A 57671-nucleotide genomic window follows, 5' to 3' on the forward strand; every position below is an offset into this window, starting at 1 on the left:
CTGGATGTCGCGCTCCTCCATCACGTTGAGCATCGCGACCTGGATCCGCTCGGCGAGGTCGGGCAGCTCGTTGATGGCCACGATCCCCCGGTGGCTCCTGGGGATCAGGCCGAAGTGGATCGTCTCCGGGTCTCCGAGCGAGCGACCCTCGGCGACCTTCATCGGGTCGACGTCGCCGATCAGGTCGGCCACCGACGTGTCGGGGGTGGCGAGCTTCTCGGCGTACCGGTCGCTGCGGTGGCGCCACTCGACGGGCAACCGGTCGCCCTCCTCGGCCGCGCGGCGTCGCGACTCGACGGTGATGGGGTCGAAGGGGTGCTCACCGAGGTCGGAGCCGGCGATGACCGGTGTCCACTCGTCGAGCAGACCGACCATGGTGCGCAGCAGCCGGGTCTTGCCCTGACCGCGCTCGCCCAGCAGGACGACGTCGTGCCCGGCGATCAGAGCCCGCTCGAGCTGCGGGATGACGGTGGTCTCGAAGCCGTGCAGGCCGGGCCAGGGGTCGCGGCCTTCGGCGAGCGCGGCCAGGAGGTTGTCCCGGATCTCGATCCGCAGGGGCTTCTCGACGTGCCCCGACTCGCGGAGCTGGCCGACGGTCGCAATGGTGGGTGCAGGAGCGGATGCCGGCGGGGTGGGTGCGGGAGAGGTCACGAATTCACGCTACCCGCCTCGGCAACCGGGTGCGGACGGTCGGATGGCGACATCTCGACGCGGGACGTGACGTGGGCCACTACTGTGGAGTAACCGCGCGTCCGCTGGGCACCGCGACGACACACACCGCTGGACATGGGGGACGCACGTGGCTCGCAAGCTGCTGAAGGTCAACGACTCGTCGTGGCTGTTCGCCGAGACCTACCGCACCCCGATGCAGGTCGGAATGCTCGCGACGTTCGCAGTCCCCGAGGACCGCCCCACGTTCGTGGCCGACCTGGTCGAGCGGTGGCGCGCCGTGCACCAGTTCGAGGCGCCGTTCAACTACCAGTTCAAGAAGTCCCCGATCCCCAGCTGGGTCGAGGTCAAGGACGACCACATCGACCTGGACTACCACCTGCGCCACTCCGCCCTGCCCTCGCCGGGCTCCCAGCGCGAGCTCGGCGTGCTCATCTCCCGGCTCCACTCGACCAAGATGGACCGGCGCTACCCCCTGTGGGAGTGCCACGTCATCGAGGGTCTCGAGGGCGGCAAGTGGGCGCTGTACATGAAGGCCCACCACTCCCAGGTCGACGGCGTGGGCGGCATCCGTCTCCTGAGGCGGATGCTCTCGATCGACCCCGACAAGCGCGGCATGCTGCCGCCGTGGGCCGTGGGCACCCACGGCCCCGACCAGTCCGGGCTGCCCCCGCGGGAGAAGCCGAGCACGGCGCTCGAGTCCCTCCCCGCCGTCGGCCTCGCCGGGACGCTCGCCGGCGGGGTGCGGGCAGGTGCCAGCGTCGCGGGGTCCCTGAGCCGCACGTACGCCGAGACGCTCATCGGGGGCGGCGACACGGAGCGGGCCGCACCGTTCCGAGCACCGAAGTCGATCTTCAACGGCCGGATCCACACACCCCGCCGCTTCGCCACCCAGCGCTACTCGATCGACCGGATGAAGCAGGTCGCCAAGGCGGCCGACGGCAGCCTGAACGACGTCTTCCTCGCCGTCTGCGGCGGAGCTCTTCGCCGCTACCTGCGCGAGCTCGAGCAGCTCCCCAAGGACTCCCTGACCGCCAACGTGCCGGTCTCGGTGCGCGCGCACGAAGGCGCCAAGGTCGGCAACGCGGTCACGTTCCTCTACGCCCAGCTCGGCACCGACATCGCCGACCCCGTCAAGCGGATCGAACGGATCAAGGCCTCGACCAGGTTGGGCAAGGACCGTCTGCCCCAGGTCGGCCAGGGCGCGATGGACGCCTACACCGCCGTGCTGATGCTGCCGTTCCTCAGCCAGGCGATGCTCGGCTTCGGCGGCCACGGCCGACCCGCCTCCAACCTCGTGATCTCCAACGTCCCGGGCCCCGCGGAGATCCGCTACCTCGACGGCTCGCAGATGGAGGAGATCTTCCCGGTCAGCCTCCTGTTCAACGGCCAGGCGCTCAACATCACGGGGGTCAGCTACGCCGGCGAGTTCAACATCGGCTACACCGGTGACCGCGACTCCCTGCCCAGCCTGCAGCGCATCGCGGTCTACTCCGGCGAGGAGCTCGACGCCCTGCAGAGCACCCTGGGAGTCTGACGTCCTCGAGCCGTGCGCCGACGCTCCACTAGGCTCGTCCCGTGGTGATCGCGCTCTGGGTGCTGGCAGCGCTGCTGGCCGGCGCGCTGCTCACCGCCGTGCTCGCCGTACGGCGGCAGCAGGGCGACCTGACGCGGGCCCAGGCCCGGATCGAGCAGCTCGAGGCCGACCTCACGACCGCGTTGCGTCCCCGGCCGGCGGCCACGGCCACCGAGCGCGCGGTGGCCCGGGTGGTGCGCGGCGTGAGCAAGGTTCGCGAGCGTGGACTGTCGGGACTGCTGCAGTCCTCGATCGAGGACCTGCAGGCCTGGGCGGCCTCGGAGGAGCAGGAGATCCGGTCGATGGCCGACTCCGACGGCCGGGTGACGCTGCTGTTCTCCGACATCGAGGACTCCACCCCGCTCAACGAACGTCTCGGCGACGACACGTGGGTGCGGGTGCTCGCCGCGCACGACTCGCTGGTGCGAGCCCGCGTCGACAAGTACCGCGGCCAGGTCGTCAAGACCTCCGGGGACGGCTTCATGGTCGCCTTCCGAGACGCCGAGGCGGCATGCCGCGCCGCCGTGGGCATCCAGAGGGACCTGCGGCGCACCCTGGACCCGATGCTGCGGGTGGTCGCGCCGGTCAAGGTCCGCATCGGCATCCACACCGGCACCGTGATCAGTCGCGACGGGGACTACTTCGGACGCAACGTCGCGATGGCCGCCCGCGTGGGCGCCCTGGCCACCGGAGGAGAGGTGCTCGTGACCAACGCCGTCCACGAGTCGCTCGACGACGACGCCACCGTGACCCTGGTCGAGATGGGCGAGGTCGAGCTCAAGGGCCTGCCCGGCGAGCACCTCGTGTGGCGGGTGCTGACCCAGTGACCTCGACGAGCAACCTGCAGGCCGCGTGCCCGTGCGGCACGGGCGCGACCTACGACGCCTGCTGCGGGCGGCTGCACCGCGGCGCAGAGCGGGCCTCGACGCCGGAGGAGCTGATGCGCTCGCGCTACGCGGCGTACGCCGTGGGCGGTCAGGTCGGCGACGACTACGTCTTCCGCACCTGGCACCCCCGCACCCGCCCCGCCGACATCACGACCGATCCCGGCCTGGAGTGGACGGGTCTGCGGATCCTGAGGGCCGAGGACGACGTCGTGGAGTTCGCCGCCCGCTACTCCTACGGCGGTGTCGACCGGGTGCTCCACGAGACGAGTCGCTTCGAGCAGCGCGCGGGCCGGTGGGTCTACGTCGAGGCGATCACGCCGAGCAGCGGCGCGTAGGCCGCAGCGTCGAACGGCTGGTCGGCGAAGGCGCGGAAGACGGTCGCCCGCAGCAGCGCCTGCCGCTGCGGGCCGGTGCTCCACCCACCCAGGGCCGACAGCGGCGTCCCGAACCAGACCACCGAGTCGACGACAGCGATCGCCTCGGCCCAGGCGACCGGGCGCCACGACGGCGAGACGTCGATCACCACGGGAGCCCCGAGGCCATCGAGCAGCACGTTGCCGGCCAGGTCGGCGTGCACCAGCTGGTCCGGTCCGAGCAGCACGTCGGTCAGGTGCGGCTCGACCCGCCGTACGGCACCGGCCGCGGGCGTCCCGGCAGCCGCCGCCAGCATCGCGTGTCCGGGGCCGAACGCCAGCGCCTCCGCGCGCGACCACTGGTCGTCACGCGCGTCGAGGCCGGGAGGACGCGACCGCACAGCTGCCGCGAGCTGGGCGTGCAGCACTCGGCCGGCAGCCAGGGTCACCTCCAGGTCTCGACAGGTGACCGTCTCGGGCTCGTAGCGCGAGGCCGCCCACCCGCCGACCACCCACGAGCCGTCGCGCGCCGGCACGGGCATCGCGACGCGCAGGTCACGCGGGCGGCGGGCGGGGTTCTCGTCCAGGCGGACTGCCAGGTGTGCCAGGACGGGGCTCAGCCACGCCTGCACCAGCTCGTCGCGACCGGGGGTCAGCACCAGGTCGCCGGCGCGATGGCTCCCGCCGCTGCCTCCGGGCAGCGGCACGGGCGCTCCCGGGACGGCGAACAGGTCGAGGACCTCGGGTGTGGGCCCGATCACCGGGTCGAGGCTACCGGACCACCGGTCAGCGACGGTCGCGGAAGGTCGGCTCGCGTCCCTCCCTGCGCGCCAGGGTCGCCTCCTCGAAGTTGTCGGTGAGCAGGCGGACGTAGAGCTGGCCGAGGCCCTCGGAGGTCACGTGCGCCTCGAGCGAGCTCGCAGCCAGCCCGGCCTGGATCGACTTCTTGGTGAGCTCGATGCCCGGCTGCGAGAGCGCCGCCACCCGTCGCCCCGCCGCGATCGCGGTCGCCAGCACGTCGTCCTCGACCGAGGACACCAAGCCGACCCGGGCCGCCTCCTCGGCACCCACGTCGGAGCCGGTGAGCATCATCTCGGCGGCGCGCGTCGAGCCGATCGCGCGTGGCAGCAGGAAGCTGAGTCCCAGCTCGCTGGCCGTGAGACCGTTGTTGATGCCCGCGGCGCGGAAGTACGCCGTGGGCGCGGCGTAGCGCAGGTCGCACGCGAGCGCGAGGCAGAGACCACCGCCGATGGCGGGGCCGTTGACCGCCGCGATCACCGGCTGCGGCATCCGACGGATGGTCAGCACGACGTCCTCGAGCAGCCCCATCGCCCGCAACGCGTACGACGCGGGCGGCAGCCCCTCGACGCCGGGCGGCACGCCCGCGGACTCCTGGTCGGCGCCGGAGCAGAAGCCGCGGCCGGCACCGGTGACCACCACCGCCCGGATCGACGGGTCGTCGCCCGCCTCCCGCAGCGCGGCACGGAAGGGGACCATCGCGTCGAAGGCCATCGCGTTCATCCGCTCGGGACGGTTGAGCGTGATCACCACGACGCCCGGGTCCGGCTGGTCGACCAGGACGTAGGTCATCGGCTCGTCATCGCGAGAGCAGCACCGAGGACCCGTGACCGAACAGGCCCTGGTTGGCGGTGATGCCGACCCGGGCACCCTCGACCTGGCGCTCCCCTGCCTGGCCACGCAGCTGCCACGTGAGCTCGCAGACCTGGGCCAGCGCCTGGGCAGGCACGGCCTCCCCGAAGCAGGCCAGCCCACCGCTCGGGTTGACCGGGATCCGCCCGCCGACGGTGGTGTCCCCGGCACGCAGCAGCGTCTCGGCCTCGCCACGCTTGCAGAGCCCGAGGTCCTCGATCCAGTCGAGCTCGAGGGCGGTCGAGAGGTCGTAGACCTCGGCGACGTCGACGTCCTCGGGAGAGATCCCCGCCTCCTCGTAGGCGGCGAGCCCGATGGACTCCTTGAAGGTGTGCTCGGGCTCCCCCGTGGCAGCGCTCGGGTCGGTGGAGAGCATCGGCATGTCCATCACGGTGTTGGGGAAGGTCGGCGTGACGGTCGAGACTGCTGCGACCCGCACCGCATCGTCGAGGCCGAGACGCGCGGCGTACTCCGCGCTGCACAGCACGACTGCCGCGGCCCCGTCTGAGGTGGCGCAGATGTCGAGCAGGTGCAGCGGGTCGCACACGACCGCGCTGGCGAGCACGTCGGCAGCCGCGACCTCCTTGCGGTAGCGGGCGTTGGGATTGCTCAGGCCGTGCTTGGCGTTCTTGACCTTCACCTGGGCGAAGTCCTCGCTGGTGGCGCCGTACAGGTCCATCCGGCGACGCGCGTAGAGCGCGAAGTAGGCGGGGTTGGTCATCCCGAGCAGGCGGAAGCGCAGCCAGTCGGGGTCGTCCCACCGCTCCCCCGCGTTGGGCGCGAGGAAGCCCTTGGGGGTCGTGTCGGCGCCCACGACGAGCGCGACCTCGCAGAGTCCGGCGAGGATCCGTGAGCGCGCGGTGTCGATGGCCTGCGCCCCCGTGGCGCAGGCAGCGTACGACGTCGCGACGCGCGCGCCGTTCCAGCCCAGGGCCTGGGCGAACGTCGCGCCGGCGACGTAGCCGCCGTACCCGTTGCGCACCGTCTCACCGCCGACGACGTAGTCGACGTCGCCCCACGGGATGCCGGCGTCGGCCAGCGCGGCGCGCGCGGCGTGCACGCCGTACGTGACGAAGTTCCTGCCCCACTTGCCCCAGGGGTGCATCCCCACCCCGGCGACGGCTACCTGCTGGCTGCTCACTGGTCGGCCTCCTCGCCCAGCTCGGTGACGGGCTTCCAGCGCCAGATGGTGCGGTCCTGGCTCGACCCGTCCTCCGTCGTGTCGCCGTAGAGCCTCTCGACGACCAGCTCGACCTCCGCACCGACCTTCAGGTCGTCGACGCCGTACCCGTCGGCGACCTGGCCGAGGACGACGAGCCCCTCGGCGAGCTCGACCGCGGCGAGGGCGAAGGGCACGTAGGCCTCACCCTCCGGCTGCGGCGCCACGTAGGGCGCCGGTGGCTGGTACTGCGCGTCGGTGTAGCTCCAGATCCTCCCGCGCCGGGACAGCTCGACCTCGTCGAAGGTCTCCCCGTCACACGCGGGGTTGCGGCAGAAGCCGGCGTTGCCCGGGATCGGCGGGAAGTACGTCGAGGTGCACACGCTGCAGCGCGAGCCGATCAGTGCCGGTGCCGGGCCGGAGGTGGTGAACCAGCCGTCGACGGCGGGTAGGGAGGTGTGGGTCACGTGCGACACCCTAGCGCGAAACTAGAACGTGTTCTCGCTGGCGGTCACTCGACCAAGCCCTCGCTCCGCAGCCAGTCGAGGGCGACGTCCTCGGGCTCACGCCCGTCGACGTCGATCTCGGCGTTGAGCTCCAGCATGACCTCGTCGGTGAGCTTCTCGGTGACCGGTCCCATCACGTCCTGGATCTCCGGGTACTCCGACTCCGTCTCCTCGCGCACCACGAGGGAGACGTTGTAGTTGGGGAAGTACGCGCGGTCGTCCTCGAGGACCTCGAGGTCGAGCGCGACGATCCGGCCGTCGGTGGTGAAGACCTCACCGAAGACACACTCCCCCGAGGCCGTGGCGTCGTAGATCGCGCCGGTCTGGTAGATCTGCACGTTGGCGCGAGGCACTCCGCCGTCCGCGAGGTCGTAGGTCCTCAAGGCTCCCGGGAAGCCGTCGGCCCGGTTGGCGAACTCCGACTCGAGGCAGAAGGTGCGCTCGGCGCGCGGCACCTTCTTGATCTCCGACATCTTCGAGATCCCGTACTTCTTCTTGCTCTCCTGGGTGATCGCGAAGGCGTAGGTGTTGTTCATCGGGGCCGGCGGCAGCCAGACGAGGTCGTTGGCCTCGAGGTCGGCCTCGCGCACGGCCTCGTACTGCTCCTCCTTGCCCTGGACGGGCTTCTCGTTGCCCAGGTAGACGAGCCAGCCCGTGCCGGTGTACTCCCACATGGCGTCGATGTCGCCTTGCAGGTGCGCCTGCCGGGCCGCGGCACTGCCCGGGATGTTGGTCAGGTCCTGGACGTCGGCGCCGGCCGCCTTGAGCACGATCAGTGCCATCTTGCCGAGCAGGACGTTCTCCGAGAAGTTCTTCGACCCGATCGCGATCGGCGCTCCCTCGAGGCTGGGGGCGTCGGCCAGGTCGCCGGCCAAGGTCGCCTCGGGCACCGGTCCCCCGGCGGTTCCGAGGCCGCACGCGGTCAGGGCGGGCGCGAGCATGAGGGCGATCCCGGCCGATGCCAGGACCCCGCGGGGGCGTTGCATTCAGACTCCCTTCGGCCGGGCGACGAGCTCGAGCACCCGTCCGAGCCACTCGATGAGCAGCGCGAGGAGAGCCACGAGCACCGCCCCGGCGACGATGAGCGAGGGCAGGAAGAGCGAGATCCCGGTCTGGATGATCGCCCCGAGGCCCCCGCCGTTGATGAACGTGGCCAGCGTCGCCGTGCCGACGACCAGGACGAGCGCGGTCCGGACGCCGGCCATGATCACCGGCAGGGCGAGCGGCAGCTCCACGCGCAGCAGCACGGCCGCCGACGACATGCCGAGCCCGCGCCCGGCCTCGACCAGGGTGGGATCGACGCCTTGGAGGCCGGTGACGGTGTTGCGCAGCACGGGCAGAATCCCGTAGAGGGTCAGCGAGATGACCGCGGTCCAGAAGCCGTAGCCCAGCCAGATGGCCAGCAGCACGATCAGGCCGATCGATGGCGCGCCCTGCCCGGCGTTGGCGACGCCGACGACGAGCGGGGAGATCCGTCGCAGGGGACCTCGGGTCAGCCCGATGCCGAGCGGTACGGCGATCAGCACCACCAGCGCCGACGACACGAGCGTCAGGCTGACGTGGCGCTGGATCAGGTCGACGACCAGCGGCCAGGCCAGCTGTTCGAGCTCGGCACCGGTGAGATCAGCTGTCTGGCGCCACACGACGTACCCGGCGAAGGTGAGCAGCACCAGCACTGGCGGCACCACCAGCATGAGCACGGTCTCGCCGTCGAGGCGCCGTCCGGACTTCTTCGGGGCACCAGGCGCGTCCGCGGCGTCCGGGGCCGGGTCGACGTTGGCGACGGTGTCACTCATCAGCCTGCTCCTCGAGCGAGCGGATGTGATCGGTGACCGCGTCGAAGACGACGACGCCGAGGTACTGGTCGCGGTCGCCGGTCACCACGGCCCCGCCGTGGCTCGAGCTCAGCATCGTGTCGAGAGCGTCGTTGAGGGTGGCGCGCTGATCGATGGTGATCAGCTCGTCGGCGGGCTCGACGACGCTGTCGCCCTTGAGCTGGCGCAGCCACGGCCAGCTGACCGGACGACCGCGACTGTCCAGCACGACGACCGATCGCTCACCGGCCGCCTCCGCGCGACGACGTACGTCTCCCACCTTCTCGCCGACCGTGGCCGTGACGGGCCTGTGCAGCTCGACCTCGGAGACCCGGACCAGGCTGAGCTGCTTGAGCGAGGAGCCCGAGCCGACGAAGTCCTCGACGAACTCGTCCGCCGGCGCGCCCAGGACCGCTTCGGGGGAGTCGTACTGGGCGATCCGCGCACCCTCCTTGAGGATCAGGATGCGATCGCCGAGCTTGATGGCCTCGTCGATGTCATGGGTGACGCACACGATGGTCTTGCGCAGCTCGCGCTGGATCGAGAGGAGCTCGTCCTGCAGCCGCTGCCGGGTGATCGGGTCGACGGCACCGAACGGCTCGTCCATCAGCAGGACCGGCGGATCGGCGGCCAACCCGCGAGCGACGCCGACGCGCTGCTGCTGACCGCCGGAGAGCTCGCGCGGGTAGCGGTCGCGGTACTTCGCCGGCTCGAGGCCGACGAGGTCGAGCAGCTCGTCGATGCGCTCCTGCACACGTCGCGTGTCCCACCCCAGGAGCTTGGGCACGATCGCGATGTTCTTGGCCACCGTGAGGTGCGGGAACAGGCTTCCGCCCTGGATGACGTAGCCGATCTTGCGGCGCAGGGCGTTCTCGCTCTGGCCGCGCGCGTCCTCCCCGTCGATACGAATCGTGCCGGACGTCGGCTCGATGAGCCGGTTGATCATCTTCAGCGAGGTCGTCTTGCCGCAGCCCGAGGGGCCGACGAACATCACGATCTCTCCCGCGGGGATCGTCAACGACAACGACTCGACGGCGGGCGAGGCCTGGCCGGGGTACTGCTTGACGACGTCCTCCAGCACGATCTCGGCGCCGCTCACCTGGCTCTGCGCCTCCTCGGCAGGGGGCTCCTCGCTGGTGGGCTCCATGGCGTGCTCGGTGCTCATGCGCGAATTCCTCTCGGGACGGTGACGCGGCCGAGCAGAAGGAGGAGCGCGTCGGCGATCAGCGCGACGACGACCACCCCCAGAGTGCCGACCAGGGCGTAGTTGACGGCATTGGCCCCGCCGATCGAGGCGAGGCCGCGGAAGATGTAGTCGCCGAGGCCGGGGCCCCGCACGTAGGCGGCGATGGCGGCGACCCCCATCGACATCTGCATCGAGATCCGGACTCCGGCCAGGATCACCGGCCAGGCCAGCGGCAGTCGGATGCGCCACAGCACCGCGAGCCGGCTCATCCCCATCCCGCGGGCCGACTCCACCAACGTCGGGTCGACCTGCTGCAGCCCGACCACGGCGTTGCGCAGCACCGGCAGCACCGCGTAGAAGGCGACCGCGAGGAAGGCGGTGAAGGCGCCGATGGAGAAGACGGGCAGGAGCAGGCCGACCAGGGCGAACGACGGGATCGTCAGTCCGATGGCACTGATCGCGTTGGCCACGCCCTGCAACCGCGGAGCACCGACGACCAGTACGGCGAGCACGACCGCGATCAGGGTGGCGACGAGGACGGCCTGCACCACCAGGTTGAAGTGCTGGAAGGTGTTGTAGGCGATCTGCTCACGTCTCTCGACGATGAAGTCCCACACGGATCGAGCCGACCTCCTCAGGTCTCAGGTCAGGTTGCCGGCACGCTCGCGCAGCGCCGACCTACGACCCCATCACGCATGCCGGGAGCCGCCCCCACCCCTGGGGAGGTACCCGCGAGGAGGTCGTGACCGGGTCAGATCGACAGGAAGGCCAGCAGGTCCTGCCGAGTCAGCACCCCGACGGGCTTGCCGTCCTCCTGCACCAGCACCGCGTCGACACCCTCCAGCAGCGAGACCGCGTCGGAGGCGTCCTCGGTGGAGCCGATCGTCGGCAGGGGCGCCGACATGTGCTCGTCGACGGGGTCGGTGAGCTTGGCGCTCCCGGCGAAGAGTGCCTCGAGCAGGCCCCGGTCCGAGACGGAGCCGGCCACCTCGGCCGCCACGATCGGGGGCTCTGCGCGGACCACGGGCATCTGCGAGACTCCGTACTCCTGCAGGATCGCGATCGCCTCGGCGACCGTCTCGCTCGGGTGGGTGTGCACGAGGTCGGGCAGCTGCCCGGACTTGCCGCGCAGCACGTCGCCCACCGTGCGGGTGGAGCCGGCGGTGCCGCTGGCGAAGCCGTACTGACCCAACCAGTCGTCGTTGAAGATCTTGGTCAGGTAGCCCCGGCCGGAGTCGGGAAGCAGCACCACGATCACCGCGTCGCGACCCTCCGGAGTGCCGGCCAGCTCGTGGGCCAGCTGGCGAGCGGCGTACGCCGCCATGCCGCACGAGCCCCCGACGAGCAGTGCTTCCTCGCGGGCCAGTCGCCGGGTGAAGGCGAAGGAGTCGGCGTCGGAGACCTCGATGATCCGGTCCGCGATCGAGCGGTCGTAGGTGTCGGGCCAGAAGTCCTCACCGACGCCCTCGACGAGGTACGGACGACCGGTGCCGCCGGAGTAGACCGAGCCGGCCGGGTCCGCGCCGACGACCTGGATCTCGGGATTCATCTCCTTGAGGTAGCGCCCGGTGCCGCTGATGGTGCCACCGGTGCCGACCCCCGCGACGAAGTGCGTGATGCGCCCCTCGGTCTGCTCCCAGATCTCCGGGCCGGTGGTCTCGTAGTGCGAGCGCGGGTTGTGCGGGTTGGAGTACTGGTCGGGCTTCCACGCCCCCGGCTGGGAGGCGAGGCGGTCCGAGACGTTGTAGTAGGAGTCGGGATGCTCCGGTGCGACGGCGGTGGGGCACACCACGACCTCGGCGCCGTAGGCGCGCAACACGTTGCGCTTGTCCTCGCTCACCTTGTCGGGGCACACGAAGATGCAGTGGTAGCCCTTGGCCTGGGCGACCATCGCCAGGCCGACACCGGTGTTGCCGGAGGTCGGCTCGACGATCGTGCCGCCAGGCTGCAGCTCACCGGACTCCTCCGCCGCCTCGATCATCCGGGTCGCGATCCGGTCCTTCACCGAGCCGCCCGGGTTGAGGTACTCGATCTTCGCGAGCACCAGCGGGCCGGCCTCCTCCGTGTCGGGCACGTCCAGTGTTCTGGAGAGCCGCAGCAGCGGGGTGTTGCCGATCAGGTCGAGGAGCGAGTTCACGTACTGCACGCAGCCAACGTAGCCCGGATCCACCCCGATGCGCCCAACGCCGGACCCGCGACAACGCCCGCGTGACGACTTCGTAGAATCCAGGCATGGGAAAGGCCGCTGCAGCACGCAAGCTCGCAGCCGCCGCCGCCTTCGGAGGCGGGGGCCTCTCGATCCTCGGGGCCGGCATCTACGGCGTCCTGACCGCCGAGGCCAAGCTCGCACGACGCACGATCGGCGAGGTCTCCTCCGACCCGGTGCCCGACTCGACCGGCTGGTACGGACGCGGTCGCCCCGGTCCCGCGCTCAAGATCGCGCTCCTGGGCGACTCCAGCGCGTGCGGGTACGGCGTGGACCGCGTCGAGCAGACGCCCGGCTCGCTGCTCGCCAGTGGCGTCTCCGCCCAGGGCAATCGCCGCATCTACATCCGACAGTTCTGCGTGGTGGGCGCCGTCACCGCCGACCTGGCCTCCCAGATCGACCGGGCCCTCCCGATCGAGCCCGACGTCGCGATGATCCTCATCGGCGCCAACGACGTCACCCACGTGACTCTCCCCTCGGCGTCGGTGCGACACCTCTCCGAGGGCGTCCGGCGCCTGCGCGAGGCCGGCGTCTCCGTCGTGGTCGGCACCTGCCCCGACCTCGGCACCGTCACCCCCATCGCCCAGCCCCTGCGCCAGATCGCCCGGTCCTGGTCCCGACGCCTCGCCGCGGCCCAGACCATCGCGGTCATCGAGGAGGGCGGACGCACCATCTCCCTCGGCTCCATCCTCGGGCCCGAGTTCGCCGCGGCGCCTGCCCTGCTCTTCGGCCCCGACCAGTTCCACCCCTCGCCCGAGGGCTACCGCGCCCTCGTCCGTCTCCTGCTTCCCTCGGTGCTGGCCGCCCTCGGCCTGGGTCCCGACGACGAGACCGACCCGGAGCCCTACCGCGGCGAGGGCGTCCTGCCGGTCACCCGAGCAGCGATCCAGGCGGTCAACGAGGCCGGCACCGAGCTCGACGGCACCGAGGTCGGCGGGAACCGCCTCGGCGTCCGCGGCCGTTGGGTCGAGCTGCGCCACCGCCGCCGTCGCCCTCAGACCGAGGGTTCGGCGCCCGAGTCGAGCGAGCACGACGAGTCGGGCACGTCCGGCGAGCCGAGCGAGACACCCGTCGACCACGACGCCGTCAGCGACACGACCGGAGACTGAGCCCGGACGCACCGCGGGCCCCGAGCAACGCTCGGGGCCCGCGGTCTGCGTGGATCAGGTGGTGATCCGGGAGTGATCGTCCGGGATCAGTCCTGGCTGAAGTAGGCCAGGATGCGCAGCAGGTTGGTGTAGATCCAGACCAGGCTGACGGTCATCGCGAAGGCCGCACGCCACGACTCGCGCTCGGGGAGGCCGTTGGCCACGCCCTGCTCGACGAAGTCGAAGTCCATGATCAGCATGAAGACACCGAGCGCGAGCCCGGCGAAGGCGGTCAGCATGCCGAGGCCACTGACCCCGAAGAGGCCGATCTCGGCGCCGAAGGCACCCAGGACGAGCTCCATCAGGCTGAGGCCGATCATGCCGAAGACACCGGCCATGACCATGCGCTGGAACTTCGCGCCGACCTTGATGTTGAAGAACTTGTAGACGGCCAGGGTGCCGGCGAACGCGGCGAAGGTGCCGATCACGGCGCCCTGCACGACGCCGTCGCCGTACATCACGTTGAAGAGCTTGCTGATGCCGCCGAGCGCGACGCCCTCGACCGCTGCGAAGACGAGCACGAGGGCGGGGCTGATGACCCTCTTGAAGGACAGCACCATCGAGAGCGCGAAGGCTCCGAGCGAGCCGATCGTCGTGGCAGCGATCAGCGGGCCGAGGTCGGAGGCCTGGGAGAACTCGGTGACCTCGGGGGTCAGGATCCAGGTGGCGAGCGCCGCCACGACGACCACGCCGAGCGAGATGGCGGTCTTCTGGACGACGGTGTCGACCGTCATTCGGTCCTCGCGGACCGGGGCCTGCGGGGCGCCGTAGGCGACCTCGGAACCCTGGCCGGCCTGTCCGGTGGACCAGGTGGACGGGTCGCCGTAGCCGGCGTACGTCTGGTTGCCGCCGGCGCGGCTGAACTCCTCCGAGCGACGGAACACCGGGTTGTTGCTCTGCATGGTCTCCTCCTTGGAGGCCGGATGAACTGGTGGGCGGACCGAGTCGGCCCGTCATAGGTTCCAACGTACGGCATCGTCGAGAAAGTTCCGCCACGCCAGGTGAATTCCGAGCGCCACGCGTTGCTAGTGTTCGCCGGTGCTGACGGGGGTGGACCAGACCGGATCCGCACCCCCACGCGGCACGCGCCCCCGTTCGTTCCGAGCGGACATCCAGGGCCTGCGAGCCGTGGCGGTGCTGATCGTGGTCGCGGGCCATGCGGGAGTGCCGTTCCTCACCGGCGGCTTCGTGGGCGTCGACGTCTTCTTCGTCATCTCCGGCTTCCTGATCACGCGCCTGCTGGTCGTCGAGGTTCAGCGTTCCGGGCGAGTGTCCCTGCGCGCGTTCTACGCCCGCCGGGCCCGCCGCATCCTGCCGGCGGCGACCCTGGTCCTGGCGGTGACGGTCGCGGCGTCGGCGATCTGGCTCAGCGCGCTCGATGCGCTCAACGTCGTGACCGACGCCCTCTGGGCCGTCTTCTTCGCCGCCAACCTCCGCTTCGCCGACGTCGGGACCGACTACTTCGCCCAGGAGGAGGCGGCCTCGCCACTGCAGCACTACTGGTCCCTGGCGGTCGAGGAGCAGTTCTACCTCGTGTGGCCGGTGCTCCTGCTCGCCTGCGCGTGGCTGGCCGGTCGCCGAGGCCCCGCGGACGGCGGGTTCCCCCGCCGGGGACTGCTGGGGGTGCTCGCCGCCCTGATCCTGGCCTCCCTCGCCTACGCCCTGCTCCAGACGGGCAGCGACCCGATCGCCGCCTACTTCTCGACCCCCGCGCGTGCCTGGGAGCTGGGCGTGGGCGCGGTGCTGGCCGTCGTCGGCCACCGCGTGGGTGAGCGCCTGCCGACGGCGGCGCGCGGCGTCCTCACTCTCGCGGGCCTCACGGCGATCGGGGTCGCATGCGTCGCCTACGACGCCGGCACGGCGTTCCCCGGTGCTGCCGCGCTGCTCCCGACGCTGGGGGCCGGCGCCGTGCTGCTCAGTGGCATCGGCAGTCCCGACTCCGCCGAGCGCAGTCCCTGGCCGGTCCGGGTGCTCGCCGTGCGACCACTGCGCGTCGTCGGCGACTGGTCCTACTCCTTGTACCTGTGGCACTGGCCCCTCCTCGTGATCCCCGGCCTTGCGCTCGAGAGGTCGCTGACGGCGTACGAGTCGGTCGCGGCCGTGACCGTCGCCCTCCTCCTGGCCGGCCTGACCTTCCACCTCGTCGAGAACCCTGCGCGTTCCGGGGCGAGATCCGGCAAGCGACCCCACCAGCGGCAGCGCACCGTCCGGCGCGGCCTTGCGCTCTACCCCGCCTCGGTCCTCGTGGTCGCGCTGATCTCTCTGGCCGCTCACCAGTACGCCGACTCTCGGCTCACCGGGTCCGGCGAGCCCATCACCGTCGCCAACTCCGGGATCGCGGACGCCCCTGGAGTCATCGTCAGCACCGACGAGACCATCGCCCTCGTGCAGGCGTCGGTCTTCGCGGCGCGGCAGCACCGACCCTTGCCGGGCGAGCTGCGCCCGAGCCTGACAGAGCTGCGCGGCGACGTCCCGGACGTGGGCGAGTGCGACTACGTCGACGACGACGTACGACGCCTGTGCCCCCGGGGCGTCGAGGACACCGGTCCGGACGCGAGGACCATCGTGGTCCTGGGCAACTCGCACGGGCGGATGTGGATCCCCGCCTTCGAGCAGATCGCCGATCAGGGCGGCTACACGACGTACTACCTGGTCAAGCCCAACTGCACCGCGGCGGACCTCCTCGTCAACGAGCTGGACGACAACGAGACCCCCTGGCAGGAGTGCAGCGACTTCCGGGAGTGGGCCCTGGAGCAGATCGAAGCCCTGCAGCCGGACCTGACCGTCGTGTCCACCAGTGGCCCCAACGCGATCGTCTACACCGACGACGGCGACACGGTGAACAAGCGCGACCCCCGCAGGCGCGAGGTCACCGAGGCCGGCTTCGCCGCCCTGTTCGAGCGCCTCCTCCCGCTCACCGAGCGTCTGGTGCTGCTGCGCGACATCCCGAAGTCCGAGCGCGACGCGGCGACGTGCCTGACTCGAGCCGGCGTCGACCTGGGCACCTGCCTGTTCACCCCGGTGATCGACCAGGAGCAGGACTCCGCCGACTCCATGGCCGCCGCACGGCGAGTGGGGATCGAGGCGATCGACCCGACACCCTGGCTCTGCTGGCAGGACCAGTGTCCGCTCGTGATCGGCGACGTCCTGTCCTACCGCGACCGGGGTCACCTCAGCGCGCGGTACGCCGCCATCCTGGCCGACGACCTCGGGCGTCGTCTCGGCCTCTGGTCGCAGCGCGACTGACCGCCACTGCACGGTGGGTCGGCACCGGTCCCGGTCGAGTGGTCTAGACCTCACGAGGTGATCCACTTCACTCATGGCTCATCACTGAGCGGTCAACCGGCCTTGCCCGAAATTCACTCGACCTGACACGCGCACTCCACCGCCATCCTGGAGGAGCCGGGCACGAGCACGGCGCCAGCAGTACTCGGGGGGAACCAGATGATGACACTCACACCAGTCGATTGCAGTGGCGAGTCGATGACGCTTCACCGAGCGGTCAGCGACCTTCCCGAGCACGTCCGCAGCGCCGTCACGCGCTGGCTGGCCGACCACGAGATCGACCCCGACACGGTCGCCCTGGGCCAGCCCATCGAGCGGGACGCGATGCGCGAGATCCTCACCTGGCGAGAGAGCACCGACCACGGCGTCCTGGTCCGCACCCGCCTGCCGGCCGTGGCCGACGGCGCCGTCTGGCCCGCACCCTTCCCGACCCAGCTGCTGCGCCAGTCCGCCTGACCGACAGCCGGCTGCGGCCGAGCGACGACCGGCTCCCACCTGACGTGAGCTGGTGCCCCCGGTGGGGCTCGAACCCACACTGGACCGGGTTTAAGCCGGCTTCCTCTGCCGATTGGGATACGGGGGCGAGGATGTTCCTGCTGCCTCTCTGGGGTCCCTGAGGTCCTACAGATAAGTCTGGCGAGCGTAGACCGCGTGCGCGCCGGCGACGCGGTCCAGGAACAACAGCCCGGCACAGTGGTCGATCTCGTGCTGGAGCGCCCGGGCCTCGAACGCCTCGGCTCGCACCTCGACCTCATCACCGCTCCCCGGAAGCCGACCCCGGACCAGGATCCGTGAGGCGCGCTTCACGTCGCCGGTCAGGTCGGGCACGCTCATGCAGCCTTCCCGGGCCTTCTCGTTGCGCGAGGACTCGATGACCTGGGCATTGCACAGCACGAAGGTGCCGTGGTGCTCGCGGGTCTTGGGGTGCGCGGAGACGTCGACGCAGAAGACCTGCGCGGACACACCCACCTGCGGAGCCGCCAGGCCCACGCAGCCGGGACTGACCCGCATCGTGGCGACCAGGTCGGCAGCCAGCCGCACCACGTCGGGGGCCGTCGGGTCCACCTCCGCGCCGGGCCCGGACAGGACGTCGGCCGGTGCTCGCACCACCTCCAGGACGCGGCCCTGCTGACCGAGCTCGAGCTCGGTCCAGTCACGCAGTCGGCTCACAGGTCGTCGGCCTCGGCCGCCCGCAGGCTCGCCCCGACCCCGAGCTCACGGGCGACCCGCTGGATCGCCGCGTCGAGCGTCGCGGGATCGACGCCGGCAGGCAGGACGATCTCGGCGATGACGACGTAGAGCTCGCCCGAGAGCCGAGTGGTGAGGTCGGTGATGTTGCCATCGATGCGAGCCACCTCTCCGACGATCGAGGACACGATGCCGGGACGGTCACCGCCGTGCACCGACAGGATCCACGGCGTCCCCCCGGACGCCCTGCTGTCGTCGGCGGTCACCGCGCGGACGGTGACCGAGAGGGTGCCGTCGCTGGTCAGGGGCGCCAGGGCGTCCTCGATGGCGGCGCCCGAGGCCACTCCGGAGCCGAGGAGCATCATCGCGAAGTGACCCCGCAGCAGGGTCATCGTGGAGTCCTCGAGGTTCAGGCCCAGGACCGCGAGCCGACTCGTGGTCTCCGCGATGATGCCGGGCCGGTCGTGCCCGAGGACGGTGATGGCGTGCAGCTGTTCGGTCACCACAGCATTGTCGCAGTGCGGGCCCGACGGCGCGGACGGGCGCCACCACTCGGCGAGCGTCACGCCTCGTCGAAGAGGGACGCAGCGATGCCGTCGAGGATGTCGCACTCGGAGACGAGCAGCGACGAGGCCTCGCTGCGCGCGAGCACCCCGGACAGGATCAGCGCGCCCGCCCCGATCACGTCCGCGCGTCCCGGGTGCATCCACGGGAGCCCACGGCGCTCGGCCACCGTCATCGCCACCAACCGCCTGGCGTGCTCGCGGACCTCGGCGGCGACGAGCACCTGACGGTCGATCGCCTCCCGGTCGTACGACGCCAGCCCGAGCACACCCGCGGCGACCGTGGTGATCGTGCCCGCGACACCGATCACCGTGGAGGCTCCGGCGAGGTCGAAGGGACAGTCGTCGAGGGCCTGCTCGATGTCGGCCACCGCAGCCTCGATCTCGTTGCGACCCGGGGGATCGAGCCGCAGGTGGCGTTCGTGCAGTCGCACCGAGCCGATGTCCATCGAGTAGGCCGCCCTGGGGATCGACCGACCGGCCGTCCCCACGATCACCTCCGTCGAGCCGCCGCCGATGTCAACGACCAGGACGTCCCCCTCGGGCGCCCGGTCGGGATCGATCCCGAGGTGCTCGACGGCTCCGGCGAAGGCCAGCGCGGCCTCCTCCTCGCCGGCGAGGACCTCCGGACGCACACCGAGCCGCGTGGCGACACCAGCGGCGAACTCCTCGGCGTTGTCGGCGTCCCTGGTGGCCGAGGTCGCGCAGAAGCGAATCCGATCGACCCCGTACCGGCGCACCAGGACGGCGTACTCGTCGATCGCGGCGAACGTGCGCTGCAGCGCGGCGGGCGAGAGACGACCCGTCGAGTCCACGCCCTCGCCGAGGCGCACCATCCGCGCCTCGCGGGCCAGGGCCTCGCCGGAGGGCCCGGTGACGAGGAGCTTGATGGTGTTGGTGCCGCAGTCGATGGCGGCCGTCGGGGTGCTCACTCCTCGGCGCTCACGCACGGGCCCGAGGCCCACCACTCCCCCAGCAGGTCGAGCACCTCGTCGCCGAGAGGGTTGACCCCTGGGCCTGCAGCCAGGGCATGGCCGGCCAGGACGTGCAGGCACTTGACCCGGTCGGGCATGCCGCCCGCGGTGACCCCGTCGATCTCCGGTACGTCGCCGAGCGTGCGGCGGAAGGCCAGGTAGGACTCGTGCGCGGCCTGATAGCCGGCCGCCAGGTCCGGCTCCTCGCCGAGGCGCGCCTGCATCTCCTTCATCAGGCCCGAGCCCTCGAGGGTGCCGATGAGGGAGGCCGCACGCGGGCACGTGAGGTAGAACGTCGTCGGGAACGGCGTCCCGTCGGGCAGCCGGGGCTCGGTCGTCACCACGTCGGGGTTGCCGCAGGGGCACCGGTGCCCGACGCCAGCGATCGCCCGCGGGGGGCGGCCGAGCTGGGCCCGGATGGTGCCCTCGTCGTGTGGCTCGAGCGGCGTGCAGCTCACTCCTGTGACTCCTCGGACTCCTGGGGGGCACCCTCGGGGTCCTGGATCCGGGTCAGGGGCGGGGGGTCGGCGCGGCGCTGGGGGTCACCGGCGACCAGGACCGTCTCCCAGGCGTCGTCCCAGAACGCCCGCGGCTCGCTCGGCGCGATCGTGTCGGGGTCGGTGAGCTCGCTCTCCGGCTGCAGCGGCGAACCGTCGCGCAGGGCGACGAACGGCGTCTCGCCCGGACGCACGTAGCCGAGCCGCTCGCGTGCCTCCGTCTCGACGTACTCCGGATCGTCCCACCGCGACCGCTCCTGCTCGAGGTCGGCGATCTGTGCCTCCCGCTCGCTGATCGTGGTCTGCAGGCTCTCGATCTGGCCGCGCTGCTGGAGGTAGGCGCGCAACGACGAGGCGTAGGAGACCGCGAGCACCGCGAGCACCAGCACCAGGATCGCGGCGCGACCGGTCAGGCGCGGCTTGGGAGCGGGAGCCGCCACGCGGGCCGGCTGCACCGGCCGCGTCCGACCGCTGGACGACGGCCTCGCGGCCCGGCTCGTCCGCGGTCCGGGCGCCCGACCCGGACCGCTGCTGCCCGAGCGGGCACGCGTCGACGCCGAGCGACGCTGGTCGGTTCGCGCGGGCCTGTCGGGCTTGCGGGGCGGAGCTGGCACGGGGTCATCCTCCCCCGAGCACGGCTCCGATCACGGGACGAAACGCGGGAAGGCGCCTGCTCCTGCGTAGCGAGCGGCCTCGCCGAGCTCCTCCTCGATGCGCAGCAGCTGGTTGTACTTCGCCACGCGCTCCGAGCGAGCCGGTGCGCCGGTCTTGATCTGGCCACAGTTGGTCGCCACGGCGAGATCGGCGATCGTGGTGTCCTCGGTCTCGCCCGAGCGGTGGCTCATCATGCAGGCGTAGCCGTTGCGGTGCGCCAGCTCGACGGAGTCGAGCGTCTCGGTGAGCGAGCCGATCTGGTTGACCTTCACCAGCAGGGCGTTGGCCTGGCCACCGGTGATGCCGCGCTGCAGACGCTCCACGTTGGTCACGAACAGGTCGTCGCCGACCAGCTGGGTGCGGGCACCGAGCTGGTCGGTGATCGCCTTCCACCCGTCCCAGTCGTCCTCGTCGAGCGCGTCCTCGATGCTGACGATGGGGTACGCCGAGACGAGCTCGCCGTAGTAGGCCGCCATCTCGTCGGCCGTCTTCGAGGTGCCCTCGAAGGTGTAGGTGTTGTCGGTGCAGAACTCGCTGGCGGCCACGTCGAGCGCGAGTGCGATGTCCTTGCCCAGGGTGAGGCCCGCTGCGCCGACGGCCTCGGCGATCAGGTCGAGCGCGGCCCGGTTGGAGTCGAGGTCGGGGGCGAAGCCGCCCTCGTCGCCCAGGCCGGTGGCCAGACCCTTCTTCTTCAGCACGGCCTTGAGGGAGTGGTAGACCTCGGCGCCCTGACGCAGCGCCTCGCGGAAGGTGGGCGCGCCGATCGGCGCGATCATGAACTCCTGGATGTCGACGTTGGAGTCGGCGTGTGAGCCTCCGTTGAGGATGTTCATCATCGGCACGGGCAGCACGTGGGCGTTGGGCCCGCCGACGTAGCGGTAGAGCGGCAGGCCGGCCGAGTCGGCGGCAGCCCGCGCCACGGCCAGGGAGGCGCCCAGGATCGCGTTGGCCCCGAGGGTGGCCTTGTTGGGCGTCGCGTCGAGCTCCAGCATCGTCTGGTCGACCAGGCGCTGGTCATCGGCGTCCAGACCCTCCAGGGCCGGCCCGATGGTCTGGATCACGGCGTCCACGGCCTTGCCGACGCCCTTGCCGAGGTAGCGGTCGCCGCCGTCGCGCAGCTCCACGGCCTCGAAGGCGCCGGTCGAGGCGCCGCTGGGCACCATCGCCCGCGCGAAGACTCCGTCGTCGAGGACGACCTCGACCTCGACGGTGGGGTTGCCGCGCGAGTCGAGGATCTCGCGGGCTCCGACTGCTTCGATGGCTGCCACGTGGGTGCTCCTGGGGTGGTCGTCGACTGCGATGGTCTGGTCGGCGTTCAGCGTAGAGGAACGTCCGGCCGCGGCCGCGGGGTGCTCGTCCGCTGACCCGCGTTGCCGGCCCAGGTCCGGTCCGACCTGCCCGACCTGCCCACCCTGCCCGACCCGTTCACCAAGTGCTCACCTGCGCGCCACCCCGTCGCCGCGCAGACCATCCCTGCCGCCGCAAGTGTCGACGGGTCCTACCGCCGGTCCGGCGGTGCTCTCCCGTCTCGGGACCACCCGAAAGGCACGTCTTCATGCCCCTCCGCCGTGGCCTGGCAGCCGCCGCTGTGTGCGCCCTGCCCCTGTCCCTGTCGCTGTCCCTGCTCGCGACGCTCCCGTCGTCGGGAGCCCCCGCCCCGGAGCAACGGGCGGCCGAGCCGAGCTCGTGGTTCGAGCGGGTCGCGACCTATCCCGTCTACCTCAACGTCCCCGCGGGCGTCGACCCGGCCGAGCCGACCGTCGCGGAGATCTCCACGATCACCGAGGACGGCCAGACGGTGATCTACACCGATGCCCTGGGCAAGCGGATCGGGTTCCTCGACATCAGTGACCCGACCGCTCCCGTGGGGGCCGGCACGCTCGACCTGGCGGAGATCGGCAACGCCGACGACCAGCCGACCTCGGTCGCCGCGGTCGGCGACCACGTGCTGGTCGTGATCGACGAGTCGGGGGGCGACTTCGTCAACCCCGCCGGCCGCGTCGACGTCGTGCGTCTCTCTGACCGCACCGTGATCAACTCCATCGACCTCGGCGGCCAGCCCGACTCCATCGCGATCAGCCCGGACGGCACGTTCGCCGCGATCGCGATGGAGAACCAGCGCGACGAGGAGCTCACCCCGCCCGGAGCCGAGGAGGGCGAGCTCCCGCAGCTGCCCGCCGGGTCGGTGCAGGTGCTCGACCTGACGCCGTCCGACGCAACGACGTGGACCGCCACCGAGGTGCCGCTGGTCCTCCCGAACGGCGACCCGCTGCCGATCATCGCCGCAGCAGACCTCTACGCGCCCGAGGACCCGGAGCCGGAGTACGTCGACATCAACGACGACAACACGCTCGCGCTGTCCCTGCAGGAGAACAACGGGCTCATCATCATCGACCTGGCCACCCTGACGGTGACCAACGCCTTCTCTGCCGGCAACGCCAAGGTCTCCGGGGTCGACACCACCGACGACGGGATCTTCAACGCCAACCAGGCGATCGACGTCCCGCGGGAGCCGGACTCCATCGCCTGGGTCGGCGACGGCCTCGTCGCCACCGCCAACGAAGGCGACCTGTTCGGCGGCAGCCGCGGCTGGTCGGTCTTCGACGCCGAGACCGGCGCGGTCCTGTGGGACGCCGGCAACACGTTCGAGCACCTCGCCGTGCAGCACGGCCTCTTCAACGACGGCCGTGCCGACAACAAGGGCGCCGAGCCCGAGGGCATGGCCTTCGACGTCGTCGACGGCGTCCCCACCGTCTTCGTGGGCTCCGAGCGGAGCAACTTCGTGGCCGTCTACGACATGACGGAGCCGACGCGCCCGCAGTTCCAGCAGCTGCTGCCCACCACCAACGGGCCCGAGGGTCTGCTGCCCGTGCCCGACCGCGACCTGCTCGTGGTCTCCTCCGAGGAGGACGAGGCCTCGGCAGGAGTGCGCGCCACCGTCGGGATCTACCAGCTCGGCGACACCCCGGCAGCCTTCCCGCAGGTCATCTCCCGCACGCCGGTCGGCGCGACCGGTCCGATCGGCTGGGGTGCACTCGGCGCCCTGTCCGGTGCTCCTGACGACGCCTCGATGATGTACGCCGCCAGCGACTCGGCGTACGCCACCGGCCGGATCTACTCGGTCGACGTGAGCCGTGCCCCGGCCGTGATCACCCACGCGCTCGACATCCGCGACGAGGACGGTCAGCGACCCGCGATCGACATCGAGGGCCTGGCCGCGCGCGCCGAGGGCGGCTTCTGGCTGGCGCTCGAGGGCACCGACGGTCCGAGCAACGCCCTGGTCCGCACCGACGAGGACGGAGTCATCCAGCAGCGCGTCGCGCTCCCGACCGAGGTCACCGACCACGTCCGCAACTGGGGCCTGGAGGGTGTCGCGGTCAGCGGGACCGGTGCTGACGAGCAGCTGTACGTCGTCATCCAGCGCACCTTGTGGGAGGACCCCGGCGCCGCTGCGGCCGACCTGGTGCCGCTCGAGGGCAACGTCGCTCGCATCGGTCGCTACGACGTCGGGTCGCAGGAGTGGACGTGGTTCACCTACCCGCTGGAGGAGACCTCCGCAGCCGGTGACTGGATCGGGCTCTCCGAGATCTCGGTCGTCGACGCCGACTCGGTGGCCGTCATCGAGCGCGACAAGCTCAACGGACCGCGGGCCGCGCTCAAGCGGGTCTACACCGTGGACCTGCCCGCGGGCTCGCCCTCGGCACCGACCCCGGTCACCAAGACGCTGGCCGTCGACCTGCTGGCGCAGATGCAGGCCCGCAACGGCTGGACGCAGGAGAAGCTCGAGGGCCTCGGCATCAGCAGCGACGGCCGCGTCTTCGCCGTCACCGACAACGACGGTCTGGACGACGCGACGGGCGAGACCCAGCTCTTCCGGCTCGGTGCCGTCAAGCGGGTCTTCGACGACGCCGTCGCGACCACGACCCGGCTCAACGTCAAGAAGTCGAAGGTCAAGGTCGGCCAGAAGGTGCGCTTCACCGCCCGCGTCGCGCCGAGCTTCGCCGACGGCACCGTGCGACTCAAGGACCGCAAGAAGGTCGTGCGCACCCTGAGCCTGGTCGACGGCCGCGTCTCCGGCAAGCTCGAGCTCGCGAAGGGCAAGCACCGGCTGAAGGCGATCTACCTCGGCGCCCAGGACGCCGCGGGATCGCGCTCCGAGACGGTCACGGTGAAGGTGACGAGGAAGGGCAAGAAGAAGGGCTCGACGAACAAGCGCTGATGTCTTGCACCCGGTGCCGGGGCGTTCGCGTCATGCTGGTCGTCCCATGAACCAGCTGGCGCGGCGCCTCGGCACCGGCGACGCGGTCGTCGTCGGCCTGTCGGCGATGATCGGCGCCGGTGTGTTCTCGGTGTTCGCGCCCGCCGCCGCGGCGGCGGGCGGCGGCCTGCTCATCGGGCTCGCCATCGCCGCCCTGGTGGCGTTCTGCAACGCGGTCGCCTCCACCCAGCTGGCCGGCACCTACCCGTCCTCCGGTGGCACCTACCTCTACGGCCGCGAGGTGCTGGGACCCTGGTGGGGCTTCGTCGCGGGCTGGGGCTTCGTGGTGGGCAAGACCGCCTCGTGCGCCGCGATGGCGCTCACCTTCGCGGCCTACGCCGTGCCGGAGCCCGCCTGGGCGGGCCGAGCCGTCGCCGTGGCCGCCGTCGTGTCGCTGACGGTGCTCAACCTGCGCGGTATCACCCGAACCGCGATCGTCGCGCGCCTGCTGCTCGTCCTGACGCTCAGCACCCTCGTCGTGGCGGTGGTCGCCACCGCGACGGGAGCGACCGACGGAGGGACCCGTCAGGCCTTCGCCTTCGACGGCGGCGTTCTCGGGGTGCTGCAGGCCGCCGGACTCCTCTTCTTCGCCTTCGCCGGCTACGCACGGATCGCCACGCTCGCCGAGGAAGTCCGCAGCCCGGCGACCCTGGGCCGCGCCGTCCTGGTCGCTCTGGGCGTCACCGTCGTGCTGTACGCCGTGGTGGCGGTCGTGCTGCTGCGGACGCTCGGCTCGGACCTGGCCGAGACGAGCACCCCCCTGAGCACGGCCGCCGCCGCAGCGGGGGCGGCCTGGGCCGAGCCCGTCCTCCGCCTCGGGGCCGTGGCGGCCTCCTTGGGAGCCCTCCTGGCCCTGCTGGCGGGCGTCGGGCGCACCACCCTCGCCATGGCCCGCGAGCGCGACCTGCCCGGATGGCTGGCGTCCGTCGATCCCCGACACCAGGTGCCCGACCACGCCCAGGTCGTGGTGGGATCGGCGATCGTCCTGCTGGTGCTGGCCGCTGACCTGAGGGATGCGATCGGCTTCTCCTCGTTCGGGGTGCTGGTCTACTACGCCGTCGCCAACGCATCGGCCTACGCCCAGCCGTCCGAGCAACGCCGCTGGCCGCGCGCGCTCAACGTGCTCGGACTCGTCGGCTGCCTCGGGCTCGCCGCCACGCTGCCGGGCGCTTCGGTGATCGGCGGCGTCCTCGTGCTCGCGGTAGGCCTGGCCGGCCGTGCGCTGGCGCTCAGGCGTCGCGCTGGCGCCGCTGGGCCTTCTCGTCCCGCTTGACCTGCTGCCAGATCTCGTTGACCTCGGTGGCGCTCAGTGGCGGCGAGTCGGCGTCGCGGCCCAGGGACGCGGGGTCGAAGACGTGCGGGTTGCGCCGACGCAGCTTGGCGGTGATCCCCGCCGCCACATCGTCCATCGTGAACTCGCCGAGCTCCTCGGCGATCGCGGCGTGGAAGACGACCTGGAGCAGCACGTCGCCGAGCTCCTCACACACGTGGGCGGGGTCGCCGGCATCGATCGCCTCGACGAGCTCCTCGGTCTCCTCGCGGAGGTAGGGCACCAACGAGGTGGGCGTCTGCTCGGCCTTCCAGGCGCACTCCGTACGCAGGCGACGCATCACGTCGACCAGCTCCTGGAACGCCGTCACGAGGTCACCCCTGGTCGGAGGCTCCGCAGAGCTGGCTCGCCGGCAGGGTGGCCGCCGCCGTGGCGACCTGGTCCTCGGTGGCCGTGAGCGGATCGAGCTGACCGAGGGTGGCCTCGTCGCTGACGGCCACGCTCGTGCCGTCGAGCTCGGCGACAACCTGGCCGTTGTCGACCGTGAGCCGGAAGACCGGGTTGATCGCGACGTCGTTGTCGTCGAGCCAGGCGCTGATCACCGAGCGTCCCCGGTCGACGAGGACGGCCGGGTCGGGCGGTACGTCGCCCTCGGCTGCGAAGGCCGCCTCGCCCAGGGACGTTGCCGCGGCCTCGATGTAGCTGGTCGCCTCACCGAGGAGCACGAACGCGTCGCGCTGCTCCTCGGGCACCGCCGCGTTGGCCTCGTCGAGGCCGCCGACGGCCGCGTCGTAGGAGTCGGCCAGAGCCACACCGTCGTCGTCGAGAGCCTGACCTGCCGCCGCACGCTGGATCAGCACGCTCACGAACTGCTGGCGAGCAAGCGAGCGCGGGAAACCCGGCTGGTCCTGGTCGGAGAAGAACGTGCAGGCGTCGTCGATCGCAGCGTCGATCGTGTCGAGCGCGACCTCGGTGTCACCGACCTGGGCAGCCACACCGGGGCGGAGCTGCTCGTCGCTGACGCTGCAGGCGGACAGCCCGCCGGTGAGCAGGAGGCTCAGGACGCCGGCGACCGCAAGGGACCCCGGCCTGGGACGGTTGCTCACGCGGACTCCTTCGGGTCGAGGACGCTGTCGATCACGCCGCGCGCCCATTCAAGCAGGGCGATCCCCTCCAGCGGACGACCGGTCGCACCCGGGGTGCCGGGGCGCGGGACGAGCACGGTGTCGACAGTGGTCTTCACGATCGACTTGGGATAGAGCCGGTTGAGCCGGATGGTGCGCGACTCGGGCAGGGAGACCGGCGCGAAGCGGACGTTCTTGCCCGCGATCGTGACCTCCCCGATGCCCGCCTCCCGGGCTCGTGCGCGGAACCGGGCGACCAGCTGCAGCGAGGTGACCTCCTGCGGAGGCTCGCCGTACCGGTCGATCATCTCCTCGGCCAGCACGTCGACGTCGGCGTCGGAGCGCACCTCGGCCAGGCGTCGGTACATCTCGAGGCGCAGCCGCTCGCTCTCGATGTAGTCGTGCGGCAGGTGAGCGTCGATCGGCAGCTCGATCCGGACCTCGTTGAGGACACCGCCGTCGGCTTCGCCGCCCCCCTTGAACTCGGCCACGGCCTCGCCGACGAGACGCACGTAGAGGTCGAAGCCGACGTCGGCGATGTGGCCCGACTGCTCCCCACCGAGCAGGTTGCCAGCACCGCGGATCTCGAGGTCCTTCATCGCGATCGCCATGCCGCCGCCGAGGTCGGAGTGCTGGGCGAGGGTGGCGAGGCGCTCGTGGGCCGTCTCGGTGAGCGGCTTCTCCGGCGGGTAGAGGAAGTAGGCGTACGCGCGCTCGCGGCTGCGCCCGACCCGGCCGCGCAGCTGGTGGAGCTGGGAGAGGCCGAGGGTGTCGGCGCGCTCGATGATCATCGTGTTGGCGTTGGAGACGTCGAGACCGCTCTCCACGATCGTGGTGCAGACCAGGACGTCGAAGTTCTTCTCCCAGAAGTCGAGCATCACCTGCTCGAGCTGGTGCTCGCCCATCTGGCCGTGCGCCGTGGCCACGCGGGCCTCCGGCACCAGCTCGCGCAGGCGGGCGGCGGCCTTCTCGATGGAGGTGACCCGGTTGTGGATGAAGAAGACCTGACCGTCACGCAGCAGCTCGCGGCGCAGCGCCGCGGTGACCTGACGGTCCTCGTAGGCCCCCACGTAGGTGAGCACCGGGTGCCGCTCCTCCGGCGGCGTGGTGATCGTCGACATCTCACGGATGCCGGTGATCGACATCTCGAGGGTGCGCGGGATCGGCGTGGCGCTCATGCTCAGCACGTCGACCGAGGTGCGCAACCGCTTCATCTGCTCCTTGTGCTCGACGCCGAAGCGCTGCTCCTCGTCGACCACGATCAGGCCGAGGTCCTTCATCTTGATGTCCGGGTTGAGGAGCCGGTGGGTGCCCACCACGATGTCGACCGTGCCGTCGGCCAGGCCGGCGATGACCTCCTTGGCCTCCTTGTCGGTCTGGAAGCGGCTCAGCCCCTTGACCGAGACCGGGAAACCGGCCATCCGCTCCGAGAACGTCGACAGGTGCTGGGTGACGAGCAGCGTCGTCGGCACGAGCACCGCGACCTGCTTGCCGTCCTGCACGGCCTTGAAGGCTGCCCGCACCGCGATCTCGGTCTTGCCGTAGCCGACGTCGCCGCACACGAGGCGGTCCATCGGCACGGTCTGGCGCATGTCGGACTTGACCTCGTCGACGGTGCTCAGCTGGTCGGGGGTCTCGGTGAACGGGAAGGCGTCCTCGAGCTCGCGCTGCCACGGCGTGTCGGGGCCGAACGCGTAGCCCTTGGTGGCCTGACGCGCGGCGTACAGCTTGATCAGCTCGGCGGCGATCTCGCGCACCGCCTTGCGGGCACGGCCCTTGCGCTTGGCCCAGTCGGCCCCGCCGAGCCGGTCGAGGCTCGGCTGCTCCCCACCGACGTAGCGGGTGATCTGGTCCAGGGCGTCGGCCGGGACGTAGAGCCGGTCCGGTGGGGCACCCCGCTTGGTGGAGCCGTACTCCAGCACGAGGTACTCACGCTTGGCACCCTGGACCTCGCGCTGCTTCATCTCCACGAAGCGACCGACGCCGTGCTGCTCGTGGACGACGTAGTCGCCGGCCTTGAGCTCGAGGGGGTCGATCTGCTTCTTGCGCCGCGCCGGCATCTTGCGCATGTCGCGGGTCGAGGCCTTCTGGCCCGAGACGTCCTCCCCGGTGAGCAGCACCACGCGGTTGGTCTCGTCGACGAAGCCCTTGACCACCCCGCCGCAGGTGACGGTGACGGTGCCGACAGGGAGGTCGTCCAGGGTGTCGACGGAGTCGACGAGCCGGGCCGGCACCTCGCGCTCGGTCAGCGCCTCGACCGTGCGCTGGGCGGGGCCGTGGCCGGGGTGGACGACGAGGACCCGGTAGGCGTCGGAGCGCCAGCGCTCGAGGTCGGTCAGCGCCTTCTCGACGTCGCCGCGGTAGCTGTCCATCGGCGCCATCGGCAGGGCCGACGACCGGACGCCCGCGGTGACGTCGGCCGCGTCACCGGCCGGCGCCGCCTGGTCGCCGTCGAGGCCGAACGGACTGAGCGTCCACCACGGCAGGTGGCGCTCGAGGACCGTCTGCCGCACGTCTCCGAGCTCGCGGTACGACGCGGCGCCGAGGTCGATCGGGGAGGTGCCGCCACCCGCGGCGGCCGCCCAGCTCGCGCCGAGGAACTCCTCGCTGGTGGCGACCAGGTCGTGGGCGCGGCTGCGGGCACGCTCGGGGTCGAGGACCAGCACGTGGGTGTCGTCGGGCATGAGGTCGACGAGCAGCTCCATCTCGTCGACGAGGGCCGGCGCCAGGGACTCCATGCCCTCCACGGCGATCCCGGCAGCCATCTTGTCGGTCAGCTCGAGCAGGGCCGGGTGGGCGCGACCCAGCTCGGCGGCGCGCTCGCGGACCGCCTCGGTGAGGAGCAGCTCGCGGCACGGTGGCGCCCAGAGACGCTCGGCCTTCTCGAGCGTGCGCTGGTCGGCGACGGAGAACCAGCGAATCTCCTCGACCTCGTCACCCCACAGCTCAACGCGCAGCGGGTGCTCCTCGGTCGGCGGGAACACGTCGACGATCCCGCCTCGCACGGCGAACTCGCCGCGTCGCTCCACCAGGTCGACGCGCGAGTAGGCGGCGTCGGCGAGCCGGGCGACCAGGTCGTCGAGCGGGATCGTGTCGCCCAGGGCCAGCTCGACCGGCTCGAGGTCGGCGAGCCCCTTGACCTGGGGCTGGAGGACGGAGCGGACCGGTGCGACGACGACCTTGAGCGGCCCGTTGGTCGCGTCGGTGCCGGGGTGTGCCAGGCGGCGCAGCACCGCAAGGCGTCGACCGACCGTGTCGCTGCGCGGGCTGAGGCGTTCGTGGGGCAGCGTCTCCCAGCTCGGGTACGCCGCCACGTGGGCGGGATCGAGCAGGTCGCCGAGCGCGGCGACGAGGTCGTCGGCCTCGCGACTGGTCGCGGTGACTGCCAGGACGGTGCGGCCGGCGCGGACCAGCCCGGCAACCGCGAAGGGCCGCATCGCCTCGGGCGCGGTGAGGTCGAGGGTGCGCACCGCTCCACCGCGCGCGTCCTCCATCGCACTCGCGAGGGTGGCATCGGCCAGGACAGCGTCGGCGAGGCCGGACAGGCTCACAGGACTCCTCGAACCACTTGGTGGACGTGAGGGACAAGCTCACGCACGCGTACTGCTGGGGACAGCCGAACAGGGCACCGGTCCGGTCGGGAACTGGTGCTCTCGGAGTCTACGGTCGGGCGCCGACGGTGATCGAGTCGGTGCGGGTCTGCGTCACCCTCGAGCATTCCGGAGCATTCCGTCCCGATTCGCGGGGCACGGCCCAGCAGGTCGGATTAGAGTCCGACTACCCACCCCGACCAGACCACGTGCCGCGCACCCGCCGGCACGGGTCTCGGCCAGGTTCCAGCGTCACCCCGGAGGACCCCACCGATGAGCCCACGCACGACGTCTCGACGACACCGCTCCGCACTGCTCGGGGTGACCTCGTTGGCGCTGGTCGCAGCCGGGCTCGCCGGGGGCCAGGCCGGCGCCACGACCACGCCCGCCGCCGGCGCCGGCGTGGCGGCGCCCGCATCGACTGCGGCGCCGGGTGCCAAGGCCGCGGCATCGGGTGAGGCGGCGGGCAACTACGACTCCCGATCGGTCAGCAGCCCGGCGCTGGTCCGCCGTACGGCGGAGGTCCAGGAGTCCCGCGGTGCCGCCGCCGGCAAGCTCGCCGACGACATCGGGGGCGACGCCACCGTGTCGCTCGACCCGGTGACCGGAACGCCCCGCGACGTGACGTCGCGTCTGGGCTTCCTCACCGGTCCCAGCACCCGCGCAGCCGCCGACGTCGCCCTCGACTACGTGCGGGGCAACCTCTCCGGCTTCGGCCTGACCAGCGCCGACCTCGCGACCCTGCGTGAGGTCCGCACCTTCACCGACATCAACGACATCACCCACGTCTACTGGACCCAGGAGATCGACGGGATCCCCGTCTTCGGCAACGGTCTGCGTGCAGCGATCGACGGTTCGGGCCGACTGATCACGGTGCAGGGCGCCCCGGTCTCGGGGGTGGGCCGCGAGGTCCGTCGCTCCACCGAGCCGAGCGTGTCGCGCGAGGACGCCCTCGACGCGGCCGTGGCCGACGTACGCCGTGACGCGGCGCGCGCGGGCGCCACTGCCGAGCGCGTGTGGTTCATGACGGCCGACGGGCTGCGCCCGGGCTGGGTGACCTACACCCAGCCGAGCGGGACCGAGGCCTACCAGCACGTGATCGACGCGGCCAGCGGGCGCACGCTCTACCGTCGCAGCACGGTGAACTTCGAGAAGGACCCTGCGACGACGTCTGCCTCCGAGAAGCGTGGTGGCAAGAGGAAGGGCAAGAAGAAGCTGCCCAAGGGCTCGGCTCTGGTCCACGAGAACTACCCCGGTGCCAGCGGCAACAACACCGGTGGCAAGCAGCACGTCGTCAACCTGCACAAGCTCGGCTACCTGCCGCGCCGGGCCACGTGGATGCGCGGACCGTACGCCTCGGTGTGGGCCGACCTCAACGACGACGACCAGGTGCAGGAGCGCGAGAAGTCGAAGGTCCCGCCGCGGCGCAAGAAGGCGAAGTTCGAGCTGAAGCCCTTCGAGACCGCTGCCGGTCAGGCAGGCTGCTCGAAGCGCTACGTGTGCACCTGGGACCCGACGGTCGCGAAGTCCTGGAAGAAGAACAAGAACCAGGACGGCGTCCAGGGCCTGTACTTCACCAGCAAGTTCGCCGAGTGGCTCAAGGCTGCGCCGTTCGGCTTCACCGCCGACCTGGGCAACTTCGAGCGGGCCGGCGGTGACGAGGTCTACGTCAACACCATGGACGGTGCCGACACCGCCGACGGTTTCCCGGACGGCGGCCACGTCAACAACGCCAACTTCAACACCCCGCCCGACGGCTTCTCGCCGACGATGCAGATGTACCTCAACGTCGGGCCGGCCTACCTGGCCGCCAGCTCGACCGAGGCCTTCGACAACATCGGCCACGAGTACACCCACGGCCTGTCCAACCGCCTCGTCGTGGACTCGATGGGCTTCTCGACGCTGAACAGCTATCAGGCCGGCAGCATGGGTGAGGGGTGGAGCGACTTCTACTCCTTCGACTACCTGGAGAAGAACGACCTGGTCCGCAACGACCGTCGCGTCGACGGCGAGCTGCTCTACGACCGCTACCTCACCAAGAACCGGCCCTTCACCCGTAGCGCCGCCATCGACTGCAAGGTCGGCGACTCCCTGGCGCCCCTGTGCCGCCAGCTCGACGGCGAGGGCACCGGCGGCTACACGTTCGGTGACATCCCCGGTCAGCTGACCACCGAAGTCCACGGCGCGGGCGAGGTGTGGGCGCAGACGCTGTGGGACATCCGCGAGGTGCTGGGCCACGCCCGGACGATGCGCTTGGTCACCGCCGCGATGACGCTCTCGCCCGACAACCCGTCGATGCTCGACATGCGCGACGCGATCATCACCGCGGACAAGGTGATCTTCAGCTCGGCCAACACCGACCGCCTGTGGAAGAAGTTCGCCGCACGCGGCTTCGGCTACTTCGCCGCCTCGATCGACGGCAGCGATGCCGAGCCCGTCGAGGACTTCAGCATGCCGCCGTCGGGCAACGAGGCCCCCGGCGCGATCCTCGGCACGGTCACCGACACCAACGGGGACCCGGTGGCCGGCGCGCTGGTGCTGGTGGCCGGACACAGCTCCAGCACCGCCGGCAGCTACTCGGACGTCACCGGCGCCGACGGCACCTACGTGATCGGCGGCGTCTTCCCCGGCACCTACCCGAAGGTCGTCGCGATCGCCGACGGCTTCGGCAGCGGCGTCGCGTCCGCGACGGTGCCCGAGGGCGACGCGGCCGTCGTCGACTTCACGCTGCGTCGTGACTGGGCCGCTGCCTCCGGTGGCGCCTCGATCGCCTCCTTCGACGGCGTCGACTACTCGGTCTACGGCTGTGGCCCCGGCGAGCTCATCGACCTCTCCCTCGGCACCGGGTGGGGCAGCACGACCGGCCCGACAGAGGACCCGGTGACCGCCGCAGACCAGGTCGAGCCGAAGTCGATCGTGATCGCACTCCCCCAGGCCATCGACATCACCACGATCGCCGTCGACCCCGGCAACACCTGCGGCGACCCGGGCAGCTCGTCGACCGCCGACTACGTGCTCGAGGTCGGCGCGACCGCCGACGGCCCCTGGGCCGAGGCCGCCTCGGGCACCTTCACCGAGGGCGACCGCGGCACCCTGGTCGACATCCAGGTCACCGTGCCGCCGGCCATGTCCTTCGTGCGCTACACCATGGTCAGCCCGCAGGTACCCGACTTCGCGGGCTGCCCCGACGCCTTCGGCGGCTGCACCTACATGGACTCCTCGGAGCTCGCCGTCTACGACGACTGAGACCGCAGGCACCCTCCGAGGAACGAGGAGGGTGCCGTGGCGGGCGAAGGTTGAGCGAGCCCGCGAGCGAGGGACGAGCTCGCGCAAGGCGAGACGAAACCCGGCGAGCCGAGAAGCGGCCTCAACCCACCCACCGGCCCCGTAGCCTCGACGCCATGGGGAAGAAGGGGACGGCCGCAGCCTGCCTCGCCGCCCTCACCCTGAGCACGACCGCCTGCGCCGGGCCCGCGACCGAGCAACAGGCGATCCCGGTCTCGCCCGCGCCGGCCCCACGAGCCGAGCCACCCAGCACCGCACCGGCCGACCTCCTCTCCCGCGCGACCAGGGACGGCGTACGACGTCCCCGCACCGCAGCCCAGGCGGCCCGTCAGGTCCTGGCCGCGGAGAACGCCATCCGCCGACCGGGCACGTCCCCGGAGCGCCTCGCGACGGCGGGAGAGCTCGCCCAGGTCGCCTACCGGGTGATCGGCAACCGCACCACGTGGGACGAGCGCGTGCTCGCGGCACTCCCCCGGCGCCTGCACCGCGTGGTCGAGCGCAACGTCGCCTCGCGGCGCGAGTTCCGCTCGATGCACTACACGCTCAGCGACACCCTCCCGGCCTGGCGGATCATCGAGCCGGAGCCGGCCGAGGAGCTGCTGGCCCACTACCGCGAGGCCGAGCAGCGCTTCGGGGTCGACTGGGAGTACCTCGCGGCGATCAACCTGGTGGAGACCGGGATGGGCCGGATCCACGGCCTCTCGGTGGCCGGCGCCCAGGGCCCGATGCAGTTCATCCCGGCCACCTGGGCGCAGTACGGCGCCGGCGACATCAACGACCCCCGCGACGCGATCATGGCGGCGGGGCGCTACCTCGCGGACCGTGGCTTCACCGAACGCGACGGGATCGCCGGCGCGCTCTACAGCTACAACAACCACCCGGCGTACGTCCGTGGGGTCACCAAGCTGGCCCGGGTGATGCAGGCGGACTCCCGCGCGTTCCTCGGCTACTACCACTGGCAGGTCTACTACCTGAGCAGCGCCGGCGACGTCGTGCTGCGACCGGGCTACGAGTCCCGGACCGAGATCCCGGTCGCGCGGTTCCTGCGCAGCAACCCGAGTGCGCTCAGCTCCTGATCGATCCGGTGCCGGTTGGGGCTCGTCCTCACCCGAACCGTCCGTTGACGTAGTCGTTGGTCCGCTGGTCGAGCGGGCTGCTGAACATGGCACCGGTGTCGCCGTGCTCGACGATGATCCCGGGGGTGCCCTGGCTGGCGAGGAAGAACGCGCACTGGTCGGAGACGCGGGCGGCCTGCTGCATGTTGTGGGTGACGATGACGATGGTGACCTCGCGGGCGAGGTCGAGCATGGTCTCCTCGATGACCCGCGTCGAGGTGGGGTCCAGCGCCGAGCACGGCTCGTCCATGAGCAGGACGCGGGGCTTGATGGCGAGCGAGCGGGCGATGCAGAGCCGCTGCTGCTGGCCACCCGAGAGCCCGCCGCCAGGCGCGTCGAGGCGGTCCTTGACCTCGTTCCACAGTCCACCCTTGACCAGGCACGACTCGACGAGCGCGTCCCTCTCGCTCTTCGACGCCTTGGTACCGGTGAGCTTGAGCCCGGCCAGGACGTTCTCCCGGATCGACATCGCGGGGAACGGGTTGGGCTTCTGGAAGACCATCCCGATCGAACGTCGGGCATCGATGAGGCGCTTGGACGGGTCGTAGATGTCCTCGCCGTCCAGCAGGACCTGCCCGGCGAGCTGGGCCGACGGCACCAGCTCGTGCATCCGGTTCAGGATGCGCAGGAAGGTCGACTTGCCGCAGCCCGAGGGGCCGATGAGCGCCGTGATCCCGCCGGCTCGCATCGTGAGCGAGACTCGGTCCAGGACCTTGTGGGTGCCGAACCAGGCGGTGATCTCGCGCGCCTGGATCTCGGCCAACGGGCGGGTCGGGGCCGGGGGGTCGGGAGGACCGACCGGGACGACCGGGAGCGCCGCGGTGGCGTCGTGGCCGGGCTGGGTCAGGCTCATCAGGGTGGTTCCGTTCGTGAGTGGTGCAGGGGCTGGAGCCGACACGCCGACACCGACCGGTGCCGGGCGACCACCACGAGGGTGACCGCCCGGCACCGGGACGGAGCGGTGGTGCGGGAGGTGCGGTCCTACTTGAACTTCACGGTGAAGCTGAGGTCCGAGCCCTCGGCAACGGCGTTGCCGGACCAGGAGGCGGTGAGCTTGCTCTTGCCCTTGCCCAGCTTCTTCTTCTTCAGCTTGATGGTCGCCTCGCCCTTCTTGATCTTGCCCTTGGCGACGACCTTCTTGCCCTCCTTGACCACGATCTTGCCCGAGGCGTCCGAGTTGCTCGCACCCTTCAGGCTGACGCTCACGACGCCGGTGGCCTTCTTGCCCTTGTAGGACTTCTTGAAGCTCTCGGAGAGCTTGGAGGTGGCCAGCTCCGGCTCGGGCTCCGGGTTGTCGGCGACGGTGACCGTGGCCGAGTCGGACGAGGCCACGTAGAGCGAGTCGGCGGTGGGGGTGTAGTCGGCGGTGATGTTGTACGTCCCGGGGTCGGCGTTCGGGAAGTTCAACGTCGCGGTTCCGCCGTTCAGAGCAACGACACCCAGCGGTGCGTCGGAACCGGCCGCCGTGAAGGTGACCGTGCCGGTGGGAGTGCTGGTGCCGGTGACCGTGGCCGTGAGGTTCAGCCTGCGAGGAGCGTTGCTGACGGCGGCCAGATCGGTCGACGTCACGATCGGGTCCTCGTCGACCTCGTTGGTGGTGAAGTTGCTCGACGCGGCCTGGGTGGCCTCGCCGCACACGCCGTCGTTCTCGGGGGTGGCGAGCTGCTTGAAGCCGGCCGCCTCGATGGAGGCCCGGGCCGGCTCGGAGCAGACGAAGCCCTCCTCGCCGAAGAGTCCCTGGATGTCGGCGTTGCCCAGGTCAGCGGCACGCACGACGTTGTACAGCGCACGATCGGCGGAGAAACCACCCTCGAGACGCAGCGCGGTACCGGCCAGACCGGCACGCCCCTCGGAGAACGGAGCCACCGCGTTGGCGTCACCCTGGATCGGAGCGGGGTCGTGCTCCTGGACCTCGCTCACGCTGGCAGCCAGCGTCACCGGGTTGCCACCGTTGGCAGCAGTCAGCTGGGAGACGAAGAACGAACGCGTACCCGAACCGCTCTGCGGGATCATCGGCTTGATCGTGCCCGCGGTCCCTCCGATGGCCGACCAGTCGGTCACCGTGCCGTCATAGATCTGCACCATCTGAGCCGGCGTGATCGTCGTCGGAGCATTCGACGGCACCTGGTTGGAGACCGCAAGCTTCAGCGTGTCCAGAGCGAACGGGAACGCCTGCAGGTTCGCCGCGACCTCGTTGCTGTTCAACGCCGACGACGAACGAGCGAAGTCGACGTCGGTGTTGTTGCCCGCGCCGTACAGCAGCGCCTTGCCCGCACCCGAACCGTTCGGACGGTTGACCGGAGCGCTCGGCAGCGGGATCTGTCCGCCGCCGAGGGCAGCGAACGTCGCCAGCCTGTTGGCCGGAGCCGGGGACTGGGCGTTGTAGGCGTTGGCGAGACGGAAGAGCGCGTTCTGGCTCGTGTCCGAGCCCACGCCGATGACGTCGTTCAGCGCCGGGGTGAAGGTGGTGTCGTCGTCCAGCGCCGGGCCGGTGCTGATCGTGAAGTCGCTCGACGCGGCCTGGGTGGCCTCGCCGCACACGCCGTCGTTCTCGGGGGTGGCGAGCTGCTTGAAGCCGGCCGCCTCGATGGAGGCCCGGGCCGGCTCGGAGCAGACGAAGCCCTCCTCGCCGAAGAGTCCCTGGATGTCGGCGTTGCCCAGGTCAGCGGCACGCACGACGTTGTACAGCGCACGATCGGCGGAGAAACCACCCTCGAGACGCAGCGCGGTACCGGCCAGACCGGCACGCCCCTCGGAGAACGGAGCCACCGCGTTGGCGTCACCCTGGATCGGAGCGGGGTCGTGCTCCTGGACCTCGCTCACGCTGGCAGCCAGCGTCACCGGGTTGCCACCGTTGGCAGCAGTCAGCTGGGAGACGAAGAACGAACGCGTACCCGAACCGCTCTGCGGGATCATCGGCTTGATCGTGCCCGCGGTCCCTCCGATGGCCGACCAGTCGGTCACCGTGCCGTCATAGATCTGCACCATCTGAGCCGGCGTGATCGTCGTCGGAGCATTCGACGGCACCTGGTTGGAGACCGCAAGCTTCAGCGTGTCCAGAGCGAACGGGAACGCCTGCAGGTTCGCCGCGACCTCGTTGCTGTTCAACGCCGACGACGAACGAGCGAAGTCGACGTCGGTGTTGTTGCCCGCGCCGTACAGCAACGCCTTGCCCGCACCCGAACCGTTCGGACGAGCGATGGTCGCGCTCGGGAGGACGATCTCCCCGGCGGAGGTCGCGGCGAAGCTCGCCAGCCTGTTCGCCGGTGCCGGGCTGGTGCCGTTGTAGGCACCCGCCAGGCGGAAGAGCGCGTTCTGGCTCGTGTCCGAGCCCACGCCGATGATGTCGGAGGTGGTGGGGGTGAAGGTCGTGTCGTCGGGGTCGACGGTGACGGCGGCGTGGGCCGCGCCAGCGGAGAGCACCAGCGCCGACACGGCCAGGGAGGCCGTGATGACGCCGGTGAGGGACGTGCGTACGAACATCGGGGTTCGCTCCTTGTGAGAGTGGTCGAGCCTGGATGGGACTGAGTGGACTGGTGCTGCTGGTGGGGCGGTGGAACTGTCGAGCTGTAGAGCACTGGTGTGGTCGTGCCTCAGATGACGTTGGGCAGCAGTCGCATGACCGTGTCCGTGGTCATCCAGGCGAGTGCGATGGCGAGCGGGCTCGCCATCACCCACACCAGGACGGCCGACCAGCGTTGTCGTGCGGCGACGACCCCGAGAGTCAGCGCCAGGAGGAGAGCCAGGCACAGCGCGAGGAGCGGCAGTGCCCCCGGATCCGTGGCCAGGATCTTCTCCGGATCGGGAACCGTCGTGGGGCGTCCGGACGGTGCGGGGAAGGCGTCGACGGCCTCGGCGTCGACGAAGACGGTGGTGTCGGCGCTCAGGGCGGCGAGGCGTCCCTCACCCTCCACGGAGACGAGGACCAGCCGGGCGACGCCCGCCGCCGGCGGTGGCGGCTTGGGGTCACCGTCGCGGCGAACTCCGAGCACCGTGAGGGCGGTGACGCCCTGCGCGGTGGTGGTCTCGACGACGTCGCCGGGCCGGAGGTCGGTGATGTCGCCGAAGGGAGCGCCGTACGTCCCGGCCCTGCCGTAGACGTAGGAGCTGCCGATCTGGCCGGGCAGCACCGAGCTGCGCAGGTGACCCGGTCCGACCAGGGTGTCGCCGGACGCCGTCCCCTCGACGACGACCTCGTCGAGGCCGATCGCGGGGATCGAGAGGATCGCCACCGGGTCGCCGGCCGGAACGACCGGTCCCAGAGGTGCCGTGGTCTCGGCGAGCTGGGTGCGGAAGTCCTGGTAGAGCAGCGCCTGGGCACGGTCGTGCGAGACACCGCTGAACAGCAGTGCTTGAGCGGCGACCCACAGCGAGACGAGGGCGACCATCGTGAAGGCGGTGGTGATCACCGCCGCTGAGCCCTCCTGCGGTGGGCGAGGCCCGGTGACGGGGCGCTGGGCTCGCGCCGTCCTCGTGGCGGGAGCCAGCTGCGCGCCGCCGGTGGCTGCCGCACTCCTGGGACGGCGTCCTGCGCGACGCCCGACGCGCACGCCGGTGGGGCGTTCGGCGGTCGGGGCACTCACGAGGGGACCCTCGGGGGTCGGACGAAGAAGCGGGACCCCGTGGAGAGCATCAGGCCGAGGAAGCCCACCAGCAGCAGCATCGGGAAGAGCCTGCCGGCGATCCCCGAGGTCTCGGCCTGGGTCGCAGCGGTCGGCACCGTGTCCACGACGGGCGCATCGTTCGCGACCGGTACGGCGCCCGGCTCCGGCGCCGTCGCAGGGTCGCTCGTGCCCGGAGGATCGAGGTCGGGGATCACCAGGTCCGCCACGTTCCCGCCTGGCGGTGGAGTCGTCGACGAGGGGGCGTCGGTGGGCTCGTCCACCGGGTCCGTGGGCGGATCGACCGGGGTGGGCGGTTCCGGCGTCCTCGCCGGGGCCTGTGCCTCGACGGCGTGGGCGATCGCACGCGCCGAGTCGTAGAGCTTGCTCGTCGGGCCGGTGGAGCGGATCGGGAGATAGCCGCCGGGCAGCTGGCCGTTGCCGCTGCCGGCCCGCTGCCCCTCGCTGGTGGAGACCCGGATGAACTGGGCCACCTTCTCGGCGTTCTCCTCGTCGAGGCCGCGCACCTTCGCCGCGGTGTAGACCACCATCGTCCCGGGGTAGGCGCTCCCGGCCTTGGACACGGCGGCCTGGTCGAGCACGAAGGGGCCGCGCTTCTCCTCCTGCTCGGTCAGGGCCACGGCCTTCGCCAGACCCTTGTCGGAGGGGGCCACGAAGGTGCCCGGCTTGGTCTCCAGCGCCGCCGAGCGCAAGCCGTAGCGCTCGACGTCGCCGAGGCTCACGATGCCGAGCATGAAGCGCGAGCCGAAGGACTGGCGCTCGATGCGGCCCGTCTTGAACTGCTGGGTCGACAGGTCGAAGTCGCAGCGCGTCTGGACGTTCGGCCAGGCGTCGAGCAGCGACTCGGCGATCTTGCGCATCGTGGTGACCGGCGCCGCGAGCTGGGAGAAGTACACCGACGGGTTCGCCTGGCGACAGGTGTTCTGCGTCTCGGGGACGAAGGTGTCGAGCAGCGGGATCTCCTGCAGGGGCAGCCCGAGCCCCTCGTAGGCAGGGTTGACGACCATCCCGCTCGGGTCCGGCTCACCGTTGACGAAGGCCATCGCGTCGTCGTCGTTGACGATGTACTCGGTGAGCTGCTCGATCACGTCGGAGGCGTTCGAGAGCGAGAGGATCGTCGCGGCGGCCTCCTGGTTGGTGGAGGTGAGGCCGGGATTGAGGGTGACGAACTCCGGATCGGTCACGATCGAGAGCGGGTTGCCGCCCATCCCGGGATGCCCACGCCCGAGGTCGGAGCCGAGGTAGCTCTGGGTCAGCAGCTTGGCGAGGAGCCGGGCGTTGAGCCTGAGATCGGTGTACTCCCCCGCGTTGTCCGGCCGGTCGATGACGTAGCCGATCGAGAAGCCGGTCACCGCCGTCGGTGCGTATCCCACCGGGTCGCCGCCGGTGTTCTCGTGCTTCGACGAGACGACGGCGGCCGGGCCCTCGCCCGACAGCATCAGGTTGAAGCCCGCCACGTCGGAGAGCTGGTTCAGCTGGAACTTGAACCGCGCCTTGTTCAGGCAGTACGCCGGGGACCACTGCAGGGCCGCCTGTGCCAGCAGCTCGGAGCCGTAGAACCCGGTGGGCGCACGCGGGTCGAGGACGTCGCACGTGTCGGGAGGGAGACCGAAGGTGACCGGGATCGTGAAGCGGTTGCGCCAGTTGGACTCCGACCACCACAGCGCCGGGCCGACGGCCACGTCGATCCCGTCGTTCGCGAAGTTGCTCGAGCCCGGCTGGAAGCGGCCCTGCTTGCGGCAGCTGCGGTCGGCCAACGACGGAGACGCCGCGGGCGCGTCGCAGCTGATCCCGGCGATCGGGATCACCACGATGGAGCAGGCCACGGTGTCGTTGCAGCCCAGCGACTCGTTCTCCACGTCGCTGCGCACCTCGAACTGCACCTCGCCCCTTCCGGAGGAGTCGGTGAAGGCGGCGATCTCGGCGGCGGGGAACGCGGCACCCACCGCGGCCTCGGGGGGCATGGAGTCGGAGTCGCAGCCGGGGTAGACGGTTCCGTTGGCGGCGACGAACTCGGTGAGGTGCGTGAAGTAGGGGGCGATGTCCGCGCTGGGGCACTCGTCGGCCGGGATCGGGTCCATGCCCGAGACCCGCTGCTTGTCCGCCTCGGAGTTGTGGACGTCGTGCACCCAGGTGGACTCGCTGCTCGAGCGCAGGGTCTGCGACCGCTGGGCCACCGATGCCGTCCAGCAGGTCTCGGGACGAAGCTGCTCGGACTCGGGCACGCCGGCGTCGTCGGTGCCGCGGCACTGCATGACGACGACCGGGTACTCCTGCTGCAGCCCGTTCTCGCCGAACGGGTTGCTGGCGCGACCGCCACTCGGCTGGGCACCGCTCCACGAGATCAGCACCCGCTCGCGACCGCGCAGGTTCTGGGTGTGGTCGGCCGTGACGGTGATCTCGTGACGCGAGACGGTGGTCGTCGTGCCGTCGGCCTCGACGAAGCTGCGCTCGACGGTCCTGGTGGCGCTGAACGCATCGCCGGACGGGGCCACTACCGCCCCGACCACGCTGGCGGAGCCGGCCTCCATCGGCAGGGCCAGCCCGAGCGCCGTCACGGTGAGGGCGCCGAGGGACGCGAGCGAGCGCCTCATGTCGACGCCCCCTCGCGACGGCGACGGCGCAACGACGCAACGACGATCCCGGGCAGCAGCACCAGGGCCAACAGCTCGATCACCGCGACCCAGCCGAAGGTGCGCGAGTCGAGAGGCCGGTCGGAGACCAGGGTGGGGTTGGCGAAGATGGCGTCCCCGCCGGACGTCGAGTCCGTCGAACCGCTCCCCGCCACGACCTCACCCGTCTCGGGGTCGAAGACCGGCGCACCACCTCCGGGCACGTCCACGGCCCCACCGTCGCCGCCGTTGCCCTCGCCATCCGTGGCGAAGCCAGGATCCGTCGATCCGGGTCCCGTGGTCGGTGAGCCCGGATCCGACGGCGCTCCGGACGTCGGGGTGTCGGTGCCGGGGGTGTCGGTCTCGCCGCCCGGCGACGGGGTCTGGTTGTTCTGACCCGTCGACTCGCCACACGGCCCGGCGCCGGTCTTGTCGCAGGCCGGTGGGTTCGGCGCGACCTCGGCGAGCACGTTCTTGTTGAGGTTCTTGCCGTCGAACGTCGGGTTGTTGCAGGTCGTCACGTCGCGATCGGTGAGGTCGACGTCGGCGTCGGCCTTCTTGAGCAGGGCGATCTGGTTGAACCCCGCCTGGACCAGGTTCAACGGCAGCGGTGAGTAACCGTAGGGGCCGGCCTTGGACTGTCCGGAGCACAGCGAGTAGTAGAGGAAGTCGGCGATCGACTGACGCTTGGCCGTCGTCATCCGCGAGTCGGAGGCCCCGGTGGGGATGATCATGTAGGAGTACGACGAGATCGGGTAGGCCCGTGGGTCCGGGTTGCTGTAGACGTCGTCGAGGATCTGGGTGAGGTACTTCGTCGGGTCCGACTTGTCCTGGTTGATCTTGGCCCGCGTCAGGGCCACCGCGGTCGCGTACTGGGTGGGCTCGACGTAGTAGCCGGACTTGTTGAGCACCTTGACGACGGGGTAGTTCTTGTTGACCGGGTAGGAGTACTCGACGTAGCCGATGGTCCCGTCGCCGGCGAAGCCGGAGATCGTGTTCATCACCTGGTCGGAGCCGGACTGGCCGATGAAGTTGCTGCCGTTCTTGCGCGGGTAGTACGACGTCAGGCCGGAGCGGCCGAAGTAGGGGCGCCAGACCGCCGGGTAGGCCTTGTCCAGCCAGCTCGTGAACTGGGCCGTCGTACCGGAGCCGTCGGAGCGCACGACCGGGATGATCGTCTTGCTCGGGAAGGCGCGACCGTTGTTGTCCTGGGTGATCTGGGCGTCGTTCCAGTTGGTGATCTGCCCGGTGAAGATCTTCGCGATCGTCTCGCCCGACAGCCGCAGGTTGCGCACGAGCTCGTTGCCGACCTTGAGCTGGTAGGTGAACGCGGTACCGCCGGCGACGATCGGCAGGTAGGAGTAGGCCCGACCGTTGCTGGTGTCGGCCTGACCGGTCTCGTCGGTGCCCTGGTAGGGGATCTCGGAGATGGCGAAGTCGACACTGGCCTGGGAGAAGTCCTTGCGCCCCTTGGTCGAGCCGCCCCCGGTGTAGACGACCTTGATCCCGTTGGAGTCGACGTCGGCGATCCACTGGTCGACGATGATCTGCGACCACGTGGAGCCGGTGCCCTCGATGGTGGCGTAGGCCGCCCTGCTGGAGACCGCCGGGTCGGCGGTGGTCGGAGCCGCGAGTGCGGCACCGCTCGAGGCGAGGAGCAGGGCGGTGACGCCCGCGACGAGACGGGAGATCTTCATGAGTCCTTCTTGGTGCGGCGCAGACGTGACGGGGCGTTGGAGCGGGGCCGGGCGAGGAGCCTGGCGACGATGAAGAACACGAGGACCAGCGCGAGGAGCACGAAGGCGGCGCCGTAGGCGCGCTGGATGGCGACCGGGTCGCCGCTGCGCACGTTGGTGTAGATGAACAGGGGAAGCGAGTTCATCGCCCCACCCACCGGGTTGACGACGAGGAAGCCGGCGGCGCCGCTGGTCAGCAGCACCGGACTGGTCTCCCCGATGCCCCGCGCGACGCCGAGGATCAGCGCCGTGGCCAGACCCGGACGCGCGGTGGGGAGCACGACGTGCCACACGGTGCGCCAGCGGCTGGCACCGAGAGCCAGGCTCGCCTCACGCAGCCCGCCCGGGACGACGCGCAGCACGACGTCGGAGGCTCGCGCGATGATCGGCAGCATCATCACCGAGATCGCCAACGCCGCTGCGAGACCGGAGCGGGGCTGGCCGAGCGCCAGGATCCACACGGTGTAGATGAACAGGCCTGCCACGATCGAGGGCAGCGCCGTCATCGCCTCCACGACCGTGCGCACGACCCGGGCGAACTTCCCGCCGACCTCGGTCATGAAGATCGCCGTGCCCACGCCCAGGGGAAGGGTGATCGCGATCGCGATGCTGATCTGGATGATCGAGCCGATGATCGCGTGCTTGACGCCTCCGGCGGTGAACGCATCCCGGGGGCCGACACCCGCCATGTCGCTGGTGATGAAGTTGAGGTTGATGACCGGCTTGTAGCCCTTGACCGCCACGTAGATCACCGTGCTGGCGAGCGCCAGCCCCACGAACGCGGCCGACGCGGTGATGACCGCGGCCGTCACCCGGTCCGTCACGTCCACGCGCGTGCCGGTCATCGCCGTGGTCACCGCGGTCATCACCAGGCCGAGGACGAACCAGGAGATCAGGAACCACGGAAGGCCCGCCAGCGGCAGCAGGCGCTGGGTCACGAGCCAGGCCAGTCCCAGCGCCGCGCCCCAGGAGCCCACCCGCACGAACAGCTCGTCGGGCGAGAGGCGCCCGAGCGACGAGCGCGGCCGCGGCTGCGGTGCGTCGTCGTCGTACGACGGCAGGTGCGTGAGCCCGGGAGCCGCGCCGCCGGTGTCAGCCGGTGAGGGTGTGGGCAGGTCGGGCCGGCCCGGTCCGGCGGTGAGCGTCATCAGTCGGTCTCCGCCCCGGAGCGGCTGCGGTTGACGATGATCGCAGCCAGCGTGTTGATCCCGAGCGTGATGAGGAAGAGCACGAAGCCGGCTGCCAGCAGCGCCGACAGCTGAGACGAGCTGGCTTCGTTGAAGCGGCTGGCGATCAGGGCGCTGATCGTGTTGCCACCCTGCTCGAAGGGCCGGAACTTGAGCAGGAACTCAGGCGACAGGATCAGGACGACGGCGATCGTCTCACCCAGGGCCCGCCCGGTCGCGAGCATGGTCCCGCCGATGATGCCGCCGCGGCCGAAGGGAAGCACGACCGAGCGGATCATCCCCCAGGTGGTGGCACCCAGCGCCAGGGCGGCCTCCTTCTCACCCTGAGGCGTCTGCGAGAAGACCTGGCGCATGACGGCGCAGGCCATCGGCAGCACCATCATCGCCACCGCGATCGCCGCGCAGAAGGAGCTGAAGCCGTAGCGGGCCAAGGTCGGGACCGGGGCCTCCGGGTTGCCGCCGACGACGTCGAAGATCGGGATCCACCCGAAGTAGCGATCCACCCAGATCGCCAGGTCGGCGGCGTGGGGCATGATCAGCAACGCACCCCACAGCCCGTAGATGACCGACGGCACCGCGGCCATCAGGTCGACCAGGGAGATCAAGGTGGGCTTGAGCCTGGCCGGGGCGTACTCGCTGATGTACAGGGCGGTCCCGAGAGCAAGAGGGAACGCCATCACCATGGCGGTGACGCCGACGACGAACGTGCCGACGAGCACCGCCGCGATCCCGATGACGTCGTCGTCGGGCAGCCACTGGGTCTCGGTGAAGAAGTCCAGGCCGTAGCGCTTGAGGGTGGGGTAGCCCTGGTAGCCGAGGAAGATCCCGACGCTGCCGGTGATGACCAGCACCGAGGCGCCGATGGCGCGCGCTCCTCCGGCGAAGACCGCGTCGCTGCCCGTGGAGGTGCGCGAGATCTCGCGCGGCTCGACGTGGTCCGAGGCCTGCGTGCGCTCGGGAAGGGTGGTGGTCACCGGGGTTGCTCTGCCTGACTGTTCGTTCCGTGCCAGAAGGCGGCCCACGCACCGTGGGATCTCCGAAAGTGTCAGGACCCGGCGGGAACGAATGCCCCGCGCAGGATGAACAGGACGAGAACGTCGTCGACGCCTTTCGCCAACAAGTCGGGACCTGTGGACTGGGGTAGTCCGAACGGGCTACTCGAGGCGACGACGGGGTGACCCGATCGGCACTGCGAACCCCAGGGCCCCTCAACCATGGGGTTCTGAGCACCATGTCGCGGCGAGCCCGACTAGACCGGGCGGACCGTGCCGCCCGTTTCGGCCTCACCCACCCCGTAAACGGCGGGGGGGGTTACGGCGCGCTCTCAGCCCACGTCGTGCGACGTCACCCAGGCCACGATCTGCTCGGCGAGCTCGGGCCGGCACACGATCAGGTCGGGGAGGTACACCTCGTCCTGGTTGTAGCGCAGCGCAGTGCCGTCGATCCGGCTGGTGAAGAGACCTGCGGCGCGGGCGACCGCGACCGGGGCGGCGCTGTCCCACTCGTACTGCCCCCCGGCGTGGACGTAGGCGTCGGTGACGTCGCGCGCGACCGAGAGCACCTTGACTCCGGCGGAGCCCATCGGCACCAGCTCCGCGCCGAGCTCGGCGGCCAGGCCGTGCACGAACTCCGGCGGACGGCTGCGCGAGACCGCGATCCGCGGCTTCGGCGCCGTCGAGGGCGGTACGACGGGAGGCCGGCCGGTGTTGAAGGTCTCCCCCAGCACCGGCTGGGCCACGGCACCAGCGGTCAGCTCGCCGCCCTCACCCGCGGAGCGCTCCCACAGCGCCACGTGGACAGCCCAGTCGTCGCGAGGAGGCTCGGAGAACTCCCGGGTGCCGTCGAGCGGGTCGACGATCCACACGCGCTCACTGTTCAGTCGCACCCGATCGTCCTTGCCCTCCTCGGAGAGCACAGCGTCCTGCGGGCGGTGCTCGGCCAGCAGAGCCATCAGCAGCTCGTGGGCCGCCGCGTCACCGGCGTCCTTGAGCGCGCGACCCTCCAGGCCCTCCTCGCGTACGGCGAGCAGCCGGCGGCCGGCCTCCTCGGCCAGCCACGTGGCGAGCACGTGGTCGTCGGTGGCGGCTTCGGCGGGCGGGGCGCTGGGCGTGTAGGTCACGCCCCGCACCTTAGTGGGAACCGAGCGCCCGACGGGACAGCGACTCAGCCGCCCGGGTGCACCGGGCGGCGCGGCCGCGTCTCCTCGGGGGCCGAGGGCCCACCCGGCGCCTCGTCACCCTCGTCGTCCCAGGCCGACGGGTAGGCGTCGTCGGGAGAGCGGGCGTCGAGGTCGTCCTCACGACGCCGACCCCAGGCGATCATCACGGTGAAGCCGACCAGCACCAGCGCCGCGGCGACACCGGCGGCGAAGCCACGCCGTACGGCCACGGAGGCGATGCCCTGCTCCGTGCCGGCCGCGTCGGGCGCCGACTCGTCGACGTAGGAGATGCCGAGGGCGCTGGGGCCGCCGCGGGCCTCGGTGGCCTCGGAGGCACCGAGGCTCTGCAGGGTCTCGGAGGCGCGGTCGCGGGCCGCCTTGAGGAGGTCGAACTGACGGGTCTCGTTGACCAGTCGGGGGAGGTTGCGGCTGAGCCTGGCAGCCAGGGCCTGGTCGTCTGCGGCGTTCGCGGTGTTGATCCGCACGTTGAGACGGCGCAGCTCGTCGGCCGGCGAGCGACCGTCGTTGGCACTCAGCGCGGCGTAGTAGGCGTCGGTGGCCTCCTTCTCCGTGCGCTGGGCCGCGACGAGCTCGGGCGAGGGCGTCTCCGGGGTCAGGAAGTCGGAGGTCGTCGCCAGGAGCACCTTGATCACCGCCCGGCGCGCGTCGGCGTCGAGGTCCGGCGAGGCGAACGTGAGCCGCGCGAACGAGGAGGAGTTGATCCGCTCGAAGCTGAGCCCGGTCCTCAGGTCGGTGACACTGACGTCCTGGCTGGCGGCCACCTCGTCGAGCACCGGCGGCAGCGTGATCGCCGTGGACAGGTCGTTGATCAGGTCGATCCGCTCGTTGGGCAGCGACGAGGCGGGACGCGTGCTGATGACGGCCACGCTCGCTGACTCCTCCGACTGCTCGGTCACCAGTCCGACACCCAGTCCGACGATCAGACCCATGGTGATCGGGATCCCGATCAGCAACGTCAACGGCACTCGTCGGAGCCAGACAGGAAGTCCGGTACTCATGAATCGTCTCCTTCATCTACACTGAGGAGACCGCCCCCCAGCGGCCTTGCAAGTTCCTAGACTATCGGTTCGCGATTCATTCATGGGGGGAAGTGTCAGTGCGCGGTAGTTCCGAGGACTCGCAGGCCCACTCGCAGGACCAGTCGCAGGGCCGGTCAGCGGCCCCCGCACAGCCCACCCGGGTCGTCTACGTCTCCGGCACCGGACGCAGCGGATCGACCCTGCTCGGCAACGCCATCGGCTCGCTTCCCGGGGCCTTGTCCGTCGGGGAGGTCAAGCTCGGCTTCCGGCGCGGCGTCGCCGAGGGAGGCACCTGCGGGTGCCGGCTGCCCGTCGTCGAGTGCCCCGTGTGGCGACCTGCCCTGGAGGCCACCTTCGGGTCCGTGCCGAGCGCGGCCGAGGCGCTCCGGATCGATGCCCAGCTCACCGCGACGACACGGACCCGACGCGTGCCCTGGTGGTTGGCGGGGCGGAGCAGCGACGACGTCGACGAGCTGGTCGACCTCTTCGGACGACTCCTGACCGAGCTGTCCCGGGTCAGTGGCTCCCCCGTGCTGGTCGACTCCTCCAAGCTCCCGTCGTACGGCGCCCTGCTCGCGCGCAGCGAGCGGCTCGACGTCCGCGTCGTGCACCTCGTGCGCGATCCTCGCGCGGTCGCCTACTCGTGGATGCGGGTCTCGGCCTCGCAACAGGTCGCCGGCTTCGAGGAGGACATGGAGCGTTTCTCGCCCACCAAGTCGAGCCTCATGTGGCTGGAGTCCTCCGGCAGCACCGCCGCCCTCGCTCGCCGCAACGGCGCCGCGCTCCACGTCGTGCGCTACGAGGACCTGGTCGCCGACCCGGCCCGCGTCCTCGACGGGATCGCCGAGTTCGCCGGCTTCTCCGACGAGGAGCGCGACCTGTCCTTCATCGGAGCCGCCGGTCTCGAACTGCGGACCTCGCACGCCGTGGCCGGCAACCCCAACCGCGTCCGCTCCGGTCCACTCGTCCTCAAACGGGACGACGAGTGGGTGGCAGCGCTGCCCACGGGACAACGTCGGCTGGTCTCCGGCCTCACCGCTCCCCTGCGGAGGACCCATGGCTACTGACACCCGGGCCCCGCACCTCGACCCGGTGCGTAGGTCCTCGTCCCGACTCAGCGCGGTCGACGGAGCCAGCAGCACCTCACTCGCGCTCGTCGGCTCGCTGCTCCTGGGCCCCGCCGTGCTCCTCGCTGCCCTCTCGCGCAACTTCGGCATCGGGTTGGCGCTGCTGGTCCTGGCGATGCTGGTGGTCGCGGCGTTCCTGAGTGGCTTCAGGTCGTTCGTCCACGTGTTCCTCTTCGCCAGCGTGCTTCGCCCACTGGTCGACCTCTCGGCGGGACCTCGTGACTCCGGCATCGCCCTGACCGAGCTGTTCGGGGTCGGGATCCTGGCGGTGATGGGCGGCTGGTTGCTGCTCAACTGGCGGCTCCTGCTCCCCCGCCTGACGAAGCCGTTGCCTGCGGCCCTGCTCTCCCTGGTCCTGGTCAACGCCCTCGCCACGGTCGGCAGCGTCGGTCTCGGCCCCTCGGACGGCCTGGCCGCGACCCTACGGCTCACGGCGGGCGTGGCGGCGTTCCTCGTCACCGACCTGCTGCTGGCGACGGGGCGACTGTCGTTCCGACAGGTGCTGCAGCTGATCTTCGCCGTCAGCACCGTCCCACTGCTCTACCCGCTGCTGGGGTTGGCCGGGGTCACGGTGACCACGCAGAAGGACGGCATCGAGGCCCTCAAGTCGGTCTTCTTCCTGTCCAACAACTTCGCCTACTTCCTCGTGCCCCTGGCCATCGTCGGCGCCGCGTGCGCCCTGCGCACCCGCGGCGGGGTGCGACTCGCCGCGATCGCCTACCTCGGCGTCGTCCTCACCGAGCTGATCCTCACCGAGACCCGCGGCGCGTGGCTCTGCGCCGCGCTCGGCGTCCTGATCGTCTGCGTGCTCCTCGACCGGCGCGTCGCCGCCCTCGCGGTCATCGTGCTGATCGGGGTCGTGCTGCTCGTGCCGTCGGTCAACTCGCGCATCGCCGACCTCGTGCCCGACCCGGACGCCCCTCGCACCGAGAGCTCGCTGGCCTGGCGCTTCGGGCAGTGGGAGGGCCTGATCCCGAGCGTGCAGGCCTCACCGGTGCTCGGAGGGGGCCCGGGCGAGGCCTACCGCTCGACCGGCAAGGAAGCCCACAACGACTACCTCAAGGCCCTCATCGACACCGGTCTGATCGGGCTGGGGGTCTACCTGTGGTTCATCGCCGCCATGCTCGCCACCGCGTGGCGCGCCTACGCGCGGGTCGGGAGCTCGCGCAGGCGAGCCGACAAGGACCCCCTGCTGGTCGCCGTGGTCGCTGCGGCTGCGGCATACGCCGTTGCCATCGCGGTCGCCTCCTCTGGCGACAACCTGATCGACAACGTCACGTTCCTCTGGAGCACCCTTCCCCTCATGGCCGTCGCCCGGTGGGCGCTGACCGCTCCGGCGTCCCATCTCCGCACCTCACGACCCGACCAGGCGGTCCGCACATGAGCGAGAAGTCCACCCTGCTGCCCCCGGTGAGCCGACGGCTCAAGCACGCCACGTCCCGAAGGCTGCAGAGCCTGCGTCGCGGTGATCGGGAGATGCCCCACTACTTCATCGTCGGTGCCAAGCGGGCAGGCACCACCTCGCTCGACGAGTACATCGTCGACCATCCCCTCGTGCTGCGGGGGCTGGTGGAGAAGGGGTGCCGCTACTACGACGTCAACTACCACCGCGGCCCGGCGTGGTTCCGTGGCCACCTGCCGCTGTCCGCGGACCTGGACCGGATGGAGGCCAAGCTCGGTGCTCGACCCGTCTTCGGCGAGTCGAGCCCTTACTACTGCTTCCACCCGGAGGCGGCCGCACGGATCGCGGCAGACGCGCCCGACGCACGGCTGATCATGGTGCTGCGGGATCCGGTCCAACGAGCCTGGTCCCACGTCCGCTACGAGATCACCCGGGAGTTCGAGACCCTGGAGCCCGTCGCCGCGCTCGAGGCGGAGGCCGAGCGTCTCGCCCAGCCCGACGAGACGGCGCGCTGGTACGCCCACCGTCACTTCAGCTACGCCGCACGCAGCCGGTACGCCGAGCAGATCGTCGCGCTGCGCCGGCACTTCGGTGACGACCAGCTCCTGGTGGTGCAGAGCGAGGACGTCTTCGACCGACCGGCACAGACCCTCGCCCGGGTCTTCGACCACCTGGGACTGCCCCCGCACGTGGCCAGCGACTACCGCGCCCACAAGGCGCTCAGGTCCGCGGCCGTGCCCGACGACTTCCGGGCGGCCCTCACCGAGCGGATCGCCGACGACACCGCCCGGCTGGGCGACGTGCTCGAGACGCCGCCGACCTGGGCGTGAGTCAGACCTCGTCCGGCGCCAGGCGAGCGAGCTCCTCGTCGACGATCACCGGGTCGAGCTTGACGAAGACCGGAGTCGGCTTGGCGACCGGTGTCCCGACGACCAGGGGGCGCCGCCCCCAGGCCGGGACGCCCGTGTAGTCACCCGTGATGATCGGGTAGCCGGGACCGCCGTCGAGGTCGTCCACCTCGTCGATGCGCGGCATCGGGGCGATGTCTCCCGAGCCACCGAAGACGGCGTCGACGGTGTTCGCCGAGAACGGCAGGAACGGCGCGAGCACGAGGTTGAGGTCGGAGACGCACTGCGCGACGACGTGCAGCACGGTGCCGAGGCGCTCGCGCTCGTCCTCACTCTTCAGCGTCCAGGGGGCGGTGTCGGTGACGTACTTGTTGACCTCCGAGACGGCGCGCATGGCCTCCCCGATCGCCTGCTTCTGCCGGTGACGGCCGATCAGGTCCCCGACCACCGAGAAGGCCTGCTCGCTGATCGCGAGCACGCGTTCGTCGTCCTCGGTGAGGACCGCTGCCGGGGGCAGCTCACCGAAGTTCTTGGCGATCAGGGTGGCGGTGCGGTTGACGAGGTTGCCCCAACCGGCGACGAGCTCGTCATTGGTACGGCGGACGAACTCCGACCAGGTGAAGTCGGAGTCCTGGGCCTCGGGGCCGGCGGAAGCGACGAAGAAGCGGAAGGCGTCGGGCTGGTAGCGGCTCAGCAGGTCGCGCACGTAGATGACGACCTTCTTGGACGAGGAGAACTTCCTGCCCTCCATCGTCAGGAACTCGCTCGAGACCACCTCCGTCGGCAGCTCGAGCCGGCCCAGCGGTCCCGCCGTGCCGCCCTTGGCGCCCGCTCCGTTGTAGGCGAGCAGCTCGGCCGGCCAGATCTGGCTGTGGAAGGTGATGTTGTCCTTGCCCATGAAGTAGTAGGACAGGGCCTCCGGGTCGTTCCACCAGGCGCGCCACGCCTCTGCGTCACCCGACCGCCTGGCCCACTCGATCGAGGCGGAGAGGTAGCCGATGACGGCGTCGAACCACACGTAGAGCTTCTTCGTGGGGTTGTCCTGCCATCCCTCGAGCGGCACCGCGATGCCCCAGTCGATGTCTCGCGTCATCGCCCGCGGACGGATCTCCTTGAGGATGTTCTGGCTGAACCGGATCACGTTGGGCCGCCACGAACCGGTCGCCTCGCGCCCGTCGAGCCACTCGCCCAACGCGTCGGCGAGCGCCGGGAGGTCGAGGAAGAAGTGCTGGGTCTCGATGAAGTCCGGGGTCTCACCGTTGATCTTCGAGATCGGGTCGATCAGGTCCTGCGGGTCGAGCTGGTTGCCGCACGTGTCGCACTGGTCTCCCCGCGCGCCGCCCGCACCGCAGATCGGGCAGGTGCCCTCGATGTAACGGTCGGGCAGGGTGCGGCCCGTGGACGGCGAGATGGCGCCGTACGTCGTCTGCTCCACGAAGTAGCCGTTGTCGTAGACGCCGTGGAAGAGCTGCTGCACCACGGCGTGATGGTTGGCTGTCGTGGTGCGCGTGTAGAGGTCGTAGGTGCAGCCGAGCGAGACCAGGTCCTCGGCGATGATCCGGTGGTTGGTGTCGGCCAGCTCCTGCGGGGAGACCCCCGCCTCGTCGGCCGCGATCAGGATCGGGGTGCCGTGCTCGTCCGAGCCGGAGACCATCAGCACGTCGTGGCCGGCCATCCGCATGTACCTGCTGAAGACGTCGGAGGGCACACCGAAACCGGCCACGTGGCCGATGTGGCGCGGGCCGTTGGCGTACGGCCAGGCGACGGCGGACAGGACATGAGTCATGCCCGTGATCCTAGGGTCCGGCTGCGGAGCGGTTCACCCCGGTCAGCGCGGCGGACCTGCACCGGGCGCCACGGCGTCGAGCGCCTCGACCTCGTCGCCCACCGCGATCGTCGCGCCGACGGTGTCCGGGACCAGGTTGACCCCGAACCACGTCTTGTTGTCCCACCGGCGGGTGCGGGCCATGGTCGCCAGCGGCTCCTTGCCGCGCTCGGCGGTGTCCGGGTCGATGGTGGTCAGGACGCATCGCGCGCAGCCCTTGACCACCCGGAACGTCGCCTCGCCGATGCGCACGCGACGCCAGTCGTCCTCGGCCCACGGCGCGGCACCGTCCACGACGACATTGGGACGAAAGCGGGTCATCGCAAGGTCTGCGGTGTCGGGTCCGGCGCCCGCGCGCACGTCGCGGTTCAGTTCCGCCAGGGACGTCTGGCTGGCCAGGAGCAGCGGATAGCCGTCGGCGAGCGAGACCCGGTCGCCGATCTCCGAGTACGCCGGGTCGCTCGGCCGCCGGGAAGGGTCGTCGAGCCAGACGAGCCGGGCGTCGACCCCGAGCACCGCGGAGACCCACTGCGCGGTCGCCCGCTCGGTCGGGGCCGCGGTGAGGTCCGAGCCCCACAGGCTCACCGGCACCTGCACCGACGGATCGGGCCTGGACACGTCGAGCGGCTCGGCCGGGTCGGGCGCGTGCAGCCGCAGGCCCGACGCGGTGATCTCAGGACGCAGCAGCACCATGGCGTTGACCTCGCGCGCCGTGATGGCGCGTCCCGATTCGTCCACGAGCATCCAGCGGCGGTCGGCCTCGAGTCCCCAGGGCTCCACCAGGGCGCTGGTGAGCGACTCACCGCGCAGGGACTTGACCGGGTAGCGGAGCAGAGCGCTGAGTGTCATCGCCATGGTGCGGACTCTACGGAAGGACACACGGTAGACAGGGGCGGTGACTGCTACTCGTCCACCGACTCCCGCTCCCGCCCCGACCATGCGGCCTCAGGTCGACCGGGTGCGCCGTCGGCTGCGCCTGATGCTGGGCCCCTTCTGGGTGGTGCCCGCGATCTGGTCCGCCGCGTCGGTGGCCTTCGGCCTGCTGCTCCCCCAGCTGGACGAGGTGGTCGGCTCACCCGCTCTGCTCTTCAACGGGAGCGCAGACAGCGCCCGCTCGGTGCTCTCCACGACCTCGGGAGCGATGATCTCGGTCACCGGCCTGGTCTTCTCGATCACGATCGTGGTGCTGCAGCTGGCCAGCAGCCAGTTCTCCCCGCGCGTGATCGCGACGTTCCTGGAGGATCGCGTCACCCAGCACACCCTCGGCGTGTTCGTGGCCTCGTTCCTCTTCTCCCTCACCGTCCTGCGCTCGATCCCCGATCGAGGCAGCACCGAGGAAGGAGTGCCCGAGCTCGCCGTCACGATGTCGTTCCTGCTGGTCCTGGCTGCGGTGGCGATGTTCCTCGCCTTCATCCAGCACATCACCCAGTCCATCGCCGTCTCGACGGTGATCCGGCGGGTCGGCACCCAGACCCGGGCCCTGCTCGAGCGCAGTCGCGAGCGCCGTACGACGTTGCCGGACGTCGCACCCGAGCTGGCTGCCCTCGAGGGACAGACGGTCGCAACGGCCAGGAGGTCGGGCTACGTCGACAGCATCGACGCGGGCTCCCTGTGCCGTACGGCGGCCGAGCAGGAGGTCCGTATCGAGGTCCTCTACCCGCTGGGCAGCTTCGTGCCCGAGGGTGCCACGCTGGCGCTGGTCCACGGAGCCCGCGCCGACCCGGCCTGGGACGACCGGGTCTCGGCCTGCGTGCGGCTCGGGGCCGACCGGTCGATGGAGCAGGACCTGACCTTCGGCTTCCGGCGGCTCGTCGACATCGCCGAGCGGGCGCTCTCCCCCGGTGTGAACGACCCGACCACGGCGGTCCAGGCCATCGACGAGCTGCACGACATCCTGCGCCGGATGGTGCGCGAGACGACGGTCGTCGGGATCCACCTCGACGGCGACGGCATCCCTCGCGTCCTGACCCAGGAGTGGACCTTCGGGCAGTACCTCGACCTGGCGGTCGACGAGATCGCGCACTGGGGCGCCGACAGCATCCAGATCCCCCGACGGCTCGCCGAGATGCTCACCGACCTCGAGGTCGCGTCAGTGCCCGAGCACCTGCCCGCGATCCGCGCCAAGCTGGCGCACGTCGAGCCAGCTGGTGGTCATCTCCGTTAGTCCGTCGGGGTCCGCGGCCCAGACGAACCTCGGAAGCACTAGCTGACCGGCTCCGGCTGCTCGTCGGCGGCTGCGACGAGCCCGCCAGAGGCCGAGACCGCGACCCCTTGCTCGTACCCACGACGCGTCGCCCCCTCGACCACGTGGAGCTCCTTGCCCTCGTAGGCGGCGACGAGCGGTAGGCGGGCGGTGTAGTTGCCCTCGACGACCTCCTTGTCGACGAGCCAGACATAGACACGCCGGCTCGGCTTGACCGACCACTGCGTGGGTACGGCGTGCACGGTCTCCCCGACCTGCACGGTGCCGCTGACTCGAGGAGGTGCGACCTGGTGGAACGTCGCTCGCTTCACGGGCTCGGTGCGCCCGCTCCTCAGCGTGCGCGAGGCGTACCCGCGTCGCTTGACGGTGACCCGCACCGAGATGCGAGCCCGCGCGAGCTCCGGGGCGAGGCGGAGGCTGTCCGTGCGCGCCCCGCGGATCTTCGTGCCGTCCGCCAGCCAGCGATAGCTCGCTCGGGTCTGGGGCGTGGTCCTGCCCAGGTCTGCCGTCAGTCGCTCTGCCACGACCGCGCGTCCCCGCACGCGAGGTGCGCCGTCGACGCGGATCCGACCTCGTCGTACGCGGTCGCTGGCGGCGGTCGTGGCCGACGCCGGCACGTAGCCGAGGCGTCGCGCTGAGAGCTTCACCGTCAGCCGCTTCCCCAGGAAGCGCGGTGTGAGCTCGAGCGACGATTGCGTGGCCCCACGCACGGTTCGCCCGTCTGCCAACCACTGATAGCCGACGGAGACCCCGGACGGGCTCCAGGAGCCGGCGCCGACCCGCACTCGCTCGCCGACTCGCAGCTTGCCGGCGATCCGTGGGAGCGCCCCGATCCGGCTCACCCGGGCATCGGCGAGGTGGATGAACCCGGTCGGCCACGCCGCCTCGCCGCGGCTGATCGTGCGCCAGCGGAAGTCGCCGTCGAAGATGTCCTCGGACACCCGGATCATGTCGGCGGAGACGACCTGCTCGACGTAGGCGACGTGGCCGTTCTTGCCCCACCCACCCTGGTTGCTGTCCCACCAGGCGATCGACTGCACGGCCGGCGTCTGGTCCGTGATGCCGGGCAGCTCGTGGCCCCACCGGTGGGCGTCCCCCGAGCCGCTCCACGGGCGCGAACCGGGGCCACCTGCCTGGATCACGCGGTAGGCCGCGTAGTTGGTGCAGTTGTGGCCGGTCACCATGTTCCAGTAGCTGCGAGCGTTGGCGGAGCCGTAGCCGGCGTCGGAGTAGCCGTTGGCGCTGCAGGCGCCGTAGCCGACGCAGTGCACCGTGGCGGCACCGACAGCGCCGGGTGACGGCACGAGCAGCACGAGGGAGGCGATCAGAAGGCCGCGACCCGCGGGCGTGAGGGCGCGCCGTACTACGGACCATGGTGGGAGCACGAAGGGATCGTGCCCCATCCGAGGGACGGCGATGCGGCGTTCTCCCACATTCCTGCGGGAGCGCGCCGCCTCCGGTGGGTCAGCTGAAGTCGAGGTCTCCGGTCCGCGAGCGCTTGAGCTCGTAGAAGTACGGCACCTTGGCGACGGCCAGGCATCCGTCCCACAGCTGACCGGCCTCGTCACCACGCGGGATCGCCGAGAGCACCGGTCCGAAGAAGGCAGTGCCCTCGATGGCGATCGTGGGCGTCCCGACGTCGTCGCCGACCTGGTCCATGCCCTCGTGGTGGGACTTCGCCACGGCCTCGTCGAGCGAGGAGTCGTCCATCGCGTCGACCAGTTCGGGCTCCAACCCCGCCTCGGCCAGGGCCGCCGCGATCATGTCGCGGTCGAGGTCGGCCTTCTCGTGGTGGATGCGCGTGCCCATCGCGTTGTAGAGCGGCAGCAGGACGTCGTCCCCATGCTTGTGCTGGGCGGCGATCAGGACCCGCACGGGCCCCCAGCCCGGCTCGAGCATGGCGCGGTACTCGTCGGGGATGTCCTTGTCCTTGTTGAGGTAGGACAGGCTCATC

General features: G+C 70.9%; 46 protein-coding genes, 1 tRNA gene and 1 pseudogene (1 of these 48 running past the window's edge). 14 read left to right on the forward strand and 34 right to left on the reverse strand.

The window, feature by feature from the left end; translation table 11 throughout:
- Positions 1 to 651: pseudogene (locus tag Q1K33_RS09425) on the reverse strand (magnesium chelatase); the annotation flags it as partial.
- 148 nt (positions 652 to 799) lie between these two features.
- Between Q1K33_RS09425 and Q1K33_RS09430 the strand changes: the two are divergent.
- Genes Q1K33_RS09430 through Q1K33_RS09440 form a run of 3 tightly spaced genes read left to right on the forward strand, consistent with a single transcriptional unit; the run spans position 800 to position 3467 of the window.
- Positions 800 to 2206: a wax ester/triacylglycerol synthase family O-acyltransferase gene (locus Q1K33_RS09430; RefSeq protein ID WP_300403195.1), complete on the forward strand. Its 1407-nt coding sequence runs from the start codon at positions 800 to 802 to the stop codon at positions 2204 to 2206.
- Between the two features lie 41 nt (positions 2207 to 2247).
- Positions 2248 to 3072 (forward strand): adenylate/guanylate cyclase domain-containing protein, encoded by an 825-nt coding sequence (locus Q1K33_RS09435; RefSeq protein ID WP_300403197.1) that lies wholly within the window; start codon positions 2248 to 2250, stop codon positions 3070 to 3072.
- Complete coding sequence (locus tag Q1K33_RS09440) at positions 3069 to 3467, forward strand: YchJ family metal-binding protein (protein ID WP_300403200.1); 399 nt, start codon at positions 3069 to 3071, stop codon at positions 3465 to 3467. The genes Q1K33_RS09435 and Q1K33_RS09440 overlap by 4 nt, the downstream gene beginning before the upstream one ends.
- Here the strand turns inward: Q1K33_RS09440 and Q1K33_RS09445 are convergent.
- The 9 genes from Q1K33_RS09445 to Q1K33_RS09485 all read right to left on the reverse strand — a co-directional run bounded on the left by Q1K33_RS09445 (position 3431) and on the right by Q1K33_RS09485 (position 11946).
- Positions 3431 to 4246 carry a hypothetical protein gene (locus Q1K33_RS09445; RefSeq protein ID WP_300403202.1) on the reverse strand — a complete coding sequence of 272 codons (816 nt, stop codon included), beginning with the start codon at positions 4244 to 4246 and terminating at the stop codon, positions 3431 to 3433. The two genes, Q1K33_RS09440 and Q1K33_RS09445, sit on opposite strands and share 37 nt — an antisense overlap.
- Positions 4247 to 4271: 25 nt before the next feature.
- Positions 4272 to 5075 carry an enoyl-CoA hydratase gene (locus Q1K33_RS09450; RefSeq protein WP_300403204.1) on the reverse strand — a complete coding sequence of 268 codons (804 nt, stop codon included), beginning with the start codon at positions 5073 to 5075 and terminating at the stop codon, positions 4272 to 4274.
- 7 nt (positions 5076 to 5082) lie between these two features.
- On the reverse strand, positions 5083 to 6276 hold the full coding sequence (locus tag Q1K33_RS09455; RefSeq protein WP_300403207.1) for a lipid-transfer protein: 1194 nt from the start codon (positions 6274 to 6276) through the stop codon (positions 5083 to 5085).
- Positions 6273 to 6761, reverse strand: coding sequence for an OB-fold domain-containing protein (locus Q1K33_RS09460; protein WP_300403208.1), 489 nt, complete (start codon positions 6759 to 6761; stop codon positions 6273 to 6275). The genes Q1K33_RS09455 and Q1K33_RS09460 overlap by 4 nt, the downstream gene beginning before the upstream one ends.
- A gap of 44 nt (positions 6762 to 6805) precedes the next feature.
- Entirely contained in the window at positions 6806 to 7786 is a 981-nt protein-coding gene (locus Q1K33_RS09465) for a glycine betaine ABC transporter substrate-binding protein (RefSeq protein ID WP_300403210.1), read from the reverse strand.
- Positions 7787 to 8596 (reverse strand): ABC transporter permease, encoded by an 810-nt coding sequence (locus tag Q1K33_RS09470; protein WP_300403213.1) that lies wholly within the window; start codon positions 8594 to 8596, stop codon positions 7787 to 7789.
- A complete protein-coding gene (locus Q1K33_RS09475) occupies positions 8589 to 9779 on the reverse strand; it encodes an ABC transporter ATP-binding protein (protein ID WP_300403216.1) in 1191 nt (396 codons plus the stop codon). Before Q1K33_RS09475 ends, Q1K33_RS09470 begins: the two co-directional genes overlap by 8 nt.
- Positions 9776 to 10417: an ABC transporter permease gene (locus Q1K33_RS09480; protein WP_300403218.1), complete on the reverse strand. Its 642-nt coding sequence runs from the start codon at positions 10415 to 10417 to the stop codon at positions 9776 to 9778. The genes Q1K33_RS09475 and Q1K33_RS09480 overlap by 4 nt, the downstream gene beginning before the upstream one ends.
- Before the next feature lie 134 nt (positions 10418 to 10551).
- Complete coding sequence (locus Q1K33_RS09485) at positions 10552 to 11946, reverse strand: cystathionine beta-synthase (protein ID WP_300403220.1); 1395 nt, start codon at positions 11944 to 11946, stop codon at positions 10552 to 10554.
- Positions 11947 to 12032: 86 nt separating this feature from the next.
- On the opposite strand from Q1K33_RS09485, the gene Q1K33_RS09490 reads away from it, so the two are divergent.
- The gene (locus Q1K33_RS09490; RefSeq protein ID WP_300403222.1) at positions 12033 to 13115 is read left to right on the forward strand and encodes an SGNH/GDSL hydrolase family protein; all 1083 of its coding nucleotides are present in this window, start codon (positions 12033 to 12035) and stop codon (positions 13113 to 13115) included.
- Positions 13116 to 13201: 86 nt separating this feature from the next.
- Here the strand turns inward: Q1K33_RS09490 and Q1K33_RS09495 are convergent, their stop codons facing one another.
- Positions 13202 to 14056 (reverse strand): Bax inhibitor-1/YccA family protein, encoded by an 855-nt coding sequence (locus tag Q1K33_RS09495; RefSeq protein ID WP_300403224.1) that lies wholly within the window; start codon positions 14054 to 14056, stop codon positions 13202 to 13204.
- A 136-nt stretch (positions 14057 to 14192) separates the two neighbouring features.
- Between Q1K33_RS09495 and Q1K33_RS09500 the strand changes: the two genes are divergently transcribed.
- Positions 14193 to 16400, forward strand: coding sequence for an acyltransferase family protein (locus Q1K33_RS09500; RefSeq protein ID WP_300403226.1), 2208 nt, complete (start codon positions 14193 to 14195; stop codon positions 16398 to 16400).
- 237 nt (positions 16401 to 16637) lie between these two features.
- Complete coding sequence (locus Q1K33_RS09505) at positions 16638 to 16895, forward strand: hypothetical protein (RefSeq protein ID WP_300403228.1); 258 nt, start codon at positions 16638 to 16640, stop codon at positions 16893 to 16895.
- 50 nt (positions 16896 to 16945) lie between these two features.
- Here the strand turns inward: Q1K33_RS09505 and Q1K33_RS09510 are convergent.
- The 7 genes from Q1K33_RS09510 to eno all read right to left on the reverse strand — a co-directional run bounded on the left by Q1K33_RS09510 (position 16946) and on the right by eno (position 21583).
- Positions 16946 to 17022 (reverse strand) — tRNA-Leu (locus Q1K33_RS09510).
- Positions 17023 to 17060: 38 nt separating this feature from the next.
- Positions 17061 to 17609: a peptide deformylase gene (gene def, locus Q1K33_RS09515; RefSeq protein ID WP_300403230.1), complete on the reverse strand. Its 549-nt coding sequence runs from the start codon at positions 17607 to 17609 to the stop codon at positions 17061 to 17063.
- Positions 17606 to 18130 carry an ACT domain-containing protein gene (locus Q1K33_RS09520; protein WP_300403232.1) on the reverse strand — a complete coding sequence of 175 codons (525 nt, stop codon included), beginning with the start codon at positions 18128 to 18130 and terminating at the stop codon, positions 17606 to 17608. The genes def and Q1K33_RS09520 overlap by 4 nt, the downstream gene beginning before the upstream one ends.
- Positions 18131 to 18189: 59 nt before the next feature.
- The gene (locus Q1K33_RS09525; protein ID WP_300403234.1) at positions 18190 to 19122 is read right to left on the reverse strand and encodes a Ppx/GppA phosphatase family protein; all 933 of its coding nucleotides are present in this window, start codon (positions 19120 to 19122) and stop codon (positions 18190 to 18192) included.
- Entirely contained in the window at positions 19119 to 19622 is a 504-nt protein-coding gene (locus Q1K33_RS09530) for a DUF501 domain-containing protein (RefSeq protein WP_300403236.1), read from the reverse strand. The genes Q1K33_RS09525 and Q1K33_RS09530 overlap by 4 nt, the downstream gene beginning before the upstream one ends.
- On the reverse strand, positions 19619 to 20101 hold the full coding sequence (locus Q1K33_RS09535) for a septum formation initiator family protein (RefSeq protein WP_300403238.1): 483 nt from the start codon (positions 20099 to 20101) through the stop codon (positions 19619 to 19621). Before Q1K33_RS09535 ends, Q1K33_RS09530 begins: the two co-directional genes overlap by 4 nt.
- A gap of 204 nt (positions 20102 to 20305) precedes the next feature.
- Positions 20306 to 21583 (reverse strand): phosphopyruvate hydratase, encoded by a 1278-nt coding sequence (gene eno / locus Q1K33_RS09540; RefSeq protein WP_300403241.1) that lies wholly within the window; start codon positions 21581 to 21583, stop codon positions 20306 to 20308.
- A 287-nt stretch (positions 21584 to 21870) separates the two neighbouring features.
- On the opposite strand from eno, the gene Q1K33_RS09545 reads away from it, so the two are divergent.
- Both Q1K33_RS09545 and Q1K33_RS09550 read left to right on the forward strand, forming a co-directional pair.
- Positions 21871 to 24534, forward strand: coding sequence for an esterase-like activity of phytase family protein (locus Q1K33_RS09545; RefSeq protein WP_300403244.1), 2664 nt, complete (start codon positions 21871 to 21873; stop codon positions 24532 to 24534).
- 46 nt (positions 24535 to 24580) lie between these two features.
- The gene (locus Q1K33_RS09550) at positions 24581 to 25846 is read left to right on the forward strand and encodes an APC family permease (protein WP_300403247.1); all 1266 of its coding nucleotides are present in this window, start codon (positions 24581 to 24583) and stop codon (positions 25844 to 25846) included.
- Here Q1K33_RS09550 and Q1K33_RS09555 read toward each other — a convergent pair.
- From Q1K33_RS09555 to mfd, 3 genes are read right to left on the reverse strand one after another with little or no spacing between them, the layout of a single operon-like run.
- On the reverse strand, positions 25803 to 26213 hold the full coding sequence (locus tag Q1K33_RS09555; protein WP_300403250.1) for a MazG nucleotide pyrophosphohydrolase domain-containing protein: 411 nt from the start codon (positions 26211 to 26213) through the stop codon (positions 25803 to 25805). The genes Q1K33_RS09550 and Q1K33_RS09555 overlap by 44 nt on opposite strands.
- A gap of 4 nt (positions 26214 to 26217) precedes the next feature.
- A complete protein-coding gene (locus Q1K33_RS09560; protein ID WP_300403252.1) occupies positions 26218 to 26949 on the reverse strand; it encodes a hypothetical protein in 732 nt (243 codons plus the stop codon).
- On the reverse strand, positions 26946 to 30518 hold the full coding sequence (mfd, locus tag Q1K33_RS09565; RefSeq protein WP_300403254.1) for a transcription-repair coupling factor: 3573 nt from the start codon (positions 30516 to 30518) through the stop codon (positions 26946 to 26948). The genes Q1K33_RS09560 and mfd overlap by 4 nt, the downstream gene beginning before the upstream one ends.
- A gap of 312 nt (positions 30519 to 30830) precedes the next feature.
- On the opposite strand from mfd, the gene Q1K33_RS09570 reads away from it, so the two are divergent.
- A complete protein-coding gene (locus Q1K33_RS09570) occupies positions 30831 to 33803 on the forward strand; it encodes a M36 family metallopeptidase (RefSeq protein ID WP_300403257.1) in 2973 nt (990 codons plus the stop codon).
- A gap of 155 nt (positions 33804 to 33958) precedes the next feature.
- The gene (locus Q1K33_RS09575; protein ID WP_300403260.1) at positions 33959 to 34918 is read left to right on the forward strand and encodes a transglycosylase SLT domain-containing protein; all 960 of its coding nucleotides are present in this window, start codon (positions 33959 to 33961) and stop codon (positions 34916 to 34918) included.
- 28 nt (positions 34919 to 34946) lie between these two features.
- Here the strand turns inward: Q1K33_RS09575 and Q1K33_RS09580 are convergent, their stop codons facing one another.
- From Q1K33_RS09580 to Q1K33_RS09620, 9 genes are all read right to left on the reverse strand, one after another.
- On the reverse strand, positions 34947 to 35810 hold the full coding sequence (locus Q1K33_RS09580; RefSeq protein WP_300403262.1) for a phosphate ABC transporter ATP-binding protein: 864 nt from the start codon (positions 35808 to 35810) through the stop codon (positions 34947 to 34949).
- A gap of 128 nt (positions 35811 to 35938) precedes the next feature.
- A complete protein-coding gene (locus Q1K33_RS09585; RefSeq protein WP_300403264.1) occupies positions 35939 to 38440 on the reverse strand; it encodes a substrate-binding domain-containing protein in 2502 nt (833 codons plus the stop codon).
- Between the two features lie 110 nt (positions 38441 to 38550).
- Positions 38551 to 39540 carry a sortase gene (locus tag Q1K33_RS09590; RefSeq protein WP_300403266.1) on the reverse strand — a complete coding sequence of 330 codons (990 nt, stop codon included), beginning with the start codon at positions 39538 to 39540 and terminating at the stop codon, positions 38551 to 38553.
- On the reverse strand, positions 39537 to 42173 hold the full coding sequence (locus tag Q1K33_RS09595; protein ID WP_300403268.1) for a hypothetical protein: 2637 nt from the start codon (positions 42171 to 42173) through the stop codon (positions 39537 to 39539). The genes Q1K33_RS09590 and Q1K33_RS09595 overlap by 4 nt, the downstream gene beginning before the upstream one ends.
- Entirely contained in the window at positions 42170 to 43888 is a 1719-nt protein-coding gene (locus tag Q1K33_RS09600; RefSeq protein WP_300403270.1) for a phosphate ABC transporter substrate-binding protein PstS, read from the reverse strand. The genes Q1K33_RS09595 and Q1K33_RS09600 overlap by 4 nt, the downstream gene beginning before the upstream one ends.
- The gene (gene pstA / locus Q1K33_RS09605; protein ID WP_300403272.1) at positions 43885 to 45075 is read right to left on the reverse strand and encodes a phosphate ABC transporter permease PstA; all 1191 of its coding nucleotides are present in this window, start codon (positions 45073 to 45075) and stop codon (positions 43885 to 43887) included. Before pstA ends, Q1K33_RS09600 begins: the two co-directional genes overlap by 4 nt.
- Positions 45075 to 46088: a phosphate ABC transporter permease subunit PstC gene (pstC, locus tag Q1K33_RS09610; RefSeq protein ID WP_300403274.1), complete on the reverse strand. Its 1014-nt coding sequence runs from the start codon at positions 46086 to 46088 to the stop codon at positions 45075 to 45077. Before pstC ends, pstA begins: the two co-directional genes overlap by 1 nt.
- Positions 46089 to 46438: 350 nt before the next feature.
- Positions 46439 to 47233 carry a 3'(2'),5'-bisphosphate nucleotidase CysQ gene (locus tag Q1K33_RS09615; protein ID WP_300403276.1) on the reverse strand — a complete coding sequence of 265 codons (795 nt, stop codon included), beginning with the start codon at positions 47231 to 47233 and terminating at the stop codon, positions 46439 to 46441.
- Between the two features lie 44 nt (positions 47234 to 47277).
- On the reverse strand, positions 47278 to 48291 hold the full coding sequence (locus Q1K33_RS09620; protein WP_300403278.1) for a hypothetical protein: 1014 nt from the start codon (positions 48289 to 48291) through the stop codon (positions 47278 to 47280).
- 98 nt (positions 48292 to 48389) lie between these two features.
- On the opposite strand from Q1K33_RS09620, the gene Q1K33_RS09625 reads away from it, so the two are divergent.
- Genes Q1K33_RS09625 through Q1K33_RS09635 form a run of 3 tightly spaced genes read left to right on the forward strand, consistent with a single transcriptional unit; the run spans position 48390 to position 51671 of the window.
- Entirely contained in the window at positions 48390 to 49379 is a 990-nt protein-coding gene (locus tag Q1K33_RS09625) for a sulfotransferase (protein WP_300403280.1), read from the forward strand.
- Positions 49369 to 50823, forward strand: a complete 1455-nt coding sequence (locus Q1K33_RS09630) for an O-antigen ligase family protein (protein ID WP_300403282.1) — start codon at positions 49369 to 49371, stop codon at positions 50821 to 50823. Before Q1K33_RS09625 ends, Q1K33_RS09630 begins: the two co-directional genes overlap by 11 nt.
- Positions 50820 to 51671: a sulfotransferase gene (locus Q1K33_RS09635; RefSeq protein ID WP_300403284.1), complete on the forward strand. Its 852-nt coding sequence runs from the start codon at positions 50820 to 50822 to the stop codon at positions 51669 to 51671. Before Q1K33_RS09630 ends, Q1K33_RS09635 begins: the two co-directional genes overlap by 4 nt.
- A 1-nt stretch (position 51672) precedes the next feature.
- On the opposite strand, the gene metG is transcribed toward Q1K33_RS09635, so the two are convergent.
- The gene (metG, locus tag Q1K33_RS09640) at positions 51673 to 53475 is read right to left on the reverse strand and encodes a methionine--tRNA ligase (RefSeq protein ID WP_300403286.1); all 1803 of its coding nucleotides are present in this window, start codon (positions 53473 to 53475) and stop codon (positions 51673 to 51675) included.
- A gap of 42 nt (positions 53476 to 53517) precedes the next feature.
- A complete protein-coding gene (locus Q1K33_RS09645; RefSeq protein WP_300403288.1) occupies positions 53518 to 54369 on the reverse strand; it encodes an MOSC N-terminal beta barrel domain-containing protein in 852 nt (283 codons plus the stop codon).
- A gap of 40 nt (positions 54370 to 54409) precedes the next feature.
- Here Q1K33_RS09645 and Q1K33_RS09650 point away from each other — a divergent pair, with 40 nt between their 5' ends.
- Entirely contained in the window at positions 54410 to 55678 is a 1269-nt protein-coding gene (locus Q1K33_RS09650; protein WP_300403290.1) for a DUF2254 domain-containing protein, read from the forward strand.
- Positions 55679 to 55716: 38 nt separating this feature from the next.
- Here the strand turns inward: Q1K33_RS09650 and Q1K33_RS09655 are convergent, their stop codons facing one another.
- Both Q1K33_RS09655 and Q1K33_RS09660 read right to left on the reverse strand, forming a co-directional pair.
- A complete protein-coding gene (locus Q1K33_RS09655) occupies positions 55717 to 57102 on the reverse strand; it encodes a CHAP domain-containing protein (protein WP_300403293.1) in 1386 nt (461 codons plus the stop codon).
- Between the two features lie 79 nt (positions 57103 to 57181).
- Positions 57182 to 57671, reverse strand: partial view of a DsbA family protein gene (locus Q1K33_RS09660; RefSeq protein WP_300403295.1) — the 3' portion only. 131 nt of this gene lie beyond the right edge of the window; 490 of the gene's 621 nt are visible here — the last part of the coding sequence; its start codon lies off the right edge, out of view; the stop codon is at positions 57182 to 57184.

Source organism: Nocardioides sp., from assembly GCF_029937575.1.
Lineage (GTDB): Bacteria > Actinomycetota > Actinomycetes > Propionibacteriales > Nocardioidaceae > Nocardioides.

What these genes read in the sequence shown, in the direction of transcription:
- Q1K33_RS09450 (WP_300403204.1), bottom strand. Translation starts at nt 5,075, where the DNA reads ATGACCTACGTCCTGGTCGACCAGCCGGACCCGGGCGTCGTGGTGATC.
- Q1K33_RS09465 (WP_300403210.1), bottom strand. Translation starts at nt 7,786, where the DNA reads ATGCAACGCCCCCGCGGGGTCCTGGCATCGGCCGGGATCGCCCTCATG.
- Q1K33_RS09470 (WP_300403213.1), bottom strand. Translation starts at nt 8,596, where the DNA reads ATGAGTGACACCGTCGCCAACGTCGACCCGGCCCCGGACGCCGCGGAC.
- Q1K33_RS09475 (WP_300403216.1), bottom strand. Translation starts at nt 9,779, where the DNA reads ATGAGCACCGAGCACGCCATGGAGCCCACCAGCGAGGAGCCCCCTGCC.
- Q1K33_RS09490 (WP_300403222.1), top strand. Translation starts at nt 12,033, where the DNA reads ATGGGAAAGGCCGCTGCAGCACGCAAGCTCGCAGCCGCCGCCGCCTTC.
- Q1K33_RS09495 (WP_300403224.1), bottom strand. Translation starts at nt 14,056, where the DNA reads ATGCAGAGCAACAACCCGGTGTTCCGTCGCTCGGAGGAGTTCAGCCGC.
- Q1K33_RS09505 (WP_300403228.1), top strand. Translation starts at nt 16,638, where the DNA reads ATGACGCTTCACCGAGCGGTCAGCGACCTTCCCGAGCACGTCCGCAGC.
- Q1K33_RS09545 (WP_300403244.1), top strand. Translation starts at nt 21,871, where the DNA reads ATGCCCCTCCGCCGTGGCCTGGCAGCCGCCGCTGTGTGCGCCCTGCCC.
- Q1K33_RS09550 (WP_300403247.1), top strand. Translation starts at nt 24,581, where the DNA reads ATGAACCAGCTGGCGCGGCGCCTCGGCACCGGCGACGCGGTCGTCGTC.
- Q1K33_RS09570 (WP_300403257.1), top strand. Translation starts at nt 30,831, where the DNA reads ATGAGCCCACGCACGACGTCTCGACGACACCGCTCCGCACTGCTCGGG.
- Q1K33_RS09575 (WP_300403260.1), top strand. Translation starts at nt 33,959, where the DNA reads ATGGGGAAGAAGGGGACGGCCGCAGCCTGCCTCGCCGCCCTCACCCTG.
- Q1K33_RS09580 (WP_300403262.1), bottom strand. Translation starts at nt 35,810, where the DNA reads ATGAGCCTGACCCAGCCCGGCCACGACGCCACCGCGGCGCTCCCGGTC.
- Q1K33_RS09585 (WP_300403264.1), bottom strand. Translation starts at nt 38,440, where the DNA reads ATGTTCGTACGCACGTCCCTCACCGGCGTCATCACGGCCTCCCTGGCC.
- Q1K33_RS09595 (WP_300403268.1), bottom strand. Translation starts at nt 42,173, where the DNA reads ATGAGGCGCTCGCTCGCGTCCCTCGGCGCCCTCACCGTGACGGCGCTC.
- Q1K33_RS09600 (WP_300403270.1), bottom strand. Translation starts at nt 43,888, where the DNA reads ATGAAGATCTCCCGTCTCGTCGCGGGCGTCACCGCCCTGCTCCTCGCC.
- pstA (WP_300403272.1), bottom strand. Translation starts at nt 45,075, where the DNA reads ATGACGCTCACCGCCGGACCGGGCCGGCCCGACCTGCCCACACCCTCA.
- Q1K33_RS09620 (WP_300403278.1), bottom strand. Translation starts at nt 48,291, where the DNA reads ATGAGTACCGGACTTCCTGTCTGGCTCCGACGAGTGCCGTTGACGTTG.
- Q1K33_RS09630 (WP_300403282.1), top strand. Translation starts at nt 49,369, where the DNA reads ATGGCTACTGACACCCGGGCCCCGCACCTCGACCCGGTGCGTAGGTCC.
- Q1K33_RS09635 (WP_300403284.1), top strand. Translation starts at nt 50,820, where the DNA reads ATGAGCGAGAAGTCCACCCTGCTGCCCCCGGTGAGCCGACGGCTCAAG.
- metG (WP_300403286.1), bottom strand. Translation starts at nt 53,475, where the DNA reads ATGACTCATGTCCTGTCCGCCGTCGCCTGGCCGTACGCCAACGGCCCG.
- Q1K33_RS09645 (WP_300403288.1), bottom strand. Translation starts at nt 54,369, where the DNA reads ATGGCGATGACACTCAGCGCTCTGCTCCGCTACCCGGTCAAGTCCCTG.